Source organism: Pseudomonas sp. SWRI179 (genome assembly GCF_014268705.1).
GTDB classification, from domain to species: Bacteria; Pseudomonadota; Gammaproteobacteria; order Pseudomonadales; family Pseudomonadaceae; genus Aquipseudomonas; species Aquipseudomonas zanjanensis.
The window spans coordinates 1-57671 of the sequence record NZ_JABWRA010000025.1 but is presented as its reverse complement, the minus strand read 5'-3'; the positions used below and the strand labels follow the sequence as shown (position 1 = coordinate 57671).

40 protein-coding genes and 1 pseudogene (1 of these 41 running past the window's edge) are annotated in these 57671 nt (G+C 59.1%); 20 read left to right on the top strand and 21 right to left on the bottom strand.

Annotated elements, in window-relative coordinates:
* Together HU767_RS15900 and HU767_RS15895 are read right to left on the bottom strand one after the other, a co-directional pair.
* A protein-coding gene (locus HU767_RS15900) for a PAAR domain-containing protein (protein ID WP_186710279.1) crosses the window boundary here: on the bottom strand, window positions 1-777 show its 5' portion. The gene continues 489 nt to the left of window position 1, outside the view; the window shows 777 of its 1266 coding nt (coding positions 1-777); the start codon lies at window positions 775-777; the stop codon falls past the left edge of the window.
* Window positions 778-812: 35 nt separating this feature from the next.
* Window positions 813-1247 carry a DcrB-related protein gene (locus HU767_RS15895; protein WP_186710280.1) on the bottom strand — a complete coding sequence of 145 codons (435 nt, stop codon included), beginning with the start codon at window positions 1245-1247 and terminating at the stop codon, window positions 813-815.
* A 265-nt stretch (window positions 1248-1512) separates the two neighbouring features.
* Here HU767_RS15895 and HU767_RS15890 point away from each other — a divergent pair, with 265 nt between their 5' ends.
* From HU767_RS15890 to HU767_RS15870, 5 genes are all read left to right on the top strand, one after another.
* Window positions 1513-3444 (top strand): type VI secretion system Vgr family protein, encoded by a 1932-nt coding sequence (locus HU767_RS15890; protein ID WP_186729957.1) that lies wholly within the window; start codon window positions 1513-1515, stop codon window positions 3442-3444.
* An 18-nt stretch (window positions 3445-3462) separates the two neighbouring features.
* Window positions 3463-3897 carry a DcrB-related protein gene (locus HU767_RS15885; RefSeq protein WP_186729956.1) on the top strand — a complete coding sequence of 145 codons (435 nt, stop codon included), beginning with the start codon at window positions 3463-3465 and terminating at the stop codon, window positions 3895-3897.
* 430 nt (window positions 3898-4327) lie between these two features.
* Window positions 4328-8812 (top strand): RHS repeat-associated core domain-containing protein, encoded by a 4485-nt coding sequence (locus HU767_RS15880; RefSeq protein ID WP_186729955.1) that lies wholly within the window; start codon window positions 4328-4330, stop codon window positions 8810-8812.
* Window positions 8813-8845: 33 nt separating this feature from the next.
* Window positions 8846-9433: a hypothetical protein gene (locus HU767_RS15875; protein ID WP_186729954.1), complete on the top strand. Its 588-nt coding sequence runs from the start codon at window positions 8846-8848 to the stop codon at window positions 9431-9433.
* Window positions 9434-9442: 9 nt separating this feature from the next.
* On the top strand, window positions 9443-10123 hold the full coding sequence (locus tag HU767_RS15870; RefSeq protein WP_346343471.1) for a hypothetical protein: 681 nt from the start codon (window positions 9443-9445) through the stop codon (window positions 10121-10123).
* 334 nt (window positions 10124-10457) lie between these two features.
* Here HU767_RS15870 and HU767_RS15865 read toward each other — a convergent pair whose 3' ends face one another.
* From HU767_RS15865 to tssA, 16 genes and pseudogenes are all read right to left on the bottom strand, one after another.
* A complete protein-coding gene (locus HU767_RS15865; RefSeq protein ID WP_346343472.1) occupies window positions 10458-11342 on the bottom strand; it encodes a serine/threonine-protein kinase in 885 nt (294 codons plus the stop codon).
* A gap of 44 nt (window positions 11343-11386) precedes the next feature.
* Window positions 11387-12112 (bottom strand): PP2C family serine/threonine-protein phosphatase, encoded by a 726-nt coding sequence (locus HU767_RS15860; protein ID WP_186709524.1) that lies wholly within the window; start codon window positions 12110-12112, stop codon window positions 11387-11389.
* A complete protein-coding gene (gene tssM / locus HU767_RS15855; RefSeq protein ID WP_186729952.1) occupies window positions 12112-15579 on the bottom strand; it encodes a type VI secretion system membrane subunit TssM in 3468 nt (1155 codons plus the stop codon). Before tssM ends, HU767_RS15860 begins: the two co-directional genes overlap by 1 nt.
* A 13-nt stretch (window positions 15580-15592) precedes the next feature.
* Complete coding sequence (gene icmH / locus HU767_RS15850) at window positions 15593-16456, bottom strand: type IVB secretion system protein IcmH/DotU (RefSeq protein ID WP_186729951.1); 864 nt, start codon at window positions 16454-16456, stop codon at window positions 15593-15595.
* 5 nt (window positions 16457-16461) lie between these two features.
* Entirely contained in the window at window positions 16462-17793 is a 1332-nt protein-coding gene (gene tssK, locus HU767_RS15845; protein WP_186729950.1) for a type VI secretion system baseplate subunit TssK, read from the bottom strand.
* Entirely contained in the window at window positions 17790-18293 is a 504-nt protein-coding gene (gene tssJ, locus HU767_RS15840) for a type VI secretion system lipoprotein TssJ (RefSeq protein WP_186729949.1), read from the bottom strand. The genes tssK and tssJ overlap by 4 nt, the downstream gene beginning before the upstream one ends.
* Window positions 18294-18352: 59 nt before the next feature.
* Window positions 18353-19144: pseudogene (gene tagH, locus HU767_RS15835) on the bottom strand (type VI secretion system-associated FHA domain protein TagH); the annotation flags it as partial.
* A gap of 20 nt (window positions 19145-19164) precedes the next feature.
* Window positions 19165-19305 carry a type VI secretion protein gene (locus HU767_RS15830; protein WP_186709547.1) on the bottom strand — a complete coding sequence of 47 codons (141 nt, stop codon included), beginning with the start codon at window positions 19303-19305 and terminating at the stop codon, window positions 19165-19167.
* A gap of 61 nt (window positions 19306-19366) precedes the next feature.
* The gene (locus HU767_RS15825; RefSeq protein ID WP_186729969.1) at window positions 19367-20878 is read right to left on the bottom strand and encodes a sigma 54-interacting transcriptional regulator; all 1512 of its coding nucleotides are present in this window, start codon (window positions 20876-20878) and stop codon (window positions 19367-19369) included.
* 10 nt (window positions 20879-20888) lie between these two features.
* A complete protein-coding gene (gene tssH / locus HU767_RS15820; RefSeq protein WP_186729947.1) occupies window positions 20889-23474 on the bottom strand; it encodes a type VI secretion system ATPase TssH in 2586 nt (861 codons plus the stop codon).
* Between the two features lie 11 nt (window positions 23475-23485).
* Window positions 23486-24490 carry a type VI secretion system baseplate subunit TssG gene (gene tssG / locus HU767_RS15815; protein ID WP_186709555.1) on the bottom strand — a complete coding sequence of 335 codons (1005 nt, stop codon included), beginning with the start codon at window positions 24488-24490 and terminating at the stop codon, window positions 23486-23488.
* Window positions 24454-26241 (bottom strand): type VI secretion system baseplate subunit TssF, encoded by a 1788-nt coding sequence (tssF, locus tag HU767_RS15810; protein WP_186729946.1) that lies wholly within the window; start codon window positions 26239-26241, stop codon window positions 24454-24456. Before tssF ends, tssG begins: the two co-directional genes overlap by 37 nt.
* A gap of 6 nt (window positions 26242-26247) precedes the next feature.
* Window positions 26248-26658 carry a type VI secretion system baseplate subunit TssE gene (tssE, locus tag HU767_RS15805; RefSeq protein WP_186709569.1) on the bottom strand — a complete coding sequence of 137 codons (411 nt, stop codon included), beginning with the start codon at window positions 26656-26658 and terminating at the stop codon, window positions 26248-26250.
* Between the two features lie 6 nt (window positions 26659-26664).
* A complete protein-coding gene (gene tssC / locus HU767_RS15800) occupies window positions 26665-28140 on the bottom strand; it encodes a type VI secretion system contractile sheath large subunit (protein ID WP_186729945.1) in 1476 nt (491 codons plus the stop codon).
* A gap of 26 nt (window positions 28141-28166) precedes the next feature.
* Window positions 28167-28670: a type VI secretion system contractile sheath small subunit gene (gene tssB, locus HU767_RS15795; RefSeq protein ID WP_186709579.1), complete on the bottom strand. Its 504-nt coding sequence runs from the start codon at window positions 28668-28670 to the stop codon at window positions 28167-28169.
* Window positions 28671-28705: 35 nt separating this feature from the next.
* Window positions 28706-30262 carry a type VI secretion system protein TssA gene (gene tssA, locus HU767_RS15790; protein ID WP_186729944.1) on the bottom strand — a complete coding sequence of 519 codons (1557 nt, stop codon included), beginning with the start codon at window positions 30260-30262 and terminating at the stop codon, window positions 28706-28708.
* A gap of 37 nt (window positions 30263-30299) precedes the next feature.
* Between tssA and HU767_RS15785 the strand changes: the two genes are divergently transcribed.
* The 10 genes from HU767_RS15785 to HU767_RS15740 all read left to right on the top strand — a co-directional run bounded on the left by HU767_RS15785 (window position 30300) and on the right by HU767_RS15740 (window position 45916).
* Window positions 30300-30497: a hypothetical protein gene (locus HU767_RS15785; RefSeq protein WP_186729943.1), complete on the top strand. Its 198-nt coding sequence runs from the start codon at window positions 30300-30302 to the stop codon at window positions 30495-30497.
* Window positions 30498-30705: 208 nt separating this feature from the next.
* A complete protein-coding gene (locus tag HU767_RS15780; RefSeq protein WP_186729942.1) occupies window positions 30706-32772 on the top strand; it encodes a type VI secretion system tip protein VgrG in 2067 nt (688 codons plus the stop codon).
* A complete protein-coding gene (locus tag HU767_RS15775; RefSeq protein ID WP_186729941.1) occupies window positions 32769-33623 on the top strand; it encodes a DUF4123 domain-containing protein in 855 nt (284 codons plus the stop codon). Before HU767_RS15780 ends, HU767_RS15775 begins: the two co-directional genes overlap by 4 nt.
* Window positions 33620-34390 carry a hypothetical protein gene (locus HU767_RS15770; RefSeq protein ID WP_186729940.1) on the top strand — a complete coding sequence of 257 codons (771 nt, stop codon included), beginning with the start codon at window positions 33620-33622 and terminating at the stop codon, window positions 34388-34390. The genes HU767_RS15775 and HU767_RS15770 overlap by 4 nt, the downstream gene beginning before the upstream one ends.
* An 11-nt stretch (window positions 34391-34401) precedes the next feature.
* Window positions 34402-36579 carry a lipase family protein gene (locus tag HU767_RS15765; RefSeq protein WP_186729939.1) on the top strand — a complete coding sequence of 726 codons (2178 nt, stop codon included), beginning with the start codon at window positions 34402-34404 and terminating at the stop codon, window positions 36577-36579.
* A 637-nt stretch (window positions 36580-37216) separates the two neighbouring features.
* Window positions 37217-37576, top strand: coding sequence for a DUF6124 family protein (locus HU767_RS15760; protein ID WP_186709599.1), 360 nt, complete (start codon window positions 37217-37219; stop codon window positions 37574-37576).
* 352 nt (window positions 37577-37928) lie between these two features.
* Window positions 37929-38483 (top strand): hypothetical protein, encoded by a 555-nt coding sequence (locus HU767_RS15755; RefSeq protein ID WP_018611688.1) that lies wholly within the window; start codon window positions 37929-37931, stop codon window positions 38481-38483.
* Between the two features lie 549 nt (window positions 38484-39032).
* Complete coding sequence (locus HU767_RS15750) at window positions 39033-40064, top strand: histone deacetylase family protein (protein WP_186729938.1); 1032 nt, start codon at window positions 39033-39035, stop codon at window positions 40062-40064.
* 11 nt (window positions 40065-40075) lie between these two features.
* Entirely contained in the window at window positions 40076-41176 is a 1101-nt protein-coding gene (locus HU767_RS15745; RefSeq protein WP_186729937.1) for a polyamine ABC transporter substrate-binding protein, read from the top strand.
* 129 nt (window positions 41177-41305) lie between these two features.
* The gene (locus HU767_RS15740) at window positions 41306-45916 is read left to right on the top strand and encodes a DUF6543 domain-containing protein (RefSeq protein WP_186729936.1); all 4611 of its coding nucleotides are present in this window, start codon (window positions 41306-41308) and stop codon (window positions 45914-45916) included.
* Window positions 45917-45959: 43 nt separating this feature from the next.
* Here HU767_RS15740 and HU767_RS15735 read toward each other — a convergent pair whose 3' ends face one another.
* Window positions 45960-47507 carry a PLP-dependent aminotransferase family protein gene (locus HU767_RS15735; RefSeq protein ID WP_186729935.1) on the bottom strand — a complete coding sequence of 516 codons (1548 nt, stop codon included), beginning with the start codon at window positions 47505-47507 and terminating at the stop codon, window positions 45960-45962.
* 100 nt (window positions 47508-47607) lie between these two features.
* On the opposite strand from HU767_RS15735, the gene HU767_RS15730 reads away from it, so the two are divergent.
* The 3 genes from HU767_RS15730 to HU767_RS15720 are packed head-to-tail and all read left to right on the top strand — an operon-like array spanning window position 47608 to window position 49386.
* A complete protein-coding gene (locus tag HU767_RS15730; protein WP_186729934.1) occupies window positions 47608-48249 on the top strand; it encodes an FMN-binding negative transcriptional regulator in 642 nt (213 codons plus the stop codon).
* A 2-nt stretch (window positions 48250-48251) separates the two neighbouring features.
* Window positions 48252-48698 carry a GNAT family N-acetyltransferase gene (locus HU767_RS15725; RefSeq protein ID WP_186729933.1) on the top strand — a complete coding sequence of 149 codons (447 nt, stop codon included), beginning with the start codon at window positions 48252-48254 and terminating at the stop codon, window positions 48696-48698.
* 10 nt (window positions 48699-48708) lie between these two features.
* Entirely contained in the window at window positions 48709-49386 is a 678-nt protein-coding gene (locus tag HU767_RS15720) for a GNAT family protein (protein WP_186729932.1), read from the top strand.
* 70 nt (window positions 49387-49456) lie between these two features.
* On the opposite strand, the gene HU767_RS28845 is transcribed toward HU767_RS15720, so the two are convergent.
* Together HU767_RS28845 and HU767_RS15710 are read right to left on the bottom strand one after the other, a co-directional pair.
* Window positions 49457-54613, bottom strand: coding sequence for a DUF6543 domain-containing protein (locus HU767_RS28845; protein ID WP_238349481.1), 5157 nt, complete (start codon window positions 54611-54613; stop codon window positions 49457-49459).
* A 177-nt stretch (window positions 54614-54790) separates the two neighbouring features.
* Window positions 54791-55690, bottom strand: a complete 900-nt coding sequence (locus tag HU767_RS15710; protein WP_186729931.1) for a homocysteine S-methyltransferase family protein — start codon at window positions 55688-55690, stop codon at window positions 54791-54793.
* Between the two features lie 114 nt (window positions 55691-55804).
* Between HU767_RS15710 and HU767_RS15705 the strand changes: the two genes are divergently transcribed.
* Together HU767_RS15705 and HU767_RS15700 are read left to right on the top strand one after the other, a co-directional pair.
* Entirely contained in the window at window positions 55805-56626 is an 822-nt protein-coding gene (locus HU767_RS15705) for an ABC transporter substrate-binding protein (protein ID WP_186709612.1), read from the top strand.
* Window positions 56623-57456: an amino acid ABC transporter permease gene (locus HU767_RS15700; RefSeq protein WP_186709614.1), complete on the top strand. Its 834-nt coding sequence runs from the start codon at window positions 56623-56625 to the stop codon at window positions 57454-57456. Before HU767_RS15705 ends, HU767_RS15700 begins: the two co-directional genes overlap by 4 nt.
* Window positions 57457-57671: the final 215 nt, after the last annotated feature.

The window sequence follows — 57671 nt, the reverse complement described above, 5'->3', positions numbered from 1 at the left end:
TTCGGCAGGCTTGGCGGCCTTGGCCATTTTCGGGCTCAGCCCCAGCATGGCCATGCCGGCGACACCTTGCAGCAGGTCCCGATAGCCAGGCCCCAGGCGGTCACCTAAATCGCCGAGAAGCTCCATGCCCCCCACGATCAACCCGCCCACCACCACGAATTCGACGAGCACGGCGATACCCGCCATGGCGGCCATGACCAACGCAGCACCTGCCGCCAATAGCCCCAACACTTCCAACCCGGAATGCATCCACCCTTCAAGGTCCAGGACAAACGCCACCGACACCGTCGGCCCGCCGATGAAGGTATTCGGGCTGCCCGTCTTGATGTGAGCACCGCAGACCATTTTGCTGTGCAGGCGCGCCGCCGGCTTGCCGTTGATGAACACCGTGGCGCTGCCTTCGGCGATCAACACCGGGAAGGGCCAGATCGGGTGGTTCATCGGCAACCCGGTGCAGGAAGATGACGTGTCTTCGCCCGCCCGCATGGCATTGCGGTCGTTGATGTAGACGTTGAAGCTGCCCATGATCAATGCCCCCGTGGTGGGCTCGGGCAGGTTGAAGATGGTGGAAAGGCCTTTGACGATCTGGAACATCGACAAGCCGCCGGCGGCAATCGAGCCGGCCATGATCGCCAGGGCCACTCCACCCGTGGCCACCGTCGCGGCAACGACCGCGGCGCCGATCAAGGCGCCGGCCACGGCTCCGGCGACCATCGCGGCCAACCCGAACCCGTGGGCTATTTCATCACCCAGACGTGCTGCAGCCTGTGCATCCATGATGTGTATGAGTACTCAGTGGGACGTGTCGATGCTCAGACAATCGGCGGCTGTGGCTTGAACGAATGCATCGCCAGCTTCCAGGCCGGCTCGTGATAAGGGAAATCGCTCGGTGTAGTGGTCAGGGTGGTGATCAGCACCGCCGGCTTACGCTCGATGAACACCTGGCGCAACATCAGTTCACGCCCCTCCCGTTGCCAGGTGTAATCCAGCAACGTGGTGGTGAGCCCCTGCAGCACCGTGTCCCAGCGCTGGACCAGCTTGAAGCCCGGCAGTTGCTGCTCCGCGCTTTTGAGCTGGCGGTCCACGTACTCGGCAAAGGGCGCGTCGCCCTGGGTAGCATCGCGGCTGATTACAAAACTGGCTTCTTTAGCGGGACCGACGGCCGGCAGCTTGAAAATATTGATGCTCTGGTCCTGCCAGGCATCGGGGATTTCGAGATCGGCTTCTTGAATGCGGTAAGAGGTCACAGTAATCGCTTTCCATGGACGTGAGGTGACGCGCGAAGGAGCAGATATTCAAGTAATGCCTGGGAACAATCAAGAACCGGGTTCCTCTGCCCCGCGTAACAAACTACATTATGCGATCAGCGTCACTACTCCGGCGATCAAGCGCCCCGTAGGAGCTGCCGAAGGCTGCGATCTTTTGATCTTTCGCTTTAGACTCAAGGGTCTCGCAGCCTCGCGTTGCTCGACAGCTCCTACAAGGATGCAAGGCATCAACAAGGGATAATTGATGTTATTCAACCAAGCCTCACGCCTGGCCAAGATTACCAGCCCCCTCGGACCTGAGGTGCTGCTGCTCAAAGACATGGGCGGCGGCGAAGAGCTGGGGCGGCTGTTCAACTACGAGTTGCAGTTGCACTCGCTGGACAACGCCATCGACCTCAACCAGTTGCTCGGCAAGCCCATGTGCGTGAGCCTGCAACTCGATGGCGGTGGCGAGCGCTACTTCCATGGCATCGTCGCCCGTTGCAGCCAGAACGTCGACCAGGGCCAGTTCGCCAGCTACCAGGCCACCTTGCGCCCGTGGCTTTGGCTGCTGACCCGCACCTCCGATTGCCGGATTTTCCAGAACCTCACCATCCCGCAGATCATCAAGCAGGTGTTCCGCGACCTGGGCTTTTCCGATTTCGAAGACGCCTTGAGCCACCCCTATCGGGAGTGGGAATACTGCGTGCAGTATCGCGAGACCAGTTTTGATTTCGTCAGCCGGCTGATGGAGCAGGAAGGGATCTACTATTTCTTCCGTCACGAGCAGGGCCGTCACGTGTTGGTGCTGGCCGATGCCTATGGCGCCCACACCACGGCACCCGGCTACGGTTCGGTGCCCTACTACCCCAAGAATGAGCAACAGCGCGAGCGCGATCATATTCATGATTGGCACCTGGCCCAGGAAGTCCAACCGGGCTCGCTGGAGCTCAATGACTACGACTTCCAACGCCCCAGCGCGCGCATCGACGTGCGCTCGGCCATGCCCCGTCCGCACACTGCCGGCGACTATCCGCTCTACGACTATCCCGGCACCTATGTGCAAAGCGAGGACGGCGAACACTACGCCCGCACCCGCATCGAGGCCTTGCAGACCCTGCACGAGCAAGTCGAACTGGCGGGCAATGCCCGGGGCCTGGGCTCGGGGCATCTGTTCAGCCTCACCGGTTTCAGCCGCCAGGACCAGAACCGCGAATACCTGATCGTCGGCGCCCGCTACTACCTCTCCCAGGAAAGCGGCGAGACCGGTGGCGGCGCGCCAACCGCGCAGTTCGAAAGCAGCCTGACCTGCATCGACGCCCAGCAAAGCTATCGCCCCTTGGCGATTACTCATCGTCCCATCGTCAAAGGCCCGCAAACCGCGTTGGTAGTCGGCCCCAAGGGCGAGGAAATCTGGACCGATCAGTTCGGCCGGGTGAAGGTGCATTTCTATTGGGACCGTCACGACCAGTCCAACGAGAACAGCTCGTGCTGGATTCGGGTGTCGCAATCCTGGGCCGGGAAAAACTGGGGCTCGATGCAAATCCCGCGCATCGGCCAGGAAGTCATCGTGAGCTTCCTTGAGGGTGACCCGGACCGACCGATCATCACCGGCCGCGTCTACAACGCCGAACAGACCGTGCCCTATGACCTGCCAGATAACGCGACCCAGAGCGGCATGAAAAGCCGTTCGAGCAAGGGCGGCACGCCGGCGAATTTCAACGAAATCCGCATGGAAGACAAGAAAGGCGCCGAGCAGTTGTACATCCATGCCGAGCGCAACCAGGACATCGTGGTCGAGGTGGACGAGAGCCATTCGGTGGGCCATGACCGCAACAAAAGCATCGGCCACAACGAAACGGTGACCATCGGCAACAACCGCCTGCGCATCGTCAAGCAGCAAGACATCCTCTCGGTGGGCCAGCGCAAGACCGACAGCATCAGCCAGAGCTACGTCATCGAGGTGGGTGAAAACCTGCGCCTGGTGTGCGGTGAAAGCATCCTGGAGCTCAACGCCAGCGGCCAGATCAACCTGACCGGCGTGCAGATCAGCTTTTACGCCAGTGGCGACGCCGAGTTCAACACTGGCGGCGTGCTGCACCTGAACAACGGTGGCGGCCCGGGCGCCACGCCCGACGGCCAGGGCGTCAAGGGCAGCATCGACGCCAACATCAGTGCCGCGTTCCCCAAGGGCTAACTTCGAGATTCAAGCGCCATGACTTATCGCCTCAACGAATTCCAGCTCCAGCTGCCGCCAAGCGAGTTGCTGGACGCGACAATCAATATCCTCAAGTTTCCTGAACTGGGCACCTCCCTGATCGTCAGCCGCAGCTTGCTAACCGAAGGCGAGACCCTGCAAAGCAACCTCGACGACCAACTCAAGCGCCTGGAAAAACAGGTCCAGCAACTGCGCTGCCAGCCGGGCGCCACCGTGCGCGTGGGCGCCAACCAGGAAGTCGAAGCCATCGAATTGCGCAGCCAGTTCAACAAGGGCAATGAAAAGGTTTTCCAGTATCAGCTCGCACTGGTACTGCCCGGCACCCGCAAGATGCTGGCCCTGAGTTACGTGAAAGCCGAGAAACTGGGCGATGCCGAAGCGGCGCATTGGGCGACGATCAAGGGTTCGCTGGTGTTCGATACCCCGGCCTGACGACCATCCCTGTGGGAGCGAGCCTGCTCGCGATTGCGATGGGTCAGCTATATGGGTGCCGGATGTACCGACGCCTTCGCGAGCAAGCCCGCTCCCACAGGGGATTAGCGGCGGCCAGGGAATTCGAACTCACCCCGGATCAAATGTGGGAGCGGGCTTGCTCGCGAAAGCAGTGGGTCAGACGCTGATGAGGTTGACTGATCGGGGCCCATCGCGAGCAGGCTCGCTCCCACAGGGGATTGACGGTGGTTGGGAATTTGAAGATGGAACAAAAGCACCCGCTCTGTAATCGCCTCAAACCAAAGCGGATCAAGCGCCAGAAATGGCATCAATCAGCATGACGTCACCCACAAGGACACCGGCGCAATGGAAGGCATCAAATTGCTTGAACACACACTCCACAGCCACCCTGTCCACCTGAGCGACTTGCATGTCTGACGCGCTCTGGGCCGCCCGCCTGGGCGATGCACTCAACCATACCTCGATGATGGCCGACATCCTCGGCGGCGTCCTGGAAGTGGCGGCGAACATCGCGATCACCGCCCTGGCGACCGCCGCCGTGGTCGCGGCCACGGGCATCACCGTGGTCACCGGCGGCCTGGGCTGCTTCGTCCTGGGCCTGGTGGTGGGCACCATTGTCGGCCTGGCCATGAGCAAGACCGGGGCCGACAAAGGCCTGAGCAATATATGCGAGGGCATCGGCAACGCCCTCTTTCCGCCCACGGTGCAGGCCAACATCCTCACCGGCTCCAAAGATACCTTTACCAACAACATCCCCTCGGCCCGCGCCGCCGGCGCTGTTGTGTCCCACGTCGCGCCGGCCGGCACCGAACTGGACATGCCCGAGCCGGAAGAAGAAGCCGAAGCCAGTTACCTGGACATGGCCGGGGAATTCTTTTCGCAGATGTGGCGCCCCACCGTCGCCTCGCCGGCCCCCGGTACGGAGACCCGGCCAGAAGACCTGGTGATCTGCACCAAGCACCCACCGATGCCACCGCAGTTCATGGCCGAAGGCTCGGAAAAGGTCACCATCAACGGCCAGCCCGCCGTGCGCAGTGGCGACCGCAGCACCTGCGATGCGACGGTGGTGTCGGCCGGGCTGATCTCGCCCAACGTGACCATCGGCGGCGGTTCGGTGGTGGTGCGCGAGATTCGCAGCGGCAAGACCCCGGGCGTCGGCCTGGCAGTCACGGCGTTGCTGATGCTCAAGGGCGGCAAGGGCAAGTTCTTCAGCAAGCTGCCGTGCATGCTGGTGGGCGGCGCGGTGTCCATGGCCGCCAGCAGCGCGGCGAACGCAGCGGCCAATGCGGCCATGGGTTCATCGAACCCGGTGCATGCCGCCACCGGGGCCAAAGTGCTGGGCGGCGACGAGGAGCTGGATTTCGTCTTGCCCGGCATCCTGCCCATCGACTGGCAACGCGTGTACAACAGCCGCGATGAACGCCGGGATACCTTGTTCGGCGCCGGCTGGAGCGTGGCCTACGAAGTCCAAGTCGAGATCCTGCCCCACCCCGACGGCGGCGAAACCCTGGTCTACACCGACGAACAAGGCCGGCCCATCGACATGGGCTCCATTCCCTTGGGCGGCGCGGTGTTCAGCGCCGGCGAAGGCCTGGCCGTGCGCCGCCATGTGGATGGGCCATTGCTGATCGAAAGCGAAGACGGCCTGTACCGTCTGTTCGAACCTTCGCCCGCCAACCCTTCGCACCTGCGCCTGAGCCAACTGGGTGACCGCAACGACAACCGCATCCACCTCGACTACGACGAGGCCGGACGCCTGGTGCGGCTGCGCGACACCTTCGACCTGGTGCAAGTCGAGCTGATTCGCGAAGGCGAACGCGTCACCCACATCGAGCGCCTCTACCCCGACCAATCCCGCGAAGTGCTGGTCAGCTACGCCTACGACGCGGCGAACACCCTCGCCGAAGTGCGCGATGCCACCGGCCAGGTCCAACGGCGCTTCCGCTACGACGCCGGGCAACGGATGGTCGAGCACCAGTTGCCCACCGGCCTGCACTGCTTCTACGAATGGGCCCTGATCGACGACCAGGAATGGCGGGTGGTCCGGCACTGGACCGACGAAGGCGACGCCTACCAGTTCGACTATGACCTTGCCGCCGGCATCACCCGCATCAGCGACAGCCTGCAACGGGTCAGCATCCGGCAGTGGAACAGCCAGCATCAGATCACCCGGTTCAGCGACAACCTAGGCCAGACGTGGTTGTTCGAGTGGAACGATGAGCGCCAGATGCTCAGTGCGACCGATCCGCAGGGCGGCGAGTATCAATTCAACTACGACGACGCCGGCAACCTGATCAGCGAAACCGACCCGTTGGGCTGCAGCGAATCCACCCTCTGGCTCGAACATTGGGCCCTGCCGCTGGCGGACACCAACGCCGCCGGCCACAGCTGGAAATACCGCTACGATCAGCGCGGCAACTGCACAGCGGAAACCGACCCGCTGGGCCACATCACCCGCTACCGCTACGACGCCCACGGCCAGGTCGTGGAAATCATCGACGCCACCGGCAAAAGCAAAAAGCTGCGCTGGAACCCGTTCGGCCAACTAGTGGAACACGTTGATTGCTCGGGTTATCCGACGCGCTTCAGTTATGACCAGCGGGGTTATTTACAGGTCATTACCGATCCGCTTGGCGAACGGATAACTTTCACCTACGACACCATGGGCAGAATGCTCAGCCGCCAGTTGCCCGATGGTCGCATCGAGCATTTTCAGCGCAATCTCTGCGGGCAACTGACGGCGCATACCAATCCGTCTGGCCATACCACCCATTATCAGTACAGCCCTCGCGGCCGAATTCACCAGCGAACGGATGCCCACGGTCGCAACGTGCAGTTCAGCTATGACCACTACGCACGACTGCAAGCGCTGACCAACGAGAACGGCGAGCGTTATCGGTTTGCCTGGGATGCCAACGATCGTCTGGTCGAGCAGACGGATCTTGATGGGAGCGCCCATCGTTATGACTACGATGTACTCAACGGCATTACCCGCGTCACCTCGCTGCCTGCGCAATATGGTGACGGGCTCGGTGTCGTCCCGCAAACACCGCAAGAACCCATTATTCATTGTCTGGAGCGTGACGCCGTGGGGCGTCTGGTTGCCAAGATTACAGAGGATGGCCGCACCGAATACACCTACGATCCGCTGGACCGACTCATCGCAATTACGTTCAGGGATACCCAGGGCCGCGAACAGAAGCTGGCTTACCTCTATGACGCCGTGGGCCAGCCACTCGAGGAGCAAAGCTCAGCCGGCAGCTTGAAACATCGCTACGACGAACTCGGCAATCTCATCCAGACCCAACTGGCCGATGGCCGCTGGATCAACCGCCTGTATTACGGCAGCGGCCACCTGCACCAGATCAACCTCGACGGCCAGGTCGTCTGCGACTTCGAGCGTGATCGGTTGCATCGTGAGGTCCTTCGCACCCAGGGTCAGATCAATACCAGGACTGAATATGATCGTGGAGGGCGCTTGCGTTCACGCGTTCGACGTCCAAACAGCCAGCCACGGTCATTGCCTGGAACGGGGCAAACACATTTCGAATTCGACCCTGGCGACAACCTGATAAGCCGCCTCGAACAAAAAAACGGTGCTACGTCTCGACAACTGTTTCACTACGACGCCACCGATCGAATCATCGCCAGCCAAAACATCGCTCAAGGGCAGCATGAAGCTTTTGCCTATGATGCGGCAGCCAACCTGTTGGACGGCCCGCAACCCAGTGCCGGCCTGGTTGTGCATAACAAATTACTGACCTACCAAGACAAACGTTATCGGTATGACGGCTTCGGTCGGCTGATCGAAAAACGTAGCGCCAGTCGAGGGATCCAACGATTCAAGTACGACGCTGAAAGCAGAGTGATCGAAGTACGCAACCAGCACGCCGCCCGCGAAACCATCGTCACGATGAGTTATGACCCGTTAGGTCGTCGCATTGAAAAAACCGAGCGAGACAGCCATGGCTATCCATTAGGCACCACTCGCTTTGTCTGGGACGGTTTGCAACTGATTCAGGAGCACCGTAATAGCCAGACCAGCCTGTACCTCTACGAAGATGAAAGCTATGAGCCGCTGGCACGCGTTGATGGCATAGGGGCCCTGCAAAAGGTCAGGTACTACCACAACGACCCCAACGGGTTGCCGCAAGAATTGACCGAACAGGACGGGCGCCGCGTCTGGCAAGCCAGCTATTACGTTTGGGGTAATACCGCCGAAGAAATTCGCGAGCCTTACTACATCGAAGAACAGAACCTGAGGTTCCAGGGACAATACCTGGACCGGGAAACCGGGTTGCACTACAACACCTTCAGATTTTACGACCCTGACATCGGTCGGTTTATTACGCCGGACCCCATAGGACTCGCTGGGGGCCTGAATCTCTATCAGTATGGCCCTAACCCAATGGGCTGGAGTGACGCATGGGGGCTGGCGGGCAGCCCGACCACAGCGACCCACATCACCTACTTGGGCGTCGATAAGGCGACGGGGAAACCCTATGTAGGCTATGCCAGCATGCAAGGTAAGCAGGTAGGTTCAGACGTGCTGAACTATCGCTATGGATCAAATTTTGATCGCTTTGGGGGCCAGGCACCTCAAGTCCTACATACCGCCTACGGACAGGACGGCAAGGACACTACCCGAGGACTCGAACAACGCGTTTATGAAGGCCTGGGTGGAAAAGACGGCACCGCCAACGCACAGAATCCAGTCGGCAAAGGCAATGCCCGAAGGGACAAATACCTGGCGGCGGCGGATAAACATTTGTCCAAGACGCCGGCAGGCAAGGCGCTGGATAAACGTATCAAAGCGGCAAATAAAGCCAAAGCCAAAGCCGCCGCCAAAGGGGCCAGCAAAGGTCGAGGAGCACGGGCAGGCCGGTGCTCGTGAGCATCATCAATATATTCGGAATGGAGTGAACCCATGGCCAAGCGCATCACCTTGAAGGAAGGCGATCTAGTCAGCCTCAAACTGCGAGACGATTTATACACCTTGGGTCAAATGACCAAGCATTCAGTCATGCGTTTTTACGACGTGAAAAGCGAGGACGGCACCTGGCCCGACCTCGTACTGGATAACAGCATGATTTTATTCAGCGGCTTCGTAGGAAAAGTGGTTACCCAACGGCTGGCGGTGGAAAAACTAACCTGCACAACCTCCTTGACCCTGTCAGACCATGAACGTTATTGGCTCAGGCCACACGTCAACTTTGAAGGTGGTTTCCCGTTTCGTGGCGCCGACCTGATCGATATCGGCACAGATTGCGCTGCCGATTACAGCTTGGTGCCCGCACTGAAAGAAGATCTGAAACTTTCGAAAAACCGCGACGTCATTGAGAAATACGAGCTCACCAATATGTGGGGAGATGAAGACTTGAGCGACAGGTTGTGCCGCTATTTCGATACTGGCGTTAACCGCGACGATCTGAAGTTCGAAGTCTTCCCAGGGCTTTGGACGGACCGTGAGAGCCTAAGGCCGTTAACCCGCCGCTTACCTGTGCCGCTTAGATAGACCGGCGGCGTGAGCGTCAAAATCATGATCTTAAAAGAAATTTACCTATACCCCGACCTGGGCGAATTCAGCGACGACATTATTCATCCGTTTCGCGACCAAAGCCGATCGATCTGCAATTTTCTTGAGCGCCACCTGAGTGCAGAGAAATTCGAAACGCCCAACTTCAAGAAAATCTGCTTTGTCGGCACCCGCCAAACCGTCAACGAGCCCTATGTAAACTCCAGCGGCGCGCTCATCGTCAATGTCAGCCTGGATACCGAACAGTATAAAAAATGCACATCGGTCAACGAGCTCAATGAGTTCTTTATACAACGGTTGCTGGAAGGCCTGGAAACATGCCGCCCGCACATAGCCTTGCCGCTTGATCTGCTGAAAAACGCAATGGATGAGTTCCGCCGCAACCACTATAAAAACGAGTGGACCTTCAAGCAGAAAAAAATAAAAGGGTCGGACTATGTCTGCGCCCTGGAGTGCCAGTTAACCATCGACTGCTTCCTCATGAACCTCAAGGTCTTGAGGAAAGACACACCGGTACTCGACAAAGAAATCCTGCGAACCGCGCCCGACGAAATAGCGTTCGGTCCGTACCTCAAAGACCTGAAGGAGGAAGGCGGCAGAATAAAAGTCATCGACAAGTCGGGCGTGGCCTTCTACACCACAACGGTGTCTAGCCTGGACAAGCTTTGACAGCCATCCAAGGAGCGACGTGCCGTTGGCCGACGAGCGCTGCAGCGCATCGATCACGGCCCCCATTACAAACGGGTGAAATGCCGATGCGCGAACGCCACAGGATTTGATCCGAAACGCAAATCCCGTGGCGAGGGAGCTTGCTCCCGCTGGGTGGCGTAGCCGCCCCAAAACAGGCCGGCGCATTCCTACAGACACACCGCATCAGCCGGTTTACGACGGCTGCGCCGCCGAGCGGGAGCAAGCTCCCTCGCCACGGGGACCGAGTGTCTTTTAAGACCTGGTGCGTACCGTGCTGCCGCCTTCGCGAGCAAGCTCGCACACAGGGAGAATGTCACCACCAGGACGACACTCCACCCAAGGCATCACGCAATCGAGCCGAACTAATACGACGCTGCCCTGGATCAAACGCCAACGCCATTCGCAGCGCCGGCCAGCAATGCCTGGGCAGGTTGCGCGGTGCCTTGAGTGAACGATCCAGCCGGGCATCGCGAGCCTGAGTGGCGGGTAAGCGCCGGAACGGGTGTTTACCGCTCGCCAGTTCATACAGCACGCAAGCCACACCATAGACATCGGCACTCGCCGACAGGGGCGCACCTTCAAGCAGTTCAGGCGCCGCGTAACCAGGGGTCCAGGCGTTGAGGCGTTCACGGTTCAGGTTCGGCAGGTGCTGCGAAGGCCCTTCCTCGGCCAGGCCCAAGCCGAAATCGAACAGGCGCAGGCCTTCTTCGCTCAACAGGATGTTGCTGGGCTTCATATCGCCGTGCAGTACGCCACGTCCATGGGCATACGCCAGGGCATCGAGCAGCGGCACGGCGATCGCCTTCAGTTCGGGCCAAGGCAGCCCCAGGGGGCGTTCGCACAGCAATTGGTCCAGGGTCAGCCCGCGCATCAACTCCATGGTGATGAAAGCCCGCCGTTGGGCGGCATCCACTTCGAAGGTGTAGGGACGCAAGATATTCGGGTGGTGCAATCGCCGCATCAGGGCGAACTCGCTGTAGAGCAGCGCACTCGCATCGGCTGATTCGTCGAATGCTCCACTGAGCATTTTCAACGCAAGGTACGGATCGGGGTCGGCATATTGTTCATGCAATAAATCCCGCGCGCGGTAAACAACACCCATGCCGCCCGCCCCCAGCAAGCGTTCGAGGCGATAGCGTCCCGCGAGTAGGTCCGACGCTTCGCTGAGGCAACGCTGACCTGATGCCACAGCGGACACCGGGTTGGCAAAGGCGAAATACGTAGGATGGCCACCCTCTTCATTCACGCTCGGATCACTACGGCGGTCAGGTTATCCCGCGCCGGGCCACGCAAGACGACATCGAAAAGCTGCTCCAGGACCTTACATGGCGAAGTCAGGCTCAAGGCGTTGCCAAGGGCCAGTGCGCCAAAGCCCTGATACAGACCGTCGCTGCACAGCAGGAACGTATCGCCCGGGTGAACATCCAGTTCCAACACCTCCAACTTCAGTTCTGGCGCGGCGCCCACTGCGCGGGTCAACGCTTTGGCCGCAGGGTGAGCACCGGCCTCATCGCGGCTGATGTGTTGCGTGTCCATCAGTTGCTGTTGCAATGAGTGATCCTTGGTCAATTGGTACAACCGTCGGCCGCGCCACAGGTAACAACGGCTATCGCCCGCCCAAATGCACACGCCGCGGTTCCCTTGCAGCAGCAGCACCACCACCGTGCTGCCAGTAATGCCGGGATGATGGTCGGTGACGGTAAGCTCCTGGCTCAGCCGCCGATTGGTCCAGCGCAGGCATTGACGCACCGCTTTGGAACGTTGATCCAAGTCCCGACAGACTGGCAGTTCCGTCAGGTTGGCCACGATCAACTGGCTGGCGATGTCACCGCCCGAATGGCCACCCATGCCGTCAGCGACAGCCCACATTCCCCCCTGTGGGCAGTCGAGAAAGGCATCCTCATTACGTGCCCGGGTCTTGCCGGGATGTGTACGCGCGGCGCTGCGCCAGAGGGCTGATTCCTGCATCAAAGCTGCGCCGGCAGACGGAATGTGCGCAGCACGCTCATGTCGAAAGGGTTCGGTGTGCGCTGGCTCGTCAGCAAATAATTGGCACGCAGGCCACCCAAGTCCGCCTTCAACACGCGTACATCGCGCCCGGTCAGGTATTCGCTCTGCATCAGGTCGAACAAACGAAACAGCGACCACGGCCCGGTGTTTTTCTCTATGCCGATGCCGCGTCCGACCATTTTGTCCAACACCAAGGCTGTTCGACCATCCTGCGCGTCACTTGGCCAGGTAAACGCCATCGGCAGGATCGGACCGTGGCGGTATTCAAGCGTCTGGTCGCCAAAGCGGAATTCAGCACGGCTCACCGCTGGATCCAACGTGTACGGTTCAAGCTTGAACTGCACTCGCGGTTCGTTCGGGTTGTCGGCGAAAAAGCTCCGGCGGATAGTCTGCGCGGTCGCTATCTGATCCAGGTAGAGCCGGGACATCGGCAAGCTCTGGCCGTCGATGCTGCGCAGGCGATAGTTTCCTTCGGGGCCGCTGATGAAGGGCTGCATGTAGTGGTTGAAGAATCGATCGACGATGCCCTGGTCCTTGAAGAATGCCCGGAAGTCGTTGAGCGCAACGTCGCTGGCACTGTGAGCACTGAACGGGTACCGCTTGTTGATCGCCTTGCCATAAAAGCTGTACAACTCGCTCTGATACCGCTGGTTCAAGTAACGATAAGCGTCGTTGAGCACCAAACGCCAACTGTCCTCGGCCAGTACGTTAAACCACCCGTTGACCGGTCGCGGCAGGCGAGCAGAGGCACTGCGCAGGTTGCTCAACCCATCGCGCTGGCCACCCATGCGGTGCCTGGCCAGTTCGAACGCGGCTTGTTCCGGCGCACTGGCCCGGGCCAGGTTCGCCAATTGCAATTGCACCTCATCGAGGGCACGCAAGGCCTGGACCAGATCAGCCGTGGGCCCACCCGCCTCATCCAACAGGCGATGCAGCGGTTCGAAACGCCGTCGCAAGGATTTTTGCGCAATGTCCGGCAGATGTTCGGTCAGGGATGCAGCGGCTTTCCCCGCCACGGCGGCAAGTTTCTTATCGGCTGCTCCTTGCTTCCCCGCCGCTGGCGACAGGTCGTCGAATGCCTCGGCAACCGTCTGGAAGCGGGTGTTTTCGCGCACCTGTACCAGCAGCCGCAGAATCGGCGAATGAGCCGAGGTCAGGCCCGCAAGTTGCTCGGCGCCCTCGCCCGCATTGCTGATGGTCTGGAGCGCGACTCGGCCGACCGCTTCGCTCCAGTGGTCGGCATAGTCACGGAAATACAGCTGCTCCAGCTCGACCATCAGGCGCCGCATGTCCATAGCACTAAGACTCTCACTCTCTCCCAGCACCCAGTTGTCCCGCAGCAGTTCGGTGACGAGGGTCGCACCTCGAACCGAAAAGTAGCGTTCATAACCTTGTCGGGTATAGATACCGGGAATCTCACGGTCAGTGCCGACCAGCAGCGCCCCTTGTGACCCCAGGTGTGGGTTGAGTCGATATGGCGGCAGATGACTGGCCTGTTCATGCAGCATCCTGTACACGACGGCAGCCAAGGACTCACGGCGAAGGGCCTCCCGGGCCTGGGTCACCAGTGGCTCGTTGAGCACCTGAATGAAGGGCAGCTCCAACAGGCGCGCAAAGTGAGCATTCAAACGCTCTTGCAGCGCCGTGTTGCCGGGGTAACGAAGCGATCCGTCTTTGGCCACCCGATCCTTGAGCCAGGCGACATCGCGACGCTCCTTCAAGCCCAGCATCAAGTACGCGCGCAGGCTATCGAGCAGTTGCCCGCGATCATCCCGGTTTTTGCGGACATGTTCCTCCAGCTTCCTCGCGATCTTTGGCAATAGTTGCGCCTGCAATTCGCGCTCGTATGCGTCGGTCACCGCAGCCTTGGTCGCTTCACCCTGATACAGGCCGACACGCTCATGCAACGGCACCGCATTGTAGGGTGGGAAAACCCGAGTGGCCTCGAAGCGGATATCCAATGATTCGAGCGTCGCGGTCCAATCATCGGTGCTCGCTGGGGTCGATTGTTGCCGATCCCAGCGCTGCGCCAGCGTACGCAAGCTGTCCAAGCGCTCGTGATTGGTTGAAAAACCGCTCGCCCACAACAGCCCGCACAGGCCAACGACCGTCAGCGCCCCCAGGTACAACGCCCGCTGCCCCCAATGGATACGACGGCGTTCACGCTGAACGAGGTCGCTCAGATCGGCTTCCGGAAAAATCACCCGACTGAGCAGGTGATGAATGAATCGCGAGCGCCGGCCAGTAAGGCTGGCACCCACGCCCGCGTTGCCAGGTTCGGAGGTCAGGGCCGCCGAGCGGTCCGGCGACGATGCGCAGGTCAGATAGAAACCACGCAGCGTCCCGACATTGCCGCTGAATGCCTGTTCGGCCAGCAGGCTCAGGCTGGTGCCGAGTTGTCCAAGTTGGTGGGGGAAATCAAGCATGCGGCTACGGCGCAACGTATCGCGCTCCTGATGCATGCGCATGATCATTTGGCTGTTGAGCCGATGCAGCAGTGCCTCGAACTCAGCACGTAACACGGTGATGTCACTGCCGTGCGCGTCCCGGCTGAAACTCGCGCCCAGTACCTGGTCGTTTTCCTCGCGAGTCAGTGAATCAAAGAACTCGTTAAAACCGGGCACGCTGTCCGCTTTGCTCAGGATCAGGTAAATCGGGACATCGATGCGCAGTCGCCGTTGCAGTTCCTGTAGGCGACCACGAACCTGGCGGGCCAGTGTAGTGACTTCATCCTCGCTGCCCAGCAACAGGACCTCGGACGGCACGGTCACCAGCACACCGCCCAACGGGCGACTGCGGCGACGCTTGCGCAACAGTTCGAGCAATACAGTCCAGCCGCTGCCGTCGAGCTCGCTGTCCGGCTGGGTCAGGTAGCGTCCGGCGGTATCGACCAGCACGGCGGGCTCGGCAAAATACCAATCGCAATGCCGAGTACCGGATCCGTTGTTGACGGCGCTTCGCGTTAGCCTATCGAACGAAAAATCCAGACCCGAGCACTCCAGCAGATGGGTTTTACCGCTGCCAGGCGGGCCTATCAGCAGATACCAGGGCAGATCGCCGTGGCCGGAATAAAGGTTCGAGGACCTTAACGTGGTTAAGGCCTGCTTGAAGCGCGAGCGCACTTCGCGCCGCTCATCATCAATCCTGGCCTGATGCAGGGTTCGAGCCTGATCGGGGGCGTTTTGTTGGGAATTCGCGCTTGAACCGGCTCGCCCGTTGACGAAAACCATGCCAAGGCCCCAGCCCAGCGCAAGCACGCTAACCGTCAGCAGTCGCGCCGTCGGGCTCGCCCAGAACTTGTAATCATTGACGGCCAGAAGTGGCCCGGCGAACCACACCAACAGCGCGACACTAAGCACCAGCAGCAGCGTCCAAACCCAGGTCTGGCGCACCCAGGCACTGATTTTTCTGAAAAGCGATTTCATGACACGTCCCTGTTTACGGCAGCGGCTGAGCGACGACCGGTTCTGACAGTTGATAAGGTTGCAATACGCTTTTGCGTTGCTCGTCCAATACCCAGGCGAAACTCGCGTACATCACCCCCAGGCAGGCCAGCGTGAAAGCCGCGACCATCCAAGTCGGGACAATGCGCATCGGACGGCGCCGCGCGCCGCCGAAGCCCTCCCAGTGAGGTGACAGTTCACGTGGGGTGTCGCCGCGGGTCTGGCGAATCAACCGATACAGGGCGTCACGCAGGCTTTCGAGTTCGAGCATCCCGCGGGTCTGAATCCGGTATTTGCCTTCGAAGCCCAGGGATAGGCACAAGTACAACAACTCCAGCATGGGCAAGTGCTTGAGGGGGTTCTTCGATAAGCGCTCAAGCAATTGAAAGACTTTCTCGCCACCAAAGGTTTCGTTGTGGAAGGTGCTGAGCAAACTTATCTGTGACCAACCGCCCCCGTGGCCCCACGGCGTGGTGACAATCGCCTCATCAATCGCGGTGCACAACACGTAACGCGCGGCGATCAACTGACTGCTTTCAACACCGCCCTGCAAGGCACAGGCTTCGAACTGTTCCAGGCTCCGCTTCAGTTCCCCTTTAAGGGCGTGCAGGTCCTCGCGTTCGCGACCGTGCTTGAGCTGAACCATGTGCGACAGCAATCCGGACGCCGCCGCGACCAGCGGATTGAGGCTGACCGTGAACGTCTGGGGCTGCGGCAGGTGCGCGGCGTAGATCATTCGCTCTTGCAACTGTTCGAAACGCGGCGGCGGGGCTGCGTCAGTCAAAGGCACTGAAGCAGGGCGTTGTCCATGTTGGTCGAGCAGGACCGTTGTTTCATCCTGAAGATGTTCCTTATCCATTTGGTTCAGTTCCTGATGGCCCAAAAATTCAATTCAAGCTCGGCGAAATCACCGCTGACATGGAAGGCAAAACCTGCGGAGCGCTTCAGTTGCGCCAGGTCTTCGGCGTTGGGTTCGAGAATGAAATAGGTTTTGTTGGCATGGAACGCGATCTGCCGCGGGGCCACGGGCAAAGGCCTGATCTTGATGCCGGGCAGATGCAGGTTGACCAATTGGCGGATGTGCTCCACCGAACCGACCTTGAGGTGCGCCGGCAATCGATGGCGCAACTCTTCGCTGTCACAGTGGGCACTTGCCGCCAGCACGAATGAAGCGGTGTCCAGCAGCGACAGGTCCTGCAGCGGCGAGACGATGATTCCGTATTGGCGCGGCTGCAGCGGCAGTTCAATAGCGTGTTGCTCAAGCACCATCGACAAGACCTGGCGAATCGCTTGCATCAGGCTTCGAAAACATGCGCCTTGGTCGCTGTGCTGGTAGCGGTTGCTAAGCGTTGGACGCTTGCTGTCACTGGAGAACGTTGCCAAGTCACCCAGCAGGGCCAGTAGCGTTCTGTACAGCGTTTCGGGGTGCACCTGCTCCAGATCCAGGTCATGACGCAGCAACAGTTCATTGCGGTTGATCAGTTGCAACATCATGAAATCGCCGACTTGCGCACCACCGGCCTTGCCATTGGAGCGGATCCGCTCAGCCAGGGTGTCGCCTCGATGGGCAAGCATGCCGATGATTTCCTTGAGACACGACAGCAAGTAGTGGGAAGCGCGAGCCTGGATGAAGGTCGGTACAAAGTTCGGATCGAGCCTGATCACCCCATCGGCCGTGGTATCGAGCACTTCACAGAGCTTGAGCTTCACGAACGCATGATCACTCTGCTGCTCGCCCAACAGCAGGCGCAAGTCCGGACGACCGCAACTGATTTGGCTCCCTCCGGCCTCTCCGGCATTGGAGTCGCTCACCTGCGCGTCGTAGACGGTGTAGCGTGCCAACACGTCAGACTGCTCTGGACGACGGGACTCGATGTGATTGCCGGTCACCAATGGCAGCGCAAGGTAAATCGGGGTATTGCGGGTATTGGACGGCACTTCCAAGGCCAGCGGCTCGGCGTTGCCACCCAGTTCGAACAGGCTGCCATCCGGCAGGACCCCGCTGGCCTGGCTGACCACCAGCTGCCCCATGTTGAGGAATTGCAGATCGATCTCAAGCGCCAGGAAGCCCCAGGCGTAGCTGGCCAGCAACCGGGTGCGAACCTTCAATTGGTGGTCGAAGTAGCGATCGTTGTGTTGCAAATGTTGGGGGCGCAACAGCATGCCTTCCTGCCAGATGACCTTGTCGTGATTCATCGGCCAGCCACCTTGGCCAGTCGCTCAAGCGTGTTGGCGATTCCCTCCTGGTCGAGGGTCAAGCTTGCTTCGGTCAACTGCGCCGCAGCTACTGGCAGCGTATAGCGCCAACGGGCGTGTGGCAGGTCACGGTACGCCGCGAGCAGGCCGACGTAACGGCCATCCCCGGTGATACCGAGCCTGAGCTCGACGGTTTCGCCCGGACGTAGCTCCAACTCCTCGCTGGCAACCAGATCAGGGGCCAATGTTTCCCTCGGACGCTCATAAAGGCTGAAGAAATCGGCATTTTCAAAAGCCACCGGATGCTTGAGTTCGAACAACCGCACCACCACCGGCGAAGGCCGGCCATTGAGATCAGGGTTGAGTCGGTCATTGGCCGTCAGGGTGAGGCTGAGCTTGGTCATCGTCGAAAAGGGCGACAGCGTGGTGCAACCGGCCAGCAGCAGAGTCGTGGCGAGCGCAATCAAAATCTTGGGTAGGTGCATCGTGCAGTGCAGCATGGACATCATCCGTGGTGGTCGATTTGCAGGCTGGCAATCAAGCGAACCTGTTCTTCATAGGTCTGGGCCAGGCGCAGTTCGCTTTTCAGCCCCGAGTGAATACGCAGGCTCTGTTGCAAACTCTGAATGCTTTGCTTGAGCAGCAGCGCGGCGTTGATCGCCAGGGCTTCGCGGGCCTTGCCGTCCAGGCTTTCGAGATCCATGCCCAAGGCCGTACCGAAGCGCTGCCAAAAGCCGTCGTGGGGGTGGCCAATAGTTTCGGTGGGCGGGATGGGGGCAGGCCCTGGTTCGACTGGCGCTCCAACCAGCTCCGGCAAGAGCAGGCTTTCCATGTCGATACGCGCATAATCCGGCCGTCCAAGGGCGTCCGGCGGGACGGTCGCAGGATTTATCAGCTCATCGATGTCCAGCAAGGCCCGGTCCTGCTGATCCAACGCCTTCAGCGGATCGAGCTCCAGAAAGGCGTCATCGGGAATGAGACTGTCGATCGGCCTCGGGCGGCTCGCTTCGGCAGGCTTGTCCGCCGGCCCGGAGACCAGCCGTGCGAGGATCTCGAAATCGCCCATGATGTAGGCATTCCCATCCAGTATGGGTACCGGCTCGCCCCTGGGCAGGCGCACGCCGCTTTCGCGATGGGTCGTACCATTACCACTGGTGTCGGTCAGGAAAAACGCGCCGTCACGAAAGCTGACCTGCGCGTGACGCTTGGACAACAGGCGCTCGCGGTCAGGAATGAGCCAGTGGCAGCCCTCGCCCCGCCCGATCACGCCGCCGGTCGGCCCGAAGGTCTTCCGGCACAGCCGTGACGGGACGAACTGGCTGGCGTTGAGCATTTCAAAAACAAGTTCCATCTATCAAAAGCTCCTTGGCATCACTTGCCGCGATTGACCGCCTGCGGATCACCCAGAGGGCGATAACCACTGTCGTTGAATTTGTAATTGGCGTTACAACCGCCCAGGGCCAATGACACGAGAATCGCCGACAGGACGGCTCGCCAGGGAAAGACAGGCATCAAGAAGTCTCCAGAATGAAAGGATCGGGCTGGAACGGTTACCCATAGCGCGAAAGAAGGGTCAATCATTGAAATCACCGCGCTGGACGTTCAGACGCGCGAGGCGATAGATCAAGGTGCGCAGCGGCAGGCCGAGCTCGCGGGCGGCGCGGGTCTTGTTGCCCGAGTTCTCGCGCAAGCAATCGATCAGCAAACCACGTTCGATCTGTTCCATCCGCTCACGCAGGTTGATGCGGCCGCGCTCGGAAGGGGTCTCGATGTGCAATGCAAAGTGCTCGATGAGCAGTTCGTCGCCCTCGCACAGGAGCACAGCCCTTTCCACGACGCTCTTGAGTTCCCGGACGTTCCCCGGGAAGCCGTAGGCCGACAGGTGATCGAGCGCCGCGTCTGACCAACACACCGGATCACGCTGCAGCAGCGTGCAAGCCTTGTCGGCAAAATGCCGCGCCAGTTCGATGATGTCACCGTCGCGATGACGCAACGCCGGTAGCTGGATCGGAAACTGTGCGAGACGGTAATACAGGTCTTCGCGGAACTTGCCCTCTTCCATCAATCGCTTAAGGTCGCGATGAGTCGCGGCAACAATGCGTACGTCGACGTGATGGGTGTCGTTGGACCCCAAAGGACGAATTTCGCCCTCCTGCAACACTCGCAGTAACTTGGCTTGCAGGGACAACGGCATATCGCCAATTTCGTCCAGCAACAGCGTGCCGCCGTTGGCCACGTCGAACAGCCCGGCACGGTCTCGATCGGCACCGGTGAACGCCCCTCTGCGATAGCCGAAAAGCTCACTCTCCAGCAAATTCTCGGGGACCGCCGCACAGTTCTGCACGATAAATGCCTTGGATCGACGCGGGCCGTGGTTATGGAGGGCCCGGGCCACCACCTCCTTGCCGGTACCGGTTTCGCCCCGCAGCAAGACGGTATAGGGGCTGTGCAGTACCTTACTGATCAGTGAGCAGGTCTTGCGCATGGCCACGCTCCTGCCGATCAGGCCGTAGCTGATGCCGCTCGGCAGGCTTGAGGTAACAGGCGTCTCGGCCGGACGGTGCAGACGCTGCAGCAGATGCATCTGGCCAAGGGCGAAGGCCCCGAGATGCCCCAGGGACTCAGCGACGCCATGCAAGTCGAGATGCTGAGCACTGGCACACAACAACAAGCCACCGACGCTACCCTGCGGGTCGACCAGGGGAACACAAAGCAGTGACTGCCAAGGTGTGGCCCGGGCTGGCAGAAAGCGGGTTTCGTGAACGCTGTCGCTCAACGACCCGAGGTACACCACACGGTTCTGGCCCAGGGAGAATTGCAGCAATTGTTCAGCCTGGTAATCGGAAGGCAGGCTTTGCGGGTCACGAAAATGCAACTGGCCTTCCAGGCATTCGGTGTTCATTTTCAGGCGTGTGCCGGTGGTGTCGAGCAGGTATAACTGCACCAGCTCACAACCGCTGAGCCGAGACACACCCTGGATGAAATTCCCCACCAACGCCTCACCTTCCGTCAAAAGCGAGAGGTTGGAGAACTGCGCCAAGAGCGCTTCGGCATAGTCCAGTGGCTGCGAGAGTTTCTTGAACAGAGCGCCCATTTCAGGAGAACTCGCACGCGACACTGGCTTCACCCTTGAGCACCGCGCGTACATGCCGTAGCGGTTCGCCGCCGGCCATGGCCGCGAGCAAGCGGTCGGCAACCAGCGGCATCAGGTGCTGGTCGAGCAATTGACCAATCAGCCGCGCTCCACGGTCATTGCGACTGCAGCGCTCGACCAGGTGGCTCACGAGGTGCTCGCAATAACTGAAGCCCAACTGACGTCGACGCAATCGCTGGCCCAGGCGGTCGAGTTTGATTTCCACCAGTTCACGCAGCACAGGCCCGCTGACCGGGTAATACGGCACCACGCGCATGCGGGCCAGCAACGCTGGCTTGAAATGGTTGCTGAGGATCGGGCGAATGGACTCCTCAAGGCGCTCGGCACTTGGTCGTGCGCCGTTTTCGCACAGCTCGTCGATACACTCACTGCCCAGGTTCGATGTCATCAGAATCAGGGTGTTGCGAAAATCGATCTCCCGCCCTTCCCCATCATTGGCCAGGCCTTTGTCGAAGATCTGGTAGAACAGGTTCAACACATCCGGGTCGGCTTTTTCGACTTCGTCGAGCAGCACCACGCTATAGGGTTTTTGCCGCACAGCTTCGGTGAGCATGCCGCCTTCGCCAAAACCGACGTAGCCCGGCGGCGCTCCGATCAGTCGGGAAACGGTATGTTTCTCCTGGAACTCGGTCATGTTGATCGTTGTGAGGAAACGCTCACCGCCATAGAGCAGGTCGGCCAAGGCATGTGCTGTTTCAGTCTTGCCGACGCCACTTGGGCCCACCAACAAAAATACGCCTACCGGGGCGTCGGGTTCGTTCAAGCCTGCGGCGGCGGCGCGCATCGCGCGATCAAGCGCCTGTACGGCCGGTTCCTGGCCACGAATACGAGCACGCAGGTCTGTGGCGAAACTGGCCACCTTCAGATTGTGCTCGCGCGCCAGTTGCGCCAGCGGTACACCGGTCCAGGCATGGATCACTTCGGCGACCAGTCGTGGGCAAACTTCAAAGCTGACCAGGCGCTCCTGGGTTTGTGCGGCCACCAGCGAGTCGTGTGTTTCATGCACGGCCGCTTCCAGCGCCTCGATACCGTGGGCTTGATCCACCGCGCTTTCCCGTGCCCTGGCCAATTGCTGACGTAGCGACAGCAAACGTTCCGCGAGGATACGTTGCTCGGTCCATTGGAATTCCAGCGTGTGACTCTCGTCCTCGATGGCTGCCAGACGTACCTCCAGCGCCTCCAGAGCCTGAAGATCAACCGGCAGGCCAGCCTCTGCGTCGCGACGCAGCGCCTGGCGTTGGCGCGCGCCTTCGGCCAACTCGCCACGTAGTCGCTCCAGGCTTTGTGGGGCCGCGGCCAAGCTGATCCGCACGCGAGCGCAGGCGGTGTCGAGCACATCCACGGCCTTGTCCGGCAACTGACGACCGGCCAGGTAGCGGGCCGACAATTGCGCTGCCGTGACCACCGCGTCATCGCGCAGGTAGACGCCATGACTGTTTTCGTAGACCCGGGCCAGGCCACGCAGGATGGTCACTGCCTCGCTGACGGTCGGCTCGTGCAATTGCACCGCTTGGAAACGACGGGCCAGGGCCGGGTCTTTTTCAAAGTATTTTTTATACTCGGCCCAGGTGGTCGCCGCGATGGTACGCAGCTCGCCCCGGGCCAAGGCAGGCTTGAGCAGGTTGGCCGCATCGGTGCCCCCGGCGTGGTTACCCGCGCCGATCAAGGTATGGGCTTCGTCGATGAACAGGATGATGGGTTTTGGCGAAGCCTTGACCTCATCGATCACCCCCTTGAGACGACGCTCGAATTCTCCCTTGATGCTGGCGCCAGCCTGCAGCAGCCCCATATCCAGTGAAAGCAATTCAACGCCTTGAAGCACCGACGGAACCTCCCCGGCGGCGATGCGCAACGCCAGCCCTTCGACGATGGCGGTCTTACCCACCCCTGCTTCACCGACGACGATTGGATTGTTTTTGCGGCGACGAACGAGGATATCGATCATCTGCCTGATTTCGCTGTCGCGACAGAGTACCGGGTCGAGTTGGCCTTCACGGGCCTGTCGGGTCAGGTCATGGGTAAAGCGCGACAGCAGGGAGCCGTGCGTCGTGGTGGGCTGGCCGGCAACCGGTTGAGCCTGTTGCGACAAGGCGAACCCTTTCAGGCGATCAACGTTCAACCGGTTAAGCAGCGCCAAATAGGCACTCCCGGCGTAGCGAAGCGGGTTGCGCAGCAACGCCAGGAGCAACGCTGCTTGTCCGACGTCGCTGCGGCCGAGTTCGAGATTGGCCACCAGCAGCGCATCCTGCAACCACTGCACCAGTTCCGGAGCGAATACCGGGTTGCGCGAAGCGCTGTGCCCTATCCGCGGTTGCAGGGCCGCGCTCAACTCGCCTGCACTGACCTGGGCGTCCTGCAAGGCGCGCGCGAGCAGACCCTGGGGACGCTCCAGCAGACTCAGCATCAAGTCTTCCACCAGGACCTTGTCCGCGGCACGGGCCACGCAATGCTCGGCCGAACGCTCCAGGTCACGCCTGGTTTCAGCGTCCAATGCCTGGATCAGTTGCTGAAGGTCTACATTGATCATGTCATCCATTCCTAATGAATTTTACTGCCAAGGGTCACCACGCCATCAGCGCGCTCATGCCCCAGCCAACTGGTCCATCCCAGGCGGCAAGTGTTCTGTTCACCGATACACAGCTCACGAATTGCCTGCTGGCGCAGGACCAGGCGAATGTCATATTCGAGGGGATCACGCAGGGTGAATTGCACCAGCGAACACAGCGGCTGGTAACCGTTTCCAATGGGCAGGAATTCGTGGAAGCGCTGCCAGTCCAGCTCGCTGATATGGATCCGAAACTTGCCGCTGCGGTCGCGCACTCGCTCGCCGAACACCAGGTCCTGACCGAGCAGGCTGTTGGCGCTCCCCAGGCGATTAAGCTGTTCGTCAAGGATGTCCACATGCCGCTCGACGCACTGTTCGAGGTTCAGTTCGGCGTGCTTGAAGTAATAACGCAGTACGGCCTCGATCAGCGCCGCTGAATGGGCACGCAGGCTCAGCAAGCCCAGGTACGGCAGCAGACGTTTCCAGTTCAGTTGGCTGGCCTTGCGAATCTCTTCGCCCCCTAAACCGATCAGTGCGTACAACTGTTCGGAAAACGGATCTCGGGCGCCGCTCTGAAAACTTGCGCAGTAACGATACTTGCGCCAGATCGGCAGCATCAGCCGTTGGAGACGATGGTGAAAGACGTCCAGAAAGTCGCGTGTTGGATTGCCGTTTTCCTCTCCTACTGCCTGCTCACCGTAGAACGCCGGCAACGGCGAACCCGCACCCACCAAGCTGATCAGGTTCAAGCGCAGACGCGCCCGCACCTGGCCGTGCTCTTCAAAAAACTCCACACGATCAATGTCGCTGGACGGGAATCCCAGGCTTGGGTTGGCCTGAAACTCCAATCGGTCATACAGCGCTTCATCGTCCAAACCAGGATGAGCCTCGCGCAGCCGATCAATGACCAGCAACACGGCCTGGAATAACGAGTACTCGCGTATCCCTTGCGTCAGCACGTTTATAGAAGCGGCTGTTGGCCCATGCGGGGTGTCCATTGGTACACCTCTCCTTGTGTGCTGTTCACCCGCAACTCGTGGTACGAATTGAGGCTGGCATACAACGCGAAAAACTCGTTGAGGACCGAAGCGAAGACGAACAGGTCGCCCTCGCCGATGTAACCCAGCGGGTCGATGGTCAGTTCAGTGCGCAGGCCGCGCACTGGCAAGCCCCGGTGCAAGCGGTCGACAGCCTGGTGCCGGATTGACTTGAGTCCATTGAGCAAACGCTTGCTGACTTTCTCTGCCTGTTCGTCGTGGTAACGCGGAAAATCGTAGGTTTCGAGAATCACCTTGAGCGCATTGACGTCGGCCAGGGACAGATAGTTGAGTGACATATTGCTGATCAACTTCCAGAGGAAGTCGCGGTTGAGTGGCGGCGCGAAACTTGGCGTGACCGGACCGATGTTGCGGAAACTCAGCCCCTCGGGGCTTTTTTCGCTGGGTTGATCGATGTCCCCGGGCTTGAGCTGGCGCGGCAGGTTCCGGTTGGTGCACATCAATTCGATCGACAGGGTTTCATGAGGGTGAGCGTGCCGGACACCAAAGCCCAGGCAGGTGTCCAGACCGTCGTGCATCAAGGAAGACCGCTGGCGAACGCTGTAATAGGGGCGGCTGTGGGGCACATCGAAGCTTGAATCGTGCTCGAAGGATTCGAACGGCACATAGGCCTGATAACCCAGGCCTCCGGGACTCCAGCCAGTGACGCTTTCGACCGAAAACACACCGCAGTGCTCCTGGTCGTACTCAGCCGGCAACAGCAGGTACTCATCTTGTTTGCTGTCCAGGCGGATCGGGTGGGCGTCATGCTTGAACAGATTGACGATCGGCGTGCAGTACAGCTTTATGTTATCCAGCGTCGGGCGCATTCGCTGGATACCACTTTTGCCAATATCGAAGCGCAGCTCCAGGCCTCGCATCTGCTCGATGTTGCCATGCGGCAAGGTGTTGATCACGTCCAGGCCATTGATGTCGACGAACAGGAACTTGTCCTGGAAAGCGAAATATTCTTGCAGGTAGCGATAGCCACGAAAGGTATTCAGCGGGTACGGGACCAGCGCTTCCTCCTCGGCAAACCCGACCGGCTGTACACGGTCAGCGGGGAGCCTGAACGTCGTCGGGCTGCCATCTGCCGTCCGTAGGGCCGCGCCGGTGCCGTCCAACGGGATCAGCTCGATACCTTCAAGATTACGCAGCAGGCTTAGATAAAGCATCTGGCTGATGTAGCGTTCGCCAGTCAAATGCAGGCGTAAGCGGCTCAGTTGTAGCTCGCCTAAATGACCGTCGCAACGCATCTGAAGATGCAAGCTCAACAGCGACCCCTCCCCTTTTACCGAATAACTCAGCTGGGTCAGATCAAGCGCGAGGACGTCGGTGGGGTAACAGGTAAGGAAACGACAACTCACCTGCTGGACCGGCTTGCTTTCGACCGGCGTATCGCGCTCGACCCGAAACGCGGGCCCAGATCGCTGCAGCGGATCGAACTGCAAAATGCCGAAGGCCGGCAATGGCCGCATGTAGTTCGGCCACAACAGTTGCATCAGCGAATGACTCAGCTCCGGCAACTGGTCGTCTAGCTTCTGGCGCAGCCGTCCGGTCAGGAATGCAAACCCCTCCAGTAGCCGCTCTACATCCGGGTCCCGTCCGGCCTGCCCGAGAAAGGGCGCCAATGCCGGGTTGCGCTCGGCGAAACATCGACCCAACTGGCGGAGCGCCGTCAGTTCGCTCTGGTAGTAATGATTGAACGACATCAGTGGCTATCCTTGTCTGACCTTGACCTGACCGCTGCCGTCCAGGCGCGCGGAAAAGCTGACCTGTCGCCTGACCCCGTCCACATCCAGTAACGCGTCGATGCGCAAGGACAGGCGAAGTTGATCGGCGTTGCTCGGCATTAAAACGACACAGACATCGCGCAAACGTGGTTCGTAGGCCTTGATGAAGGTCTCGATTGCCCTGCGGGCTTGGCTCCCCACGTCGTGCAGGCTAAAGCGCATGTCATTGAGGTCCGGCAGTCCATAATCCGCGAGTGTCTGCACGCTACCTGCCCGCGTACTGAGCATCTTGGCCAGATGCGCAGCAACGGATGTGACAACGCAAACCTCGCGGCTCAAACCCCTGCGCTTTTCAGAATCATCAGCCAGTCGTTCGAAAAGACTGCCGTAAGTCATGGGTGCTTACGCCTTGTCCAGTTTGCCGACCAGTGACAGCGTGAAATCGGCGCCCATGTACTTAAAGTGCGGCCTTACGTTGAGGCCGACGCGGTACCAACCCGGTTCACCTTCCACGTCACTGACCACAATCTTCGCGGCACGCAGCGGACGACGGCCACGGACTTCGGCACTTGGGTTCTCCTGGTCGGCCACGTACTGGCGGATCCAGTTATTGAGCTCACGCTCCAGGTCCGTGCGTTCTTTCCAGGACCCCAATTGCTCGCGCTGCAGAACTTTCAAATAATGAGCCAGGCGATTGACGATCATCATGTAAGGCAACTGGGTGCCGAGCTTGTAGTTCAGCTCTGCATGCTTGTCCTCGGCGCTGTTACCGAAGAACTTTGATTTCTGCACGGAGCTGGCGGAGAAGAACGCGGCATTGTCACTGCCTTTGCGCATGGTCAGGGAGATGAAGCCCTCCTCGGCCAATTCGTATTCGCGGCGATCGGACACCAGTACTTCGGTCGGGATCTTGGTTTCGATTTCGCCCATGCTTTCGAAGTGGTGCAATGGCAGGTCTTCGACCGCGCCACCACTTTGTGGGCCGACGATATTCGGGCACCAGCGGAATTTAGCGAAGCTGTCGGTCAGCCTCGTGCCGAACGCGTACGCCGTGTTGCCCCACAGGTAGTGCTCGTGGCTGTTGGCAACGGTTTCCTTGTAGACGAACGACTTGGCCGGGTTCTCTTGCGGATCGTATGGGTTGCGCAATAGGAAGCGCGGGACGGTCAGGCCGAAATAACGAGCGTCTTCCGATTGACGAAAGCTCTGCCACTTGGCGAATTGCGGGCCTTCGAAATGATCTTTCAGGTCCTTGAGGTCCGGCAGTCCCGTGAAACTCTCCAGGCCAAAGAATTTCGGACCGGCCGCAGCAATGAATGGCGCATGGGACATGCAGGCGACACTGGACACGTACTGCATCAATTTCACGTCCGGCGAGCTTGGGGACATGAAGTAGTTGGCGATGACCGCGCCCACCGGTTGCCCACCGAACTGGCCGTACTCAGCGGTGTAGATATGCTTGTACAGGCCCGACTGCATGACCTCAGGCGAATCCTCGAAGTCGTCCAGCAAATCGTCCTTGGACACATTGAGCATTTCTATCTTGATGTTTTCGCGGAAGTCGGTGCGGTCCACCAGCAACTGCAAACCGCGCCACGCCGATTCCAACGCCTGGAATTGCGGGTGGTGGAGGATTTCGTCCACCTGGCGACTGAGCTTGGCGTCGATCTCGGCGATCATTCGGTCAACCATGGCCTTCTTGACCGGCTCGCCGCTGTTTTGCGACTTGAGCAGCTCTTCGATGAACGCAGACACACCGCGCCTGGCAATGTCATAGGCTTCATCGTCCGGAGTCAGACGGGTCTGGGCGATGATGCTTTCAAGAATGCTGTAGTCCGCGTTGTCCTGGCTCTGCTGCTGTACTGCATGGGTACTCATGTTTCGGCTTCCTTGGCTGAAAGAAATCAAGCGCTTTTTGCTGTGGTGTCCAGGCCCAGCTCATCCAGTACTCGGCGGCGGGAGTCGTCATTGGCGAGTACGCCTTCGATGGCTTTACGAAATGCCGGCGTGTTGCCCAACGGCCCTTTGAGTGCCACCAGCGCCTCGCGCAGCGCCATCAGCTTGCTGAGTTCCGGTACTTGCTCGACCAGGCTCGCCGGATTGAAGTCTTTCATCGAGTTCAAGCGCAGCTGTATAGGCAGCTCCTCAACGCCGCTCTCTGCCTGGAGACGATTCGGTACGCTCAGGGTCAGGCTCAGCTCTTGCTTGGCCAACACTTCGTCGAAGGTCATTTTGTCGATGCCGATCGGCTTGCGATCCTCGACCTTGCGTTCATCCAAGCGGTGGGTGTAATCACCGATCGCCAACAGTTTCAACGGCAGTTCAATGTCTTCCTGAGCACCGCCGGTGGCAGGCTTGAAGGTAACGTTGATACGTTCCTTAGGGGCGACCGAGCCTTCTTTGGCCATGATTTTCTCCTTCTTTCAATTTGGGACCCGGAGGCCTATTCAATGACCCGTTCCAGATCGAGGTGACATAACCTGCGATGGGTCTCTTCCTTGCATTCACGTACAGAGTGGTTTTGTGGCAACAACTCGCAGCAGCTATGCAACAGGTGCAGCACCTGCAGCTCCAAGAGCGGCTCCCAGGCATTCAGGCCTGCGTTTCGTAGCGTCTGATCGAGGGCCTCCAACTGGACCTTGGCGAGTTCGTATTTCCTGGCCGAAAAGCACACACGAGCCAACGCGAAGTGCCAAAGAAATCGCTCGCGCGCTCCATTGGCGCTTTGCATGCCTTGCCTGAGCAACTTAACGGCGGGTTTGAGACCGTCGTTGCGCAGGATCGCCTCGGCTTCCTCCAGCGCCCCTTCCCAAGGCGCAAGGTTGTCGGGGACATCGGCCGTGGGTGCCGCGCCGGGGCTCTGCAGGTGAGGCTTGACTTGGGCAGCGATCCAACCCCGGGTGGCCGGATCGGCGAACGGCGTACCGTCATGCCAGCGCAATTCGATAATGCCCGGCAGGCGCTGGATGAATAACGCAAAATGGACTTCCAGTTCCCGCATGGCCAACTCGGCGTTCAACCCTTGCAGGCATTCCCAGGCCAGCCTCTGGCCATCGAACCAGAACGGTGCCGTCGCCAGGCTCGCCTCGATCTCCACAAGCAGGTCTGCGTAATCACCCTGCTGGAAACGATCTTGGTAAACCTTGAGTTTGTCCGCTGGCAGGCCGCGCAGCTGGGTGACCTGCTCGGCATTGCGCTCGGGCAATACATCGATGGCCAGCCAGAGCATGGTGCGATTCAGGCGCAGGGCACGAGCGTCAGTCGCTTTTTGTTTGAGCCACCAGGCGCATAACGGACGCGCACCCTCCTGCTGGGCGCGCAGCGCTTTGTGGGCTTCTTTTTCGTTTTCGATAGGAGTGCCGGATGCGAGCAGCTGGGTGGCAACCTGCTTTACCTGAGCCACAACCGTTCCAATGGCGCCAGGCTGCGGCCGGTTTCCGGTGGCTCGCTGGATCATACTGTCGAGGCGCCGACACAGCGGCAGCAGCAGAGGTGCGTCGTCACCCAATTGGGCGGTGCAAACAGCGTCGAGGCTCTCCATTTGTTCCGCGAGATGGCGGAACATCGGCAACTGCTCCTTGATTGCAATGTCATCGCCGAACGCTTGTTCCAGGCGAGGCAACAGCCAATTGATGCTGGCGGCACGGGTTCGATTCTTGAGCGGGTGGATGTCCAGCCAATGGTGCTTGCATAAGTGCTGCAAAAGACCGAGACCCGCTAGCAGCCCTTGGAACGACTCTCGCTGATACAGCGCCCAAACCAGCCAAGCCACCACACGTAGATCCTTCGACTGGGTCCGCAACAGCACTTCGCTTCCCTCAAGGACCTTCAACCAGTCGACCTGACCACTTGCGTGCATCGACCGGGCTTTGCCCACCTCGCTTTCCAATACTTCGTATTCATTTGAAAAACGCACGTCCGCACCCGCAAAACTGTCCTTGGAAACGGGAGTCTTGGCGAGCATCAAATAATGGACGGACAGATTTTCGGAATACGACATTTACCCCCCTGAAAGTTCGGTGTGTGGCGTGGGTTGTTTGGACGGCATGGTTATTCAAGGTAAATATTCAGCTTCGCTTGTAGGAAATTTCGCCAAATACAATCCAGCCGCCTCGCCCCAAACGCTCACCGCTCTCTTACCTGCCGAACGCCGCGAAGAATGCCAAGGTTTCCAGAATAAAAAAGTAGGAGCTTTCCTTTTTTTAAAGAAACAAAACCAAATGGAGCCCAAGTGAAACTTCCCACGTCGAGCCAGTATTGGAGATATTGGAATTTACCTTTCAAAAAATGACAAAACGCTTCAAATTATTTCTGTCGCAATCTCTTTGATCCATGAAGAAGATTCCTACATCCCTTTCCTTTTTTACCGGTGCCTACGCGATCATCCGTCAAGTCTGCTTCAATGGAATCAGGAGCTAAAGCCACAACCCAAGGACGTTCGCCATGTTACCCACCTTTGATCTGTCCAACTTCCGCCTCACGATCCGTGACCTCACGCACGACTTCCAAGTCCTGGCCTTCGAAGGTTCAGAAGCCATCAGCACCCCCTATTCATTCGGCATTGAACTTGTCAGCGAACGAAGGGATATAAACCTGGAACATTTATTAAACAAACAGGCCTTTTTAGCATTTGATAAACAGGGAAGCGGTGTTCACGGGGTGATTTATCGTGCTGCGCAAGGCGATTCAGGTAAAAGGCTGACTTATTACACAATAAGATTAGCGCCACGCCTGGCTTACTTGGAGCACCGCATCAATCAGCGAATTTTCCAACAGGCCAGTGTGCCGCACATCATCACGTTGATTCTCAAGGAACACGGCATTCTCACCGATGCCCATCGCTTCCAGTTAAGTGCGAGTTATTTGCCTCGTGACTACTGTGTGCAGTATCACGAATCCGACTTGCACTTCATCGAGCGCCTGTGTCATGAAGAAGGCCTGCATTATCACTTCCAGTACAGTGAATCGGACCATCTCCTGGTATTTGGTGATAACCAGACCGTATTCCCTCGGCTTGAGCAGCGCACTGTTTATAAACACGGCAGCGGCGGCATGGTTGACGACGAGCCGGTCATCCATCGATTTGGCCTGCGACTGGAGACCCGGACCAGCCGCGTCACGCGCCGTGATTACGATTTCGAGAAGGCGACATTCCTGTTGGAGAGCAGCTGTCAGCCCGGCGTCGAAAACGTTCAACCAGACCTGGAAGCCTATGACTATCCGGGCGACTTTACCCAGCAAAAACGCGGCAGATTATTGAGCCAGAGAGCCCTGGAACGCCATCGCGCCGACTACCGCCAGGCCGAAGGAAAGAGTGATCAGCCAGCATTGAGGACGGGGCACTTCCTGACATTGAGTGAGCACCCTCGCCAGGAGTGGAATGATCTATGGCTCCTGACCGAAGTGCATCACGAAGGCAAACAGCCGCAAGTGCTGGAGGAAATCACTCCCAGTAACGCTGGCGAGGCTGAAGACCGCTTCAATCAGGGCTATCGCAATCGCTTCGTTGCCACGCCTTGGGACGCGATCTTCCGTTCGCAGCGGGTCTATAAGAAGCCACGTATATCCGGCAGTCAGACCGCAATCGTCACCGGCCCCCAGGGCGAAGATATCCACTGCGACCGGTATGGCCGGGTCAAGGTCAGGTTCTTTTGGGATCGTGCGGGACACGTCGATGACGGCAGCAGTTGTTGGTTGCGAGTGGCCTCCAACTGGGCGGGTAACAGCTACGGGGGCACCACGATCCCGCGGGTTGGCATGGAGGTATTGGTGGCCTTCATGGAAGGCGATCCCGACAAGCCGTTGATCATCGGATGCCTGACCAATAGCGCCAATGCCTCGCCCTACCCGTTGCCTGCGCACAAGACCCGTACTGTGTTTCGCTCTCGCAGCTCACCGGACGGCAAGGGCTTCAACGAGCTGCATCTGGAAGATCGCGCAGGCCAGGAACTGATCTATGTGCGAGCTCAGCGTGACATGGAACAAAAAATCGAAAACGACAGCCGATTGGAGATTGGCAACGAGCGACGGGAAACCATCAAGGGCAACAGCATCACTGTCCTGCACGCCGAAGAGCATCGGACCACGGCCGCCGACCGCACGGTCCAGGTCGAAGGCAATGACTACCTGCGCGTCGCCAACCGCCACACCCATGTCGATCAGACACTGGCCGTCGAGGCCGGGCAGCAAATTCATATCAAGGCAGGCGCTCATGTGGTCCTTGAAGCAGGCGCAACCCTCAGTTTGAAAGCCGGGGGCCAGCACATCGTGATCGATCACAGTGGTATCTACAGCAGCAGTGAAATCCAACTCGGCGGCGCCCCCATGGCCGGCGCCACTGCCTCATCATTCAGACCCGGTTTGACCGATCCCTTGGCGGCCCCAGCCCCAGTATTCGCTCCCACTCAACGCGCGCTGATAACAGCCAGCAAAGCAGCGGGATTGGACTTTTGTCCGATCTGCGAGGCCTGCCGCGAGGGTCTCTGCCTAATGGAAGTCGCCGCCGCATGACTCGCTCACTCCCCCATCAATGGTTGATCGAACAGCAACGCCTCGGCCACGCCCTGTGCCTCGTCCTGGACTCAGAACATGAGCACCCCACGCGCCAGACATTGCTCAAGAACAGTCGTCCCGACCAATACTTGAGCGTGTACGGCCAAACGCTGGTTGCTGACCTCGCTGACGCCGGCCCCTTTGTCTTCACCTTCGATAGGCCCGGCGACGAACACATCAATGAATTGCTCGACCGACCGGACAGCCACTGGGGGTGGTTTGCCAGCCTTCCCAAAGGGGCGCTGCCTACGCTGGTGGAGCACTGGCGCGAACGGCTGATCATCGGCGAGCGCCCCCATCAGGCGTTGTACCGCTTCCATGACAACCGTGTACTGTCCCGGGCGCTCAAGCACCTGTCCGTTGAAGCCTATCCGGCCTACCTCGGGCCAGCGATCAGTGTCTGCTATTGGCAGGGCCATCATTGGTCAAGCACGCATAACCCGGCGCCAGGAACCTATCCGGTGCCTGATTCGCCTCTTTGGCTGCAGGTGCCCGTTACCCCGCAGCAAGCGATGCAGGTTCGGCTCCTCAATGCCCGTCGCTTCCTGTTGGCCGAGCATGTCCAGGCCTTCGCAACACTGGCCGAGCAACAAAACCCGGAGGCGTGGTTGCGTGTCACGCTCGATCAGGCCGAGGCCTGGCATTGGCAGGCGTCCGAGCAGTTGGAGTTTTTATTGACCCAGTACCTGCAAGCACCCGCCCAGGCGCTGGCGCCGTATTGGCAAGTACGTTCAGCTGAAAGCCCCGACGAGCATTTTGAACGGGTGCGCCTGATGGCAGCGTTTTGGCAGGGAGATACGCCGGCATGAAACAGGCTTTGTGCATTGCAAGTTTGAGCGGCCTGGCGATGACGGCAGGTTGTGCCAACACACAGCCGAACACGTTTACTTTTACGGCAGATTTACCGCGTGACTTTGCCTACCAGGCAGCGGTGTACTACGTGCCCGCCCCAAGCGAAACCTGCACCGTCGAGACCCGGTATAACAAAGCGCCGGTATTCAACAGGGAGTGGCGTAAGGCATACAAACCCGATTCCGAAATCGTTATTCGCCGAACCCGTATGGGTTGCCCGCTGGTGATCAGCCGCATTGAGCTCGAAATCAACTCCGCCTATGGCGAGGACTGGAGCGATATCAGTCAAGACTCAGCCAACGTCGTGATTCGCGATGAGCTGGAAGCGCAATACAAAGGCACGTTCAGCGAAGCGGGTGAAAGTACTTTTTACGGCCAATGCCAATGGTTGTTCCGCACCTCAGGCAAGCCCCGCATTCTAAGAAAAATCCTCGACTGCAAAAAAACCAACCCACAAGGCGAGCTTGGGCGTGGACGTCCTTTCTCGGCGTACACCCTTGATCAGCTACCGGGTAAAACCGTGAGGATGAAGATCAAGTTGGCCCGCGAAGAGAGGCCCTACATGGGTGATACCTGGGTGAAGGTACCCAACGGCTGGAAACGCTGCATGGGCGATAACTTCGAAGATCCATACGCATTTTGTTTCGGTAATTACAAAGACTTCAGCGGTTTTCAGATGCCCGATGGGCGCAAATGCACTATTTACCCCGGTTGTACGGAATAAGGAGATCGCGTATGACATCGTTTCAAAAGGAATTGGAGTCGAGGCTAAGCAGTCGCAATTTGGCCTGTCCTGTCGGGGGTAGATGGACCAGTTTTCAGCTCGTCGATGAGTTTGGTTCTGGCGAGCCCTATGCGGGACTGGCCTATATGGCGACCGATTCGGAAGGACAACAATACTCAGGCAACCTGGATGCCATGGGCATCGGCAAGGTCATCAACCACTACGCAGGGCCGCTTGCCCTTGCCTTTGAACAACCGTATCAAGGGCAGGAAAAGTTTTATATCGAGCTTCAACGTAGAACTCACTACCCTCTCCAAATCACCGAACTACAAGTCCGCGCCGAGCAAACCCGCTACCTGAACCCAAACGCCACACGCACCCGGGAAAATCCCGCACAAGCCTGTGCAGACGATTACTTCCAAGTGGAAGTACGGCACTTGGTCAAGCATGTCGCGCACTTGCCCCCCGAGGTGTACCGCCATTACCCAGCCCCTTCGGGGCCGGCACGGCTGATGGGTGAACATGGCAAGCTCGGCGTAGCGCTGATGCCGCAAAAACACACGGTGTTGGAAGTTCGCCCGTTGCGCGCCTTGCGCCCCATGCTGTCCACCGCCCCTGAATTCTGCGCGCTCAACTTGTATCAACTGGCGCTCATGTCGACCTTGACCTACTGCCCCTTCGGGCAAACACCTGACAAGGCTCCGATAACAACGCCGCCGAGCTTCACCAAGCAACCAAGCGTGGGCAATTGGTTCGCGGATGCATTGGCCAAGTTCGAAGAACTCGGGGAGTTCTATCCGGAACAGACAAAGCCCTATTACCCGCTTTATGAAGACGTGCCCTACTCCAAACGCCTGGAGATCGTGCCGTTCGACCCAGCCCTCTACGCGGTCAACGATCCGGAATTGGGTGCACATCAGGAACATCCCGCCAAAGTCCATTTTCTCGATGACACCGACAAGCAAGAAAGCACCGACACCCAGGCCTACATCACCCACAACGACGAACTGATCCTGATAGCAGTACGTGGCACCCAGCAAACCGCCGACTTCCTGCGCGACGCCGATGCGCTCCAAGTGCCGTTTGAAGAAGGTGTCGGCCAGGTGCATCAAGGGTTCTATGGTGCCGCCAAGAAAACTGCGGCCTTCGTGACGAGCTATCTGGACAGGTTCTACGCCGGCCAAAAACTGCTGATATGCGGCCACAGCCTGGGCGGCGCGGTGGCGTTACTCCTTTCAGAAATGCTGCGGCGCAGACCAGAAGGCTACACCCTCCAGCTTTACACCTACGGCGCCCCTCGCGCCGCCGACGCCACTTTCACAAAAAACGCCGAAGCCTTGGTGCATTACCGAATGGTCAACCACAACGACCCGATACCCAGCGTCCCCGGCAGTTGGATGAATACCAAGAGCGATGTTTATGGCACAGGGTTGGCCCTTGCATTCGCCAACGTACCGGTCGGCCTTTCCGTGTTCGTCGCGGGCATCACTAACCTGACGGGCGAGCGCTACGAGCACCACGGCATTTTGCGGCACTTCCTGCCGGTGGAGTTCGATCGCAAGGAGCGGTCTTCAATCCTGTGGATGCCCCAGTGCGACACCATCACCCAACACGCCGCCTGCGAGGTGGCCCTCAAGCATAAACATGGCTTGCCGAACCGCCCGGCATTGCTGGCCCAACTCATCCAGACCGGTGATCACTTCATGGTCCCCAGCTACATTCCCGCTTGCTGGGCGACCTTACGCCGCTGGCAGGAAGCGCAAACCCGCGGAAGCACGCTGGCAACAGAGCGCGAATATGATTGGGTCGATCGGGCTCTGACACGCATTACCCAACAGCTGCGGGATGAAGAGCGTTACCTGGCGGGAAGGGGCGCGCCCAATGGGCGTAGCGAAAGCGCCGTCAACATTGCGCTCATCCGCGAGGTCGACAAGATGCACAACACCCGTGCGCGCCTGGCGACGCTGCGCACCGCGTCGGTCAGTGAAAAAGATGTCTACGGGAGTTTGTCGGAACAACCTGAGCAATTGGCACAAAACCTGGTTCGCTGGCAGGCGCATCCGGAGAACAGGATGGCGGAGCAGTTGGCGATGGCGCCGGCCATGGATGACGACGGGGAATTGATCCGTGGTGGTCACGGGTATGCCATTGGCGAACCGTATACGCTGGATCTCGATTTCATCATCTGATCGGTATGGCGGCCAATACGACGGCTGCGCCGCCGAGCGGGAGCAAGCTCCCTCGCCACAGGCCGTGCGTGCCTTCAGATCGGGTGAGCATGTGCTGGCGCCATCGCGAGCAGGCTCGCTCCCACAGGGGATTGGCGGTGGGTGCCCATTTTGTGGCGAAGGGATTCAGTGAAACGTCGCACCGCCCCGCTGGGCTGCGCAGCGGCCCCAAAAAGGCGGGCACATTCTTACAGAAAAACCGCTGCGCCGCCGAGCAAGGGCAAGCTCCATCGCCCCGATTCCTGGGCATTACCAAGGCTTGTTTATTCTCCCGCCGCAACGCTTCCACCCAGCTACGCATCCTTGCGCCATTGCCTACAACTACGCCAGAATCCGCCCGCTTGTGCGCCTTGCCCATGGGTTCTATCGTTTCCCTGCCACTGCCCATCAGTGGTCGGGTTTAGTAGCCCGGGGTTGTGTCAGTAGGATGCATGAGCTCTCCGTCCAAGCAGGTTCCTACCTGTCTTTGATGGTGGCTGTGCGCAGGGCGCTTCGGCGCGCCGGCAATGCTGATCTCCCCGGTCTACTAACCTGCGTACAGCCGCCACCCTTCTTTTAGTAGGGAAGAGGTTGCGGCTTAACCATGGAGTATCAGCACATGTTCAAGCCAACACCAAATCCCCCCGAAGCAGATCGCAGCTCTACGTCCACCAAATCCAAAACGAAGAAACAAGACGAAGCAGAAAGGCGCGCCTTGGATTATTACCTGCAACCGAAACCGGAAAAGTCCGAAGATGCATCCAAACCGGACCAGCTCTTCACCGTGTCAAAAAACGCCGACAACGAATGCCTGCTCGCCAACCTCAGCGAAAACCTGGCATCCGCCGACGCGATGATCAGCAACCTCGCCTTCGACTTGGAAGGCCCCCGCCGCCACATTGCCCTTGGCATTCAGCAACTGATCGAGATGAGTTCATTGCTGGCCAGCCGTGCGCTGGATAACGTCGACCCTCGCTAGCCGCAACACCACAAACCCGTGGCGAGGGAGCTTGCTCCCGCTCGGCGGCGCAGCGACCGCAAGATTTTAGGGCCGCTTCACGCCCAGCGGGAGCAAGACTCCCTCGCCACGGGTTGTAAGGCGCGTCTGACGGGTTGCTCAGCCCTTCCGCCAAGCCACGCTGCCTTGCGCCTTTGCCTACAACTACACCGGAACCCGCCGACTTGTGGGCCATACACTCAACCCCTATCGTCTCCTCGTCGCTGACATCAGCGAACGGCTTGGCGGCCAATTCGTCAGTAATTGCTGAACACTTTAAGCATCACATTCTTCTAGAGGGGGTGCGAAAAAAGTTGATATCAAGGATTTGGAAGTGGGGAAAGTTATACGGCGCAAATATGAGGAATGGCGGGCTTATGCCTGTGCGGCCCGCACAGCTTCCAACGAGCTATTGACGTTGCTAGCACAAGAACCAGCAGATCCTGAACGAGCGTCTGGTGTTGATTTTGCACTGGTGCGCTTCGGCAACATCGATGCTGATGCGCTCGAACAATTTAATCTATGGGAATCAGACCATGGTTTCCCCTGGCATGACTCTCCAGAGGTCATCAAAAGCGATGCCCGACATCTTGACCTTGCGCTGTGGTACGGGAATCTACTGTGCGGTCTATGCTTCGCCACACCCAGCGGCAAACGCACCGTTGTACGGATCAAGCTACTGGAAGGCCATCCCAAGCGGGAGAGTGGTTCACACCCGTTGAAGAGAAGAGTCATCCAGCTTTGCGTGCTTGCCGTTACTCAGTACTGCAAGATCATTGGTGCGGAACTCATTGAAATAGATAGCCCGTTACCCGGCGCAGTCCCTATATACGTCGAAAATGAATTTCAGATGGTAAACGGTGCCCTTGTGTTGACTCTTGATGAGTAATAGCATCATTCCAGAGGTGATCGAAAAATGAGCAAATTGAAAGCAACCCAACGCGGGAAGGCCGGCAAACATAAAGGGCAGGACAACTTTGACTGCTTGTACGTACGCGGCTTGCGCAAAGCTCGTGTCACAAGCTCAATGGATTTGCGGATACTCGACCGCATCCGTCGTGGGTCCTCCGATGAGCCTGATGGTGCACTCGCAGGCTCGCGCTTGGTCAAGCTATCTGCCAGCGCGTAACCCCCACAAAGTAAGCATTAGGCGGCCCATCGGCCGCTTTTTTATTTAGCAACTGGCAACAAAAAACGAAGCTGGCTTTCAAGCTGGAAGGCTCGCTTCAGCACTTCTTCGCTACCCCATCATTATATGGCCTCAGATAGCCTTGGTCCCCAACGCCCCGAACCAGCGCACACCCGCGCCAACAAGGGGCGATTTACGGTCAAACCTTTTGGCCATTTCGATCCCCTTTTGGCCTCTCCTGCCGTTCTCTGAAACGCCTCCCGCCGCAAGACTGTGTTCACACCGACCAGCCATGCGGAGAACAACAAAATGCTGACGATCTACTCAGACGATCACCACCTGCACCACGGCCGCTGCGAGTTGATGGACGGGCAGTTGATGCCTTGCTTCGAGATGCCGTCCCGGGCCGATCATGTATTGGAGCGGGTCAAGACGCAGGGGCTGGGGCCGGTGGAGGCGCCGCAGGATTTTGGCTTGGGGCCGATCCAGCGTATCCACAGCGCGGCGTACCTGGAATTTTTCAAAGGCGCCTGGGACCGCTGGGCCAAGTACAACCGCGACGGCGATTTGTTGCCCTTCACCTGGCCGGCGCGGACCTTTCGCACGGTCATCCCCACCAGCCTGCACGGCCAGTTGGGTTATTACAGTTTCGACGCGGGCGCGCCGATTACCGCCGGCACTTGGCAGGCGGCCTACAGCGCCGCACAAGTGGCTCTTACCGCCCAGGCGGACATCCAGCGCGGTGCGCGCAGTGCCTTTGCGTTGTGCCGCCCGCCGGGGCACCACGCCGCTGGCGATTTGATGGGCGGTTATTGCTACCTCAACAACGCGGCCATCGCCGCCCAGGCCTTTCTCGACCAGGGCCATAGGAAGGTCGCGATCCTGGATGTGGATTACCACCACGGCAACGGCACCCAATCGATTTTCTACGAACGCAGCGATGTGTTGTTCGCGTCGATCCACGGCCATCCGGAGGCGGAGTTTCCGTTTTTCCTGGGTTATGCCGATGAGCTCGGCGAGGGCGACGGTGAGGGTTTCAACTTCAACTACCCTTTGCCAGCCGGTTCAGGCTGGGACACCTGGAGCGCGGCGCTGGAGCAGGCCTGCGGGCAAATCCGCGGCTACGACGCCGATGTCATCGTCGTGTCCCTGGGCGTGGACACGTTCAAGGACGACCCGATCTCGCAATTCAAGCTCGACAGCCCGGACTACCTGGCGATGGGCAAGCGCATCGCGGCGCTCGGCAAGCCGACGCTGTTCGTGATGGAAGGCGGCTACGCGGTGGCAGAAATCGGCATCAATGCCGTGAACGTTCTTGAAGGTTTCCAAAGCGCCCCATGAGGAACAACAGCATGAACAGACTCAAGCGTTTAATGGCCCCAGCCGTGTGCGCCGCGCTGCTTTGCGGCGCTGCCCAGGCCGAGGAGCGCACCTTGCGCGTCTACAACTGGTTCGACTACATCACGCCCAAGGCCCTGGAGGATTTCAAGGCGCAGAACAGCCAGGTCAAGCTGGTCTACGACATCTTTGACACCAACGAGGCCCTGGAGGCCAAGCTGCTGACGGGCAACTCAGGCTATGACGTGGTGGTGCCGTCCAACGTGTTCCTGGCCAAGCAGATCGAAGCCGGGGTGTTCCAGCCCCTGGACCGCAGCAAGCTGCCGAACTGGAACCACCTCGACCCCAAGCTGATGAAGCTGATCGAAGCCAATGACCCGGGCAACCAGTTCGCCGTGCCCTACATGTACGGCACCATCCTGATCGGCTTCAACCCGGACAAGGTCAAGGCCGCCCTGGGCGCCAACGCGCCGGTGGACAGTTGGGACCTGATCTTCAAGGAAGAGAACATCAGCAAGCTCAAGCAGTGCGGCGTGGCCTTGCTTGATTCGCCGTCGGAAATACTGCCCCTGGCCTTGCAGCACCTGGGCCTGGACCCCAACAGCAAGAAGCCGGCGGACTACGCCAAGGCCGAAGCACTGTTGCTGAAAATCCGGCCTTACATCACGTACTTCCACTCGTCCAAATACATGGCCGACATTGCCAACGGCGACATCTGCGTGGCGGTGGGCTATTCCGGCAGCTTCTCCCAGGCCGCCAACCGCGCCAAGGAAGCCAAGAACGGCGTGACCGTGGACATGCGCCTGCCCAAGGAAGGCGCGCCGATCTGGTTCGACATGCTCGCCATCCCCAAAGGGGCGAAGAACCCGGGCGACGCCTACACCTTCATCAACTATTTGCTGCAACCCCAGGTGATCGCGCCGGTGAGTGATTTTGTCGGTTATCCGAACCCGAACAAGGACGCAACCGACATGGTTGACCCAGCGATCCGCGGCAACCCCAACCTGTACCCGACCGAGGCGGCCATGGCCTCGCTGTATACGTTGCAACCGTTGCCGAGGGACGCCGAACGCGCACGTACGCGGGCCTGGACACGAATCAAATCCGGCCAGTGACCCTTTAGCGTCGTTTCATGATGACGCTATACATAGTTACCGCCTTTCCTGTTTTGGCGCCCTCTAGCATCTGGAACCCGAAGCCTTCGGCCTCGGGTTTTCCATTTATTGCGAAACAGGAAGATGAAGATGGCACTGCCTACCACCCCGGATCCGACGCCCGACGCGCACGCCCAAGAGGCGATAATCAATCAGTTGCTCTCAGGCCCCAACTACCCGGAAGTGGCTGCCGAGCTGCTCCGAGAGGAATTGATAAGGTTATATCCAACGTTGGATATCGATCCTCACACCACCGTTGTCATCACGCCGGCCTGGGACATGGTCGGCGACGAGATTATCCAGCGCCCCTCACGTTATGAAACGCTTGCCGCCATTATCGCCGCCCGAGTGGTCACGAATGATTCGGTGTTGTTCATTGACGGGCTGCATTTCCTGGCCCGGTTGCCCATCACCTTCCCCGAAGTGCATCTGCCCGTGCGTATCGACCAGGTCGGTCGAGTCATCAATGAACTGGTGCCCGCCGTCCTGCCCGCCTACCAGGAACAACAGCTGGCCTACTGGAACATCCCTCAAAGGGAGTCCGGGCCGCGCTGGCACCAGTTGTCCAAAATGTTACGAAAGTTCTGGAATGTCGACCAAGTTGAAGGCTGGACCTCGACAGAGTGCGAGATGGCCCAGCGGTTATATTTATATCCCGACCGAGAATTCAGGAAAACCGCGGATCCCTATGATAGCCACGCATACCTGGTCGACATTGACGATGTAGATGGCGATAACGTGCGCCCGCTGGAGGACAACTCGATCATGGTCTTGATCGGCCAGATCGACAACAAGGAGGTCATCCTCACCCACTCATTGCTTAACGGCTATGAGAAATTCGACTCCAGGCAAGCGCTGGGCCAGTCGCTTCTGCCTTACCTTGGGCCCATGAGCGCTGGAAAAAAAATCCGCTGGCGACTCTATGAGCCCGCCGGGGATATTTTTGACAGCAAGGCCTGCGGCATCATCGCCATGCAGGTCAAGATCCTGGGTTCTCCGCATATTCTCACCGATATAACGTCCGACGAAGACGAACAACCTTCCACTCAAGGCTTGAATGCCAAGGATCCGGAAAATGAATGGTTCAAAAGACAGGTACCCCTCTGGCTAAGGAATGCATCGATCTCCGACCAGACCTTGTTTGCGCAATACCTGCGCAACCTATCAGCGCTGAGCAGTTCCCAAGAAGGCAAAACCTACCTGGACGACATCCCGTCCATCCAGCACTACGCCTCCAATGCGCTGAAAAAGCTGATGACGTTGGAACACGACGAAGCCTCCACGCTGGACTTGGAAAAAATCGAGGTAGAGGTACGCAGCCCGGTCGTGTGGGGCAGCTTCGTCGTTCCCGGCAAAATCGACACCACCCGGTTCAGCCTCGTTGAGCTTGCATTACAGAATCTGATCGCGATTCCGTCCGGCAACAAAACCGTCCGGTCAGCCGATGGCACTCAGCTCCCCCGGTGGATGACGGTTGAATACATCGAGGATCTCATTACCCGAATCGATGTGGGCAAGGTTTACCCCGACCTGATCAAGCGAAAATTGCTGGACGACCCCACGGAATCCTCCCGTCGCGAACGCTTGTACACGACCCAGTTACGCCTTCAACTGCCAATGCTCGCGCTGGAAAGCAAATTGCGTGGACGAGACAACCTGGATGAGCTGGGTTGTCGGTATGTCATGGCATTGATGGAGGTCGAGCAAGCTAACCAGTACGTCGATGGGCAGCGTGTCGTCCTGCGCAAGTTGGCTTTCGTGCCGGAACTGCAACTGGGCAACTCAGAAGACATCGTTACCAATATGTTTGTCATTGGTGCACTGGATCAAAGTGCCGGGCCCTGCTTGCTCTATCGTCCATTGCTCGAACCGCAATTGAGCCAGTTCCCGTCGTTCAGCAACCTGTTATATGCAATCAGGCAAACGCCTTCGCTACGCCAGTCGGTCCTGGCCTGGCTGACCGACGACGCTCGTGTGACTTACAGCCGGTACGTTTTTCCAGGCCCACTGCCGTCACCCTGGGCCGCCGTGGAATTTGCGTTTGACTCGCTCACCTCTTTTTCCTACAGCGGGCCGGTCAGCCTGGCAGAAGAAACCATTGGGCCGGATGTGCTGTCGTTCCTATTCAAGGCCAATGCCAACGCCATGGTCGAGCTTGCCAACCGGCAATCGATTTCCAACAGCGAAAGCCGCTGGCAAGCGTTCAAGCAGACGGGGTGGTTGATTTTCAATCTGGCCCTGCCTTACCTGGGTACCGCCGTAGGCACGGCAACCTGGCTTTGGCAGATCCTGGATGACCTTGAACAAATCACACAGAGCGATGAGCAATTCGACAGCCAAGCCAAGTGGGAAGCGTTCGCCGACCTGCTGTTGAACATCGCATTGGCCACCGTCGATTACGCCATCGAGCAATCCAGGCAATCCAAGCGCGGTCGCCGGAGCGAGGCGCCGGAAACCTTGCTGGTGCCACCGAAACTGCCAAGGCCTGAACTTGTCATCGAAAAGCTCGATCCGGTTACCAGCACAGAGCTGCCGCTCGAACACTATGAAACCGTCCATACCAGCGGTGCCTTGATGAGCAGATCGGCGGACGGCGCGAAACAGCTCGAACCTTTCAGTGTTCCTGTTCCCAAGGAACTGGGACAACCCAGGACTGACGGCGCGCTGCAAGGGTTGTATGAACAGGGCGGAAATTGGTACGCAAAAGTTGCGGACCAATGGTTCAACGTGGCCGTGGACGGGGATCAGGTCTCGATCATCGATGCGACGGATCCCACACGCAAAGGACCCGCATTGTGGCTCGATGCCTATGGGATGTGGCACATCGACACGCGCTTGCGTTTGCGCGGCACTGGCTCCAAAGGTGCCCGGCAAAAAGTCGTCGCGCAGGCAAGACGCCGCAGCATCCAGCTGTTCGCCGAGTTGAATCAGTTCGAGGCGCGGAAGAAACAGGATCAGAAACTCCTGACCATGGAAGCGCAAGCATTCAACCAAGCCTCGGGGGCGGCCCGCGACATCAGGCGCGACGCCTATGTCGGCGCCCTTAAGACACAGCGGGAAAGCTATGAGCAAGCGCTGAAGATCCTCACCGAATGGCCCGTGTTCCAGTCCAGGACCGACAGTCCTCGGACCCGGCTCGGCTACCTGAACGCGCAGATAAACTTCACCTTTGCCGAGATAGACGCGCTCCGGGAACGCTTCACCCCAGCCATGAGCAAAGGCTTGGGCATGATCACGTCTGGCGTGGAAGTGCTTGAACAGCATCATGTTGCCGCCGCCGAAGAGATGATCAGCGTCAGTGATGACATGATCGAACGCCTGGACTACATGGAAACACGCTTTTCCGGACTCAAGCAGTTGGGGCGTGAAGGTTTTGAGTTCGTTCGCCAGCACCGGGGAAAAATGCCCAGCTACAAAAGCGATGACCTGCGGCTTATCCAACTGGATATGTACCGCCATCTGTGTCTTTCGCTCGACAGCGTAAACACGATGCCCGAAGGCTGGGCGGAAATTAACCGGATCGTCGACAACGCCACGGTGGCATTCCAAAGCCTGCGCGACGCCATGGATGAGCGAAGCGTTATCCGGCTGGACGAACAGATCGATGCCTTCGGCAGTCTGACCGAACAGTTCGCAGCCATCGAGGAGCACCTGGACTATCTGAATCGCGAATACAAGGACAGCGCCAGTCCCGGGCAAATCGCTCGAATGCGCACCAAGATAGGCCTTCATAAAAAGCGCGCCTTGCGTCACTTGGCCCGCGCGCTCGACGAGCGAAGCAATCGGCGCAGCACCAACAGCCCTCACGAACAACGGCCCGCGCCCAGGAAAAAATTCATCAGGGCACGCTTCTGGGGCTTGGTCAGTGGCGAACCGCGCTTATCCCAAACGAGGGAAGCAACCGATTGGGTTGACGTGAAAAATCCATTTTCGGACAAGGTCATTATCACCTTCCACCGCAAGGAAACCGGCGAATGGGCACCCCACGTGATGCCAACCGCACCATCGGCCGTCCCAACACTTTCTATCAGCCTCAGCAAAGGCCAGGCCCTGATCGACGGACTGCCGGCATTCAAGGCGCAGCTAGAACAGGAGCTGAAACAGCCTGACCGAACACCCGCCGGTATCGGCATGATCCTGTCTTCCCATGCCGGCAGGATGGAGAACGTCGGCGTCGCGATCAGGAAAGCGCTCGACCAGGTGGAAGGTGTCGTTTCCAACGAAACGATAGAAATCTCCGAGCAAGACCGGCGCACAGCCGAATCCTTGCGCTTGCGGCTGAAACAGGAATCGCAGGCTCTGTATCGAGAGGAGCTCCAGACACTCCTGGCGATCATCAAGCAAAGCCCACCCACGATGGGCAGCGTCTTGTGGCTCAAGGAGCGGAACCAGATCGTCATCACCAAACAGATCAACCGGCAACGCAGGAAGCGTCCGCCTTACGGCTACCTTGACCGATACGAGATCAAGGATCAGCAAACCGGCAAAACGCTGTGGTTCGCAGACTTCCGGTATTCAACGGACTGGATAGCTGCCCGCACTTTCCTCTCTGCACGTCTCAAGACCTTGGAGCAAATCACCCAGGAAACATCGGTCGACCGCAGCGAAGAGCTCACTCAACGCCAATTGATCGACCTTTACCGCAGCGAAATCGCCGTGGACCAGGCCCAGCAAGTATTTTTCCCCAAGGAAAGGCCGTAGAAGCAAAGCCGGGCCATTGTGCGGATGGCCCGGCACCCGGCATTCAAATGTTCCACGCCTTCGCCAGGCTTGCCAGCGCTTTGCCGATCGCCATGGGCGGGACGGCGGCAAAGCCCAGCACCAATCCGCCGGCGTTTTGCGACGGGGCGGTTCCAGACAGCCAATAGTCACTCAACCCATTTATTTCCACGCCGGCGCCGGCCGCCTGCGCGATCAGCTCGCGCTCACGTTCGACACTGCTCACCGGCACCGTCATGTGCAGCCCCGCCACGACCGAAGGCAGCGGCCCCACGCCTGGGACCGCCTCGGGCCACCCTAGCAACAAAGCGTCACGCCGAGCCAGGGCGGCCCTGCGCATACGCCGGATATGCCGCTGGAAATGCCCGGTGGCCATGAACTCTGCCATCACGGCCTGGGTGCTGACTTCGGAGTGGCGTACGTCCACCGCGCGGCGTCGGGCAAAGGCGTTGACCAGGCCTGGCGGCAGCACAAGGTAGCCCAGGCGCAGGGCCGGGAACGCCACTTTGCCGAACGTGCCGACGTAAAGCACACGGCCCTGGCGATCCAGGGCGGCCAAGGGCGCCAGGGGCGCGCCGCTGTAGCGGTACTCGCCATCGTAGTCATCCTCGACAATCCAGCCATCGTTGCGCTCGGCCCAGGCCAGCAGTTCCAATCGCCGTGGCAGGCTCATGACGACCCCGGTGGGATATTGGTGGGACGGCGTCACGTAGGCCAGCCGACAATGGCTCAGCGCACCGAGCGCCGTGCAGTCTAAGCCCTCGCCATCGACCGGCACGCCCTTGACGTCGGCACCGGCCACGGCGAACGCATGCCCGGCCGCGCGATATCCGGGGTTTTCCACCGCCACGACATCGCCCGGATCCACCAGCAGCTGTGCACAAAGGCTAATGCCCTGCTGGGCGCCACTGGTGATCACAATTTGTTCAGCCGTGCAGTGCAGTCCTCGAGAGCTGCGCAAGTACGCCGCGACCAGCCCCCGCAGGCGTGCATCCCCTTGCGAATCGCCATAACACAGTTGCTGCAAGTCCGGCTTGCGCCAGAAAGCCGCATTCAGCTTGGCCCAGACGTCGAATGGGAACAGATCGAACGCCGGGACGCCGACCCTGAACGCTCGCGGTGGGCCACTGGGTGGCTGGGGCAAATGGTGTTTTTCGACGCGGTTCAACGCGCCGCTGTGGATAACTTTACTGGATGGAACCACAGGCAAATCGAGCCAATCTGTGGATAAAGTTGTGGGTAAACCTGTTGAAAACCCTGTGGATACTTTTGTGGATATGTTTTTCAGGGGCAAGGTCGCCGAGGACAGTTTCGCCACGTAAGTCCCGTCACCCACCCTCCCTTCGATGAAACCTTCGGCGTAGAGCTGGTCGTAGGCCCGGACCACGCTGTTGCGCGAGATCGACAAGGCCGTCGCCAGGTCACGGCTGGCCGGCAGGCGCGTGCCGCTGGCCAGGCGTCCGTCCAGCACCCGGGCACGCAACGCCTGGTAAAGCTGACGGCTGAGCCCATGACGGCGGTCCAATTCGATGCCGGCGGGGTTGAACGACAGTGGCGGCGCGGCGTTGTGCATGACAGACCTCGTGAATGGACCTACCAAATTGGCCGGAAGTGGCTCTTACAACAGACCAATAGCCTGCCTAGGATGCTTGCATTCGCCAAGGAAAATCATCATGTACAACCCCAAAGCCTTTGCCGTCGAAGACCTGCCCCAACTGCAGCAGATGATGGGCGATTGCCGCCTGGCCGTATTGGTTACCCACGGTGAGCACGGTTTGCAGGCCAGCCATTTGCCGCTGTTGCTGGACACGCAACAAGGACCGAACGGCAGCCTCTACGGGCACATGGCCCGGGCCAATCCGCAATGGCGCGACCTCGAAGCCGGCGCCGAAGCCCTGGTGATCTTCGCCGGTGCCGAGGCCTACGTCAGCCCGGGCTTCTACCCGAGCAAGGCCGAACACGGCAAAGTCGTGCCGACCTGGAACTACGTGGCCGTACACGCCCACGGCTGCGCCGAGGTGTTCAGCGACGCGCAGCGCCTGCGCGACCTGGTCGGCGCCCTCACCGACCGCCACGAAAGCGCTCGCGCACAGCCGTGGAAAATCGATGACGCACCGGCCGAGTACATCGACAGCATGCTCAAGGCCATCGTCGGCTTCGCCCTGCCGATCCAGCGCCTGGAAGGCAAGCGCAAGCTCAGCCAGAACCGCAGCCCCGCGGATGTCGCCGGGGTACGCAACGGGCTCGCCGCCAGCCCCGACCCGCAGGACCGGGCCCTCGCCCACCTGATACCTGAACAATCGTCCCAGGAGTGACCATGAGCCAACTCGACATCCGCCGCGTCAGCGCCGACGATCACGCCGCCTGGCTGCCGTTGTGGCAAGCCTACCTGCGCTTCTACAACACCCAATTGCCGGACGTGGTGACCCAAACCACCTGGCAACGCTTGCTCGATGACAGCGAACCGACCCATGCTGCCCTGGCCTGGCAGGGCGACACGGCGGTGGGCCTGGTGCACTTCATCTACCATCGTTCGAACTGGAGCATCGAGAATTCCTGCTACCTGCAAGACCTGCTGGTAACGGAACAGAGTCGTGGCACCGGTGTGGGTCGCCAACTCATCGAGTTCGTCTACGCCACCGCCAAGGCCGATGGTTGCTGCAAGGTGCACTGGTTGACCCACGAAACCAACGCCACGGCGATCCAGCTCTACGAGCGCATCGCCGAGCGCCCAGGCTACATTCAATTTCGCAAAGCCCTTTAAGGAGCGCCGCATGTCGACTTCACTCGCTGATTGGAAAGGTGTCCCGGCGCCCTCTGCACAGGTGCTCGAAGGGCGTTTCATCCGCCTGGAAAAACTCGATCCGGCTCGGCATGCCGATGGCCTGTGGCAAGCCCTCGAAGGCCCCGGTGCCGACCCGAAACTCTGGGATTACTTGCCCTATGGTCCGTTCAAGGATCGCGGTGCGTTCGACGCCTGGCTGGACAACCATGCGGCCAACGTCGACCCGTATTTCTTCAGCGTGATCGACCGTGCCAGCGGTGAAGTTCAAGGCATTCTCAGCCTCATGTCGATCGTCCCGGCCCAAGGTCGCATCGAGATCGGCCACGTGACCTTCGGCGCGCCGATGCAGCGCTCGCCGAAAAGCACCGAGGCAGTCTATCTGCTGGCCAAGGAATCTTTCGCCTTGGGTTATCGTCGCCTGGAATGGAAGTGCAACAACGGCAACGCCCGCTCCAAATATGCCGCCGAGCGCTTGGGTTTCACCTTTGAAGGGGTGTTTCGCCAGCACATGGTGGTCAAGGGGCAGAATCGCGACACGGCATGGTATTCGATGCTGGATTCGGAATGGCCGGCGATCAAGACCGGGTTCGAACAGTGGCTGAGCGAGGACAATCAGCGCGACGGTGGGCAGGTGCGAGGGCTGGCACAATGCCGATCTGACCGTTGACGGCCACCCGCCCCTCATCACAAGCCGGTTTGTGATGAGGGGTGCGAGCGTCTACCCGTTGCTTGCCAACTCAGCTGTCGGGTTTATCTTCCCTGGGCTTTGTGGTCTTGATCGCTCCGAACGGCTTGAGCGAATCCGGGGTTACTCCTTCCCTCGCATATCGCCAGGCCCATTCAGGTATCGCCAGGTGGCTTTCCAGGTACAAGGCGAAATCCAGGCGGCTATGGCCCAGGCGATCGGTGGGGAAATCAAAGTTATACAGATATTGCTGGGAGCGGCTCTGGCCAAGGCCGAATAAATTTCGAACGATCCGATTGGCGCGCGCCTCTTCCGCGCTCAGCCCGACCCCCAAAGCCAAGGCAAAGTTAAGCTCGGACGTTAGCGCTCCAGGGTGCGCCAGCGCGCGTCGTATGTTGGCATCGCTGAAATAGGGGCCGATCAACTCGTTCCAGATTTGCAGGGCGTTATTTCTTGGGAAACGTTGCATCGCAGCCCACAATCCAGGGGTGGCGAATAGCAGCGAAACCCGCGCATTGGAAACAGGCTGCCCCACCACGCTGAACAACCTGGCGACAGCAGGGATATCGAAGCCCCTCATGTCACCTCGCGCGCCTCCCAGAAACCCCATGAAGCCAGTGATGCTTTTTTGGTGAGTGACAATCGAGAGTACATTCTGGTCGTTGAACGACTGCATCCAGCCGATATCAAGGAAGCCGTCCTCCGATATTTCTGCGTAACGGCTATTGGCATATCCAGCAATCAGTCGAAGCCGCTCATTGGATAATGCAGGGTTACGCAACCAGCCGGCGAACACGCTGATATCCAGGTCGCCGCCCAATGTCCACGAGAGGATAGGGGATGCCAGAAGAATATCTGCCCGTACCTGCAAATCGGGAAAACGCCTGAGGGCCAGGCGGTACAGGTCACTCGTCCTGTCCGCTGACTGGTATTTCACATACGATTCCAACAGTTCGCCTTGGTCAATGACGGTTTCACCTGTCACTTGCTTTATTTTTGCTTGCAAGTCCTCCAGATCATCGTCGGTCACCAGCCTGGCACTATCCACCAACTCTTCAAGTTCATCGTCGTCAAGTTGACCGTGCGTGGCTTCGTCGAACAAGACGAAAGCATCATCGGAAAGAGGGTAGTTCCATGACAACTCCCGCGAGGTAACACCGTACTCCAATAAGATATGGAGCTGATTGGCCCGCAAGACCAGGTACGGGTCCTCGAGAAATTCGTCGATATACCGATACTCGACGGGCTCCAGAAGAGTGCTCTCAAGAAAGTTTCGTAAGGACTGCCTTTCCGGTGCAGATAAGGGGCCATGCCATTGGCTTAATTTCCCTGGAGATCGGGCCGACAAATGACGTGCGATCATTTGCAGGACTTCCGCTGGCAACACCGTATTTCCTGCTTGATTAAGCACCCTCCGATTTAAGTTATCGATATAACGATTCAGATACTTAATGAGCGGTTGGAATAGCCGATGCGGATTCGGCGCACCATGAATGATGCGTGTCAGATCGCCGAATGCGGTCCCGCCCATGAACTCTTTAAGAGAGGCTGCATTTTCAAAGAGCGCTTGCTGCTCGCCGGAAGCGTGGTGCGCCGGCAAGTAGTGACTCAATTCTGGATGCTGCTCGATGTAGTCGGCCGCGGCATTGCGTAGCCCTTGTATGGAAAATGTCCCCTGCGCCTGCCCTTCATTCAGCCCTTGGGCAACGGCATTGAAAAAGCAATCGCCATCGGCGGGGATGTCCACGACACGGTCATCCAGAATCAAGGTGTAGTGATTCTGTGCCGTTCGGCTCAAAACAATATCGCTGCTCGCTTCATCCGGGTGGTAGCGCATCGGATAAATGCTTTCAGGTTGCCCCGGGGTATAACGCACCGACCAATAATGACTTGCCGAGATTTCATCCCTGATCATCAGGCTGCGGTTTTGTGGCCAATTCGGTAGACGAGGCATGATCGCCGGGACCAGATCCATGATTTGATTATCCCAACTGCCGGACATACGAATTGAGTCGGAAACACGCGACAGGGCCGGCCTCTTGGGTTTGGAAGGCCCTGGTTGAGGCGACGTCTCCCCCGGGCGCTTTCCACCGCCCTGGCCAAACCCCACGGCACGCCATTCGCCATTGGGCATTCGTGCCACGGTGCTCCTCATCACGCCGCTGGAGCGGATGCTCAAGCCCGTCAACGGGTCAACGAGGGTTGCCTCGGTGGCGTTCAAGCGGGTGTGATCGTGCACTCGGAAAACCGTTCCATCGGGCTGCCGCACATAGACAGGACGAGTCACACTCCCCGTGACATTGTTCGTGAGGGAGGGGCGATAGAAACCTTGTGCGTCTGCGCTAACGCCTTGAATCACAGAGCCATCCGTCACCGCATAGCGACGGTAGAGTGCCTCCTCCAAGGGGAGCCCTGCCAGCGTTTCGTCCTGCGTGACACTGTCGGTGAGGGTGGGGCGATAAAATCCTTGTGCGTCTGCGGAAACGCCTTGAATCGGAGATCCATCCGCCACCCCATAACGACGGTTAAACGCGTCTTCCACCGGGAGCCGTGCCAGCATTTCCCCCTGGGTTTGACGCGCCGCCGCAAGCACGAACGAAGGCTCACCCCGCAAATAAAGCATTGCGCCATAAACAGAGCGACGCCCTATGCGCCAGGCGAGATTATGCACACGCAACAGGGTGGCCAGGTCCATCGGTATGCCTGTCCTGAACGCCCTGTAGCCCACCTCCACCGCACTTTTGAGTAATCGAAAACCAGGCGTGAAAAGCAGGCCGACCAGATCCATCACGCTTTCGACCGCTGCCATGCCGACCCTCAAAGCCGTCTGATGCGCTATCTCCCGATTGCTGGTGGAGCGGTGGTCCGCGTACGCGCTGTGAAAGTTGACGTGCGCCCGGTGATAGGCGTCAAGAAAATCAGCGGTGATCAGCAGCCCTCGAATCAAAGGCCGACTGCGGTGCTGCCCCAACAGTTTTTTTATCTCCTCTTCGTCGGCACTGGCTATGCGTGAACGGAAATACGCTTGCCACTCTTCCAACTGCAGCAGTCCAGCGACCCCGTCACTCAAATCAGAAAATTCATGCAGGTCCTCCCCCTTTGGGCTGTCGGGAAAGTAGACACCCACAGCTCCCTTGATCACCGGCCCGTCCTGATCGGTAAAAATCAGCGCGCCATCGATGCTGACCGCGCCGCCCATCGTCCCGTTCTGTCCTCCAACACCCACGCTTCCGCCCAATAAAAGACCATAGACGTGAACCCGTCGCCCAAAGACCTGCGGACGTACTTGTGCCGACGGCGATTCCAAGATTGCTCGCAGCCAGAGAGCGAGCTGTTTTCTGAGTCTTGGCGGCTTGAGCGTCCTGTCCAGTGCCTCAGCCTTGAAGACTGCGCTTCCCTTGAGCGTCGCCTCGTATCGCTTGAATTTCAGATTGGCCAGGTACGCTGCCTGCCACGCCGCTTTATAGGCCGGTTTATTCAGTTCTTCGCGAAGCAGAACTTCATAGGTCCCGCCGACATTGAGCGTTGTCGCCATTTTTGCAAGCTCAGGCCCCGCCAACGTGATCGGTAGACCGGTGGCCGGGTGCCGGATACGTTCGCCCTGTTGATCGACCAAATAGACTGTCGTTACTTCCCTCATTGCATTCGGATATTGGGGCGAACGGACATTGTCGAGCATCAACTGGGTCAAGCTGGTAATACGGGAGTTCCTGGGATCGACGCTTTTACCAGAGAAAAGCGTGATCATCGTTTTGTCCGGATCAGGTTCTATGCTCGCGTGCACCGTTTGCTTGAGAAAGCGTTTAATCTTTTCGCTGGCGAACCGTTCCAGTTTCTGAACGCCATCGCCCAATCGATAGGCAGCCCCCATCACCCTTCCTTCCAGTTGGCGATAGTGGGCTTGCTGCAAAGGTGCCGCGGTTTTATAAAAGTGGGGACGGTTGTTTTCAATCCGTGTACCCACACGCACAAGCAGCGGCAGGACGAGGGATAACATCGGCAAAACCAGCGCATCCTCGAGATTCTTCGCAAAGGTTCTCACCGCAATCGTCGCGTTTTCCGGAGCACTCAAGGCTCTCTCCAGAGCAGCGCCTTGAATCTGCAGCAGCTCTTCTGCCGCGACATCGAACACATGCCCGATGAGCTCAGAGGATATGTCCCGAATCGCCCGTACTTGCTCCTTGTAGAAAGGCCTTGTTTGCTTTTCCAGCGCTTGAAAAGAATCGAACCGCTGCAACCCGAACTCCAGAGAGTAAAGGAACAACTCCTGTCGGTCCGTTCGCTTGATAACCATTGCAGCGGGCCATTTCTGGGGGGGCTCGTCTCCCATGTCGAGTGTGACGGCATAAACATAGGGAATGGGCGCCCGCATCAATCGGTTTCTTTCTGCCTTGCTCGGGTGAGTCGTGATGATATCCAGCAAGCGGTCTTCCTCGACCTGTTGGATTCGCGCACTTTCGATCGAGGGGGACACGGTGTTCCGATCGGCTTTGTACAAGTCGAAGAAATGTTGGAACCGCTGGTAAAGCAGATGGGCGAAGGCCTCTTCCATCGTCGAGGGCGCGGTGGTATCAGGCGAGCCGTTCAATGTCGTACGGGTGCGAAACAGGCTGAGTTCTTCACGGAACTGACGCTTCACTCTGTCCTGGGTGGTTGGGTTGGCGATGTAAAAGGCCGATGCCATGGCCGTTAGCGTTCGCGTATCCGCCGGGCCGACGAGCAGGCTGTCGGCCTCGTCCACGCTATCCGGACGAGAGAAAAACCCCACCCCTGCGGAGAACGCAGGAGGTGTATCCGTGAGCAAACCATCCCATAAGACCTGGGTAAAACTCCGCGAGGACGTTAACGAACGCCTACCGCTCGAATCCAGGATGAAGTGATTTACATAGCAGTCATCCGGGTCCAAGCTCGAAAGTTGTGTGTTTCGAAATTCCTGCTCGGCAATCCCGGCCTTGATTGTGCTGATCAGCAGGTTCTTGATCACGGTGTCGAAGGTGGGAAGGCCGGCAAACAAGCGAGCCAGGTTTTCCTGATTAATGTTCAGTAGCTCTAGTTGTCGGATCTGCTCTCTTGCCTGGACGCTGAGCGTATCGTCTCGAGCGCCCACCTCCGTGTGAGGAGACGGCCCAAGATCCTGGGAACCCGCTGGGCTTCGAATACTCTCGGGCAAAGGGGGGTTGTTGGATTCATTTTCTGGAGCGAAAGGCATTTGACTGTCCAAACTGTGATTGGAAAGTTCAAAACCTATCGCACCGTTGAATCGGAAATGACATACATATGTATAGCGAGGCGCTACGATTTTCGAAGTGATCGTAAGCTCATATGTAAGGCTTCTTTAGGCACCCTTGTGGGGGTGGGCTTGCTTGCCCACCAGACGCCAACCGACTCAGCCCAGTCGCTGCGCCAAGACCTCGATATGCTCCGGCCCGATTCCGCAGCAGCCACCCAGGTGGCTGGCCCCGCGCTTGCGCCAATCCGCTGCCCATTGCAGATAACCCGGTGGGTCGAGGTCTTCGCGCAGCGGGTCCAGTCCGTCGTTGGCTGTCGCTTCCTTCGGTTGCGGCGGGAAAGCGTTGGCGTAGGCACCTATGTGGATCTTCACCCCCAGGCGCTCGAAGGTATCCCGCGCCGCATCGATGGCCGCGCCGATCACTTCCGGTTGGCTGCAGTTGAACAGCAGCACCTCGACGCCCAGTTCCGCCGCGACCGCCGCCGCGTCCGCCACCGGTTCGCCGGATCGCAAGCGTGGCACTTCATCAGTGTCTTCGTCTTTCAGGGTAAACGATAGCCAGAAAGGCTTGCCGTCCTTCGGCAACCCGGCATGAATCGCCCGTGCTTCGACCGTGGAGCTTTGGGTCTCGGCCAGCCACAAATCGACGTGGGGCGACAGGCCGTTCACCAGGGGCGCCAGCAGTTCACTGGCGCGGGAGGCGTCGAACAGATCCGGCCGATAGGAACCGAACAGCGGCGGCAGCGACCCGGCCACGCGCACTGCTTTGCCTGAAGCCTCCACTGCACGCCGGGCCAACTCACCCGCCAGCGCGGCCAGGGCCTGGCCTTCTTCGGCGAAACGCGCCTCGCCAATATGAAACGGCACCACGGCATAGCTGTTGCTGGTGATTACGTTGGCGCCGCTGGCAATGTAGGCCGCGTGCACAGCCTCTACCGCCTGCGGCGCTTCGCTCAAGGCCAGGGCCGACCACTCGGGCTGTCGGAACGGCGCGCCACGGCGTTGCAGTTCGCGGCCCATGCCGCCATCGAGAATGACTGTCGTTGCTGAGCCCATATGCGATTCACTCATAAGCTTATGAAAAATACTCACTACCGGAGTTGTTCTTATAACTATTTAATACGCACCATTCAGCGAACTACAACTTATTTTTCTAATCAGGGCCTTCACATGAAACTACAACCATTGCTGGCCCTGGGCCTGACGCTGCTGGCCGCCTCTTCGCAAGCGCTTGCCGGTGCCACGCTGGATCGCATCGAACAGAAAAAAGAACTGGTCGGCGTGTTGATGGAAAGTTATCCGCCCTTCTCGTTCCTTAACGATCAGAACCAGCTCGACGGTTTTGACGTGGACGTCGCCAAGGCCGTGGCGCAGAAGCTGGGCGTAAAGCTGCGCCTGGAAACCCCTTCCTGGGACGTGATCGCGGCCGGCCACTGGAGCGGGCGCTATGACATCTGCATTTGCTCCATGACGCCGAGCAAGGCACGCGCCGAAGTGTTCAATTTCCCGGTGCAATACTACGCTTCGCCAGCGGTGATCGTAGTCAACGCCAAGGACGATCGTATCCACGGCGCCAAGGACCTGAGCGGCAAGAAGGTCGGCCTGACCAGCGCCTCCAGCTACGAGAGCTACCTGAACAAGAACCTGGTGATCGAAGGCGCCGAGGATACCCAACTGAGCTATCCGTTCGAGGACGTGCAGATCGCCCCGTACGATACCGACAACGTGGCCTTCCAGGACCTGGGCCTGGGCGCCGGGGTGCGCCTGGACGCGGTGCTGACCAACCTGGTGACCGCACAGCCGCGCCTGACCGAAGACAAGCGCTTCAAGCTGGCCGGCGAAGCGCTGTATTCCGAACCGAACTCGGTGGCCATTGAAAAGGGCGACGCCCAATGGGACAGCAAGGTGCGTGAAGTCTTTGCCCAGTTGAAACAGGACGGCACCTTGAGCAGACTCTCGCAGAAATGGATCGGCGCCGACATCACCCAATGACTTCTTTTCCACCGCCTCAGCCACCGCCACCGGTGGCTGAATCACGCCTGCAAAAAATCTTCGGTTTCCGCACACGGTTGTATCTGACCTGGGCGGTCATGCTGGTGCTGTTCGCGAGTTTCTTCCTGAGCTTCGACCTGAAGTTCTCGATCATCCTCGACAAACTGCCAAACCTGCTGGGTGTGCACCTGGCGCCCAATGGCTTTTTGCAAGGCGCGGTGCTGACGTTGTTCCTGTGCCTGTGCTCGATCGTCGCGTCGTCATTGCTGGGCTTCATCACCGCCCTGGCGCGGCTGTCCAGCAGTGCAGTGGCGTTCGGCATCGCCAGTTTCTACGCATCGTTCTTTCGCGGCACGCCGTTGCTGATCCAGATCCTGCTGATCTACCTGGGCCTGCCGCAACTGGGCGTGGTCCCCGGCGCCATCGCCGCAGGGATCATCGCGCTGTCGCTTAACTACGGCGCCTACCTGAGCGAAATCTTCCGCGCCGGCATCCTTGGCGTCCCCAACGGCCAACGCGAAGCTTCCCTCGCCCTGGGCCTGAGCGAAACCGTGATCTTCTGGCGCGTCACCCTGCCCCAGGCCATGCGCACCATCATCCCGCCGACCACCAATCAATTCATCTCCATGCTCAAGGATTCCTCGCTGATCTCGGTGATGGGGGTTTGGGAGGTGATGTTTTTGGCGCAGTCTTATGGTCGTTCCAGTTATCGGTATATCGAGATGCTGACGACGGCGGCGATTATTTACTGGTTGATGTCCATTGCGTTGGAGCTGATTCAGGCGCGGATGGAGCGGCATTATGGGAAGGCTTATCTGAATAATCGTTGAGTCGGGGTTTTAAGGTTGGTGGGTATATCCATTGCTGTGGTAACGGCCACTTAGGGTTTCGCCCTGACGGCGAGTCACTTTCGAAAAGCCCGGAAGCCGGCCCAGTCGAAAGTAAGCAAAACGCTTTTGCCCCACCACTTGGCACCTCGCCTAGGCTCGGTGTGCCCTCACTCCTGCATTGCTCCGTGGGCCTCTCCACAATGCCTGCGTTCGGC

Bases quoted from the DNA above. Each gene is read 5' to 3' on its own strand.
- tssH (WP_186729947.1), bottom strand. From the start codon at position 23,474: ATGATCAATGTAGACCTTCAGCAACTGATCCAGGCATTGGACGCTGAA.
- HU767_RS15885 (WP_186729956.1), top strand. From the start codon at position 3,463: ATGACTTATCGCCTCAACGAATTCCAGCTCCAGCTGCCGCCAAGCGAG.
- HU767_RS15830 (WP_186709547.1), bottom strand. From the start codon at position 19,305: ATGCCTGTCTTTCCCTGGCGAGCCGTCCTGTCGGCGATTCTCGTGTCA.
- tssC (WP_186729945.1), bottom strand. From the start codon at position 28,140: ATGAGTACCCATGCAGTACAGCAGCAGAGCCAGGACAACGCGGACTAC.
- tssB (WP_186709579.1), bottom strand. From the start codon at position 28,670: ATGGCCAAAGAAGGCTCGGTCGCCCCTAAGGAACGTATCAACGTTACC.
- HU767_RS15765 (WP_186729939.1), top strand. From the start codon at position 34,402: ATGACATCGTTTCAAAAGGAATTGGAGTCGAGGCTAAGCAGTCGCAAT.
- HU767_RS15770 (WP_186729940.1), top strand. From the start codon at position 33,620: ATGAAACAGGCTTTGTGCATTGCAAGTTTGAGCGGCCTGGCGATGACG.
- HU767_RS15880 (WP_186729955.1), top strand. From the start codon at position 4,328: ATGTCTGACGCGCTCTGGGCCGCCCGCCTGGGCGATGCACTCAACCAT.
- HU767_RS15875 (WP_186729954.1), top strand. From the start codon at position 8,846: ATGGCCAAGCGCATCACCTTGAAGGAAGGCGATCTAGTCAGCCTCAAA.
- HU767_RS15745 (WP_186729937.1), top strand. From the start codon at position 40,076: ATGAACAGACTCAAGCGTTTAATGGCCCCAGCCGTGTGCGCCGCGCTG.
- HU767_RS15750 (WP_186729938.1), top strand. From the start codon at position 39,033: ATGCTGACGATCTACTCAGACGATCACCACCTGCACCACGGCCGCTGC.
- HU767_RS15725 (WP_186729933.1), top strand. From the start codon at position 48,252: ATGAGCCAACTCGACATCCGCCGCGTCAGCGCCGACGATCACGCCGCC.
- HU767_RS15705 (WP_186709612.1), top strand. From the start codon at position 55,805: ATGAAACTACAACCATTGCTGGCCCTGGGCCTGACGCTGCTGGCCGCC.
- tssM (WP_186729952.1), bottom strand. From the start codon at position 15,579: ATGAAATCGCTTTTCAGAAAAATCAGTGCCTGGGTGCGCCAGACCTGG.
- HU767_RS15780 (WP_186729942.1), top strand. From the start codon at position 30,706: ATGTTACCCACCTTTGATCTGTCCAACTTCCGCCTCACGATCCGTGAC.
- tssE (WP_186709569.1), bottom strand. From the start codon at position 26,658: ATGACTTACGGCAGTCTTTTCGAACGACTGGCTGATGATTCTGAAAAG.
- HU767_RS15740 (WP_186729936.1), top strand. From the start codon at position 41,306: ATGGCACTGCCTACCACCCCGGATCCGACGCCCGACGCGCACGCCCAA.
- tssF (WP_186729946.1), bottom strand. From the start codon at position 26,241: ATGTCGTTCAATCATTACTACCAGAGCGAACTGACGGCGCTCCGCCAG.
- HU767_RS15720 (WP_186729932.1), top strand. From the start codon at position 48,709: ATGTCGACTTCACTCGCTGATTGGAAAGGTGTCCCGGCGCCCTCTGCA.
- tssK (WP_186729950.1), bottom strand. From the start codon at position 17,793: ATGAATCACGACAAGGTCATCTGGCAGGAAGGCATGCTGTTGCGCCCC.
- tssA (WP_186729944.1), bottom strand. From the start codon at position 30,262: ATGTCGTATTCCGAAAATCTGTCCGTCCATTATTTGATGCTCGCCAAG.
- HU767_RS15700 (WP_186709614.1), top strand. From the start codon at position 56,623: ATGACTTCTTTTCCACCGCCTCAGCCACCGCCACCGGTGGCTGAATCA.
- tssG (WP_186709555.1), bottom strand. From the start codon at position 24,490: ATGGACACCCCGCATGGGCCAACAGCCGCTTCTATAAACGTGCTGACG.
- HU767_RS15860 (WP_186709524.1), bottom strand. From the start codon at position 12,112: ATGCAGGAATCAGCCCTCTGGCGCAGCGCCGCGCGTACACATCCCGGC.
- HU767_RS15775 (WP_186729941.1), top strand. From the start codon at position 32,769: ATGACTCGCTCACTCCCCCATCAATGGTTGATCGAACAGCAACGCCTC.
- HU767_RS15730 (WP_186729934.1), top strand. From the start codon at position 47,608: ATGTACAACCCCAAAGCCTTTGCCGTCGAAGACCTGCCCCAACTGCAG.
- tssJ (WP_186729949.1), bottom strand. From the start codon at position 18,293: ATGCTGCACTGCACGATGCACCTACCCAAGATTTTGATTGCGCTCGCC.
- HU767_RS28845 (WP_238349481.1), bottom strand. From the start codon at position 54,613: ATGCCTTTCGCTCCAGAAAATGAATCCAACAACCCCCCTTTGCCCGAG.
- HU767_RS15760 (WP_186709599.1), top strand. From the start codon at position 37,217: ATGTTCAAGCCAACACCAAATCCCCCCGAAGCAGATCGCAGCTCTACG.
- HU767_RS15735 (WP_186729935.1), bottom strand. From the start codon at position 47,507: ATGCACAACGCCGCGCCGCCACTGTCGTTCAACCCCGCCGGCATCGAA.
- HU767_RS15710 (WP_186729931.1), bottom strand. From the start codon at position 55,690: ATGGGCTCAGCAACGACAGTCATTCTCGATGGCGGCATGGGCCGCGAA.
- icmH (WP_186729951.1), bottom strand. From the start codon at position 16,456: ATGGATAAGGAACATCTTCAGGATGAAACAACGGTCCTGCTCGACCAA.
- HU767_RS15890 (WP_186729957.1), top strand. From the start codon at position 1,513: ATGTTATTCAACCAAGCCTCACGCCTGGCCAAGATTACCAGCCCCCTC.